Annotated in this window: 46 protein-coding genes, 1 tRNA gene and 1 pseudogene; 20 read left to right on the top strand and 28 right to left on the bottom strand. The window is 48.1% G+C overall.

The window, feature by feature from the left end; genetic code table 11:
• Positions 1-333: tautomerase family protein (locus tag ACWIP2_RS10975; RefSeq protein ID WP_448519975.1), on the top strand; the 333-nt coding region annotated here is incomplete at its 5' end.
• Positions 334-468: 135 nt separating this feature from the next.
• Positions 469-1,494: a Holliday junction branch migration DNA helicase RuvB gene (ruvB, locus tag ACWIP2_RS10970; RefSeq protein ID WP_448519974.1), complete on the top strand. Its 1,026-nt coding sequence runs from the start codon at positions 469-471 to the stop codon at positions 1,492-1,494.
• Here the strand turns inward: ruvB and ACWIP2_RS10965 are convergent.
• The 6 genes from ACWIP2_RS10965 to ACWIP2_RS10940 all read right to left on the bottom strand — a co-directional run bounded on the left by ACWIP2_RS10965 (position 1,478) and on the right by ACWIP2_RS10940 (position 8,505).
• On the bottom strand, positions 1,478-2,983 hold the full coding sequence (locus ACWIP2_RS10965) for an amino acid permease (protein ID WP_448519973.1): 1,506 nt from the start codon (positions 2,981-2,983) through the stop codon (positions 1,478-1,480). The genes ruvB and ACWIP2_RS10965 overlap by 17 nt on opposite strands.
• A gap of 123 nt (positions 2,984-3,106) precedes the next feature.
• Positions 3,107-4,321, bottom strand: a complete 1,215-nt coding sequence (locus tag ACWIP2_RS10960; RefSeq protein WP_448519972.1) for a pyridoxal phosphate-dependent aminotransferase — start codon at positions 4,319-4,321, stop codon at positions 3,107-3,109.
• Positions 4,322-4,359: 38 nt separating this feature from the next.
• Positions 4,360-4,851 carry a pantetheine-phosphate adenylyltransferase gene (gene coaD / locus ACWIP2_RS10955; protein ID WP_448519971.1) on the bottom strand — a complete coding sequence of 164 codons (492 nt, stop codon included), beginning with the start codon at positions 4,849-4,851 and terminating at the stop codon, positions 4,360-4,362.
• Positions 4,848-5,414, bottom strand: a complete 567-nt coding sequence (gene rsmD, locus ACWIP2_RS10950; protein ID WP_448519970.1) for a 16S rRNA (guanine(966)-N(2))-methyltransferase RsmD — start codon at positions 5,412-5,414, stop codon at positions 4,848-4,850. The genes coaD and rsmD overlap by 4 nt, the downstream gene beginning before the upstream one ends.
• 95 nt (positions 5,415-5,509) lie before the next feature.
• A complete protein-coding gene (locus ACWIP2_RS10945) occupies positions 5,510-6,766 on the bottom strand; it encodes a response regulator (RefSeq protein ID WP_448519969.1) in 1,257 nt (418 codons plus the stop codon).
• Between the two features lie 2 nt (positions 6,767-6,768).
• A complete protein-coding gene (locus ACWIP2_RS10940) occupies positions 6,769-8,505 on the bottom strand; it encodes a PAS domain-containing sensor histidine kinase (RefSeq protein WP_448519968.1) in 1,737 nt (578 codons plus the stop codon).
• A 313-nt stretch (positions 8,506-8,818) separates the two neighbouring features.
• Here ACWIP2_RS10940 and pdxH point away from each other — a divergent pair, with 313 nt between their 5' ends.
• Together pdxH and ACWIP2_RS10930 are read left to right on the top strand one after the other, a co-directional pair.
• Complete coding sequence (gene pdxH, locus ACWIP2_RS10935) at positions 8,819-9,457, top strand: pyridoxamine 5'-phosphate oxidase (RefSeq protein WP_448519967.1); 639 nt, start codon at positions 8,819-8,821, stop codon at positions 9,455-9,457.
• Complete coding sequence (locus ACWIP2_RS10930) at positions 9,430-10,710, top strand: FAD-dependent oxidoreductase (RefSeq protein ID WP_448519966.1); 1,281 nt, start codon at positions 9,430-9,432, stop codon at positions 10,708-10,710. Before pdxH ends, ACWIP2_RS10930 begins: the two co-directional genes overlap by 28 nt.
• 3 nt (positions 10,711-10,713) lie before the next feature.
• Here the strand turns inward: ACWIP2_RS10930 and ACWIP2_RS10925 are convergent, their stop codons facing one another.
• The 3 genes from ACWIP2_RS10925 to chlG form a co-directional block, all read right to left on the bottom strand.
• On the bottom strand, positions 10,714-11,313 hold the full coding sequence (locus tag ACWIP2_RS10925) for a hypothetical protein (RefSeq protein WP_448519965.1): 600 nt from the start codon (positions 11,311-11,313) through the stop codon (positions 10,714-10,716).
• Positions 11,314-11,496: 183 nt separating this feature from the next.
• Complete coding sequence (locus ACWIP2_RS10920) at positions 11,497-13,518, bottom strand: DUF5723 family protein (protein WP_448519964.1); 2,022 nt, start codon at positions 13,516-13,518, stop codon at positions 11,497-11,499.
• 52 nt (positions 13,519-13,570) lie between these two features.
• On the bottom strand, positions 13,571-14,746 hold the full coding sequence (gene chlG, locus ACWIP2_RS10915; RefSeq protein WP_448519963.1) for a chlorophyll synthase ChlG: 1,176 nt from the start codon (positions 14,744-14,746) through the stop codon (positions 13,571-13,573).
• Between chlG and ACWIP2_RS10910 the strand changes: the two genes are divergently transcribed.
• Together ACWIP2_RS10910 and ACWIP2_RS10905 are read left to right on the top strand one after the other, a co-directional pair.
• Positions 14,724-15,911: an anhydro-N-acetylmuramic acid kinase gene (locus ACWIP2_RS10910; protein WP_448519962.1), complete on the top strand. Its 1,188-nt coding sequence runs from the start codon at positions 14,724-14,726 to the stop codon at positions 15,909-15,911. The genes chlG and ACWIP2_RS10910 overlap by 23 nt on opposite strands.
• Before the next feature lie 26 nt (positions 15,912-15,937).
• Entirely contained in the window at positions 15,938-16,933 is a 996-nt protein-coding gene (locus ACWIP2_RS10905) for an NAD(P)/FAD-dependent oxidoreductase (protein WP_448519961.1), read from the top strand.
• 98 nt (positions 16,934-17,031) lie between these two features.
• Here the strand turns inward: ACWIP2_RS10905 and ACWIP2_RS10900 are convergent, their stop codons facing one another.
• Positions 17,032-17,175, bottom strand: a complete 144-nt coding sequence (locus tag ACWIP2_RS10900) for a hypothetical protein (protein WP_448519960.1) — start codon at positions 17,173-17,175, stop codon at positions 17,032-17,034.
• A 246-nt stretch (positions 17,176-17,421) separates the two neighbouring features.
• Between ACWIP2_RS10900 and ACWIP2_RS10895 the strand changes: the two genes are divergently transcribed.
• Positions 17,422-17,497, top strand: a tRNA-Pro gene (locus ACWIP2_RS10895).
• Positions 17,498-17,671: 174 nt separating this feature from the next.
• On the opposite strand, the gene ACWIP2_RS10890 is transcribed toward ACWIP2_RS10895, so the two are convergent.
• From ACWIP2_RS10890 to ACWIP2_RS10855, 8 genes are all read right to left on the bottom strand, one after another.
• On the bottom strand, positions 17,672-18,400 hold the full coding sequence (locus ACWIP2_RS10890; RefSeq protein WP_448519959.1) for a CPBP family glutamic-type intramembrane protease: 729 nt from the start codon (positions 18,398-18,400) through the stop codon (positions 17,672-17,674).
• Between the two features lie 176 nt (positions 18,401-18,576).
• Positions 18,577-18,786: a GDCCVxC domain-containing (seleno)protein gene (locus ACWIP2_RS10885; RefSeq protein WP_448519958.1), complete on the bottom strand. Its 210-nt coding sequence runs from the start codon at positions 18,784-18,786 to the stop codon at positions 18,577-18,579.
• Positions 18,783-19,385, bottom strand: coding sequence for a mercuric transport protein MerTP (merTP, locus tag ACWIP2_RS10880; RefSeq protein ID WP_448519957.1), 603 nt, complete (start codon positions 19,383-19,385; stop codon positions 18,783-18,785). Before merTP ends, ACWIP2_RS10885 begins: the two co-directional genes overlap by 4 nt.
• Positions 19,369-19,587, bottom strand: a complete 219-nt coding sequence (locus ACWIP2_RS10875) for a hypothetical protein (RefSeq protein WP_448519956.1) — start codon at positions 19,585-19,587, stop codon at positions 19,369-19,371. The genes merTP and ACWIP2_RS10875 overlap by 17 nt, the downstream gene beginning before the upstream one ends.
• Positions 19,584-20,306, bottom strand: a complete 723-nt coding sequence (locus tag ACWIP2_RS10870) for a sulfite exporter TauE/SafE family protein (protein WP_448519955.1) — start codon at positions 20,304-20,306, stop codon at positions 19,584-19,586. Before ACWIP2_RS10870 ends, ACWIP2_RS10875 begins: the two co-directional genes overlap by 4 nt.
• A gap of 195 nt (positions 20,307-20,501) precedes the next feature.
• Entirely contained in the window at positions 20,502-21,449 is a 948-nt protein-coding gene (locus tag ACWIP2_RS10865; protein WP_448519954.1) for a carboxypeptidase-like regulatory domain-containing protein, read from the bottom strand.
• Positions 21,431-21,643 (bottom strand): hypothetical protein, encoded by a 213-nt coding sequence (locus ACWIP2_RS10860; protein ID WP_448519953.1) that lies wholly within the window; start codon positions 21,641-21,643, stop codon positions 21,431-21,433. The genes ACWIP2_RS10865 and ACWIP2_RS10860 overlap by 19 nt, the downstream gene beginning before the upstream one ends.
• Positions 21,644-21,954: 311 nt before the next feature.
• Positions 21,955-23,757: an ABC transporter ATP-binding protein gene (locus ACWIP2_RS10855; RefSeq protein ID WP_448519952.1), complete on the bottom strand. Its 1,803-nt coding sequence runs from the start codon at positions 23,755-23,757 to the stop codon at positions 21,955-21,957.
• A 392-nt stretch (positions 23,758-24,149) separates the two neighbouring features.
• Between ACWIP2_RS10855 and ACWIP2_RS10850 the strand changes: the two genes are divergently transcribed.
• Positions 24,150-25,124, top strand: a complete 975-nt coding sequence (locus tag ACWIP2_RS10850) for an ROK family protein (RefSeq protein WP_448519951.1) — start codon at positions 24,150-24,152, stop codon at positions 25,122-25,124.
• A gap of 2 nt (positions 25,125-25,126) precedes the next feature.
• Here ACWIP2_RS10850 and ACWIP2_RS10845 read toward each other — a convergent pair whose 3' ends face one another.
• Positions 25,127-25,930: a polysaccharide deacetylase family protein gene (locus ACWIP2_RS10845; RefSeq protein WP_448519950.1), complete on the bottom strand. Its 804-nt coding sequence runs from the start codon at positions 25,928-25,930 to the stop codon at positions 25,127-25,129.
• Between the two features lie 250 nt (positions 25,931-26,180).
• On the opposite strand from ACWIP2_RS10845, the gene ACWIP2_RS10840 reads away from it, so the two are divergent.
• The gene (locus ACWIP2_RS10840) at positions 26,181-27,452 is read left to right on the top strand and encodes an aspartyl protease family protein (protein ID WP_448519949.1); all 1,272 of its coding nucleotides are present in this window, start codon (positions 26,181-26,183) and stop codon (positions 27,450-27,452) included.
• On the opposite strand, the gene ACWIP2_RS10835 is transcribed toward ACWIP2_RS10840, so the two are convergent.
• Positions 27,449-28,354, bottom strand: a complete 906-nt coding sequence (locus ACWIP2_RS10835) for a DUF1684 domain-containing protein (protein ID WP_448519948.1) — start codon at positions 28,352-28,354, stop codon at positions 27,449-27,451. The two genes, ACWIP2_RS10840 and ACWIP2_RS10835, sit on opposite strands and share 4 nt — an antisense overlap.
• Positions 28,355-28,425: 71 nt before the next feature.
• On the bottom strand, positions 28,426-29,277 hold the full coding sequence (locus tag ACWIP2_RS10830; RefSeq protein WP_448519947.1) for a flavin reductase family protein: 852 nt from the start codon (positions 29,275-29,277) through the stop codon (positions 28,426-28,428).
• A gap of 99 nt (positions 29,278-29,376) precedes the next feature.
• Between ACWIP2_RS10830 and ACWIP2_RS10825 the strand changes: the two genes are divergently transcribed.
• Together ACWIP2_RS10825 and ACWIP2_RS10820 are read left to right on the top strand one after the other, a co-directional pair.
• On the top strand, positions 29,377-30,003 hold the full coding sequence (locus ACWIP2_RS10825) for a DUF1684 domain-containing protein (protein WP_448519946.1): 627 nt from the start codon (positions 29,377-29,379) through the stop codon (positions 30,001-30,003).
• Between the two features lie 47 nt (positions 30,004-30,050).
• Positions 30,051-30,584, top strand: coding sequence for an ABC transporter permease (locus ACWIP2_RS10820; RefSeq protein ID WP_448519945.1), 534 nt, complete (start codon positions 30,051-30,053; stop codon positions 30,582-30,584).
• A gap of 71 nt (positions 30,585-30,655) precedes the next feature.
• Here the strand turns inward: ACWIP2_RS10820 and ACWIP2_RS10815 are convergent, their stop codons facing one another.
• Positions 30,656-32,032, bottom strand: coding sequence for a tetratricopeptide repeat protein (locus ACWIP2_RS10815; RefSeq protein ID WP_448519944.1), 1,377 nt, complete (start codon positions 32,030-32,032; stop codon positions 30,656-30,658).
• 102 nt (positions 32,033-32,134) lie between these two features.
• Here ACWIP2_RS10815 and ACWIP2_RS10810 point away from each other — a divergent pair, with 102 nt between their 5' ends.
• The 3 genes from ACWIP2_RS10810 to ACWIP2_RS10800 are packed head-to-tail and all read left to right on the top strand — an operon-like array spanning position 32,135 to position 37,402.
• Complete coding sequence (locus tag ACWIP2_RS10810) at positions 32,135-35,941, top strand: ATP-binding protein (RefSeq protein ID WP_448519943.1); 3,807 nt, start codon at positions 32,135-32,137, stop codon at positions 35,939-35,941.
• Positions 35,941-36,492: a hypothetical protein gene (locus ACWIP2_RS10805; RefSeq protein WP_448519942.1), complete on the top strand. Its 552-nt coding sequence runs from the start codon at positions 35,941-35,943 to the stop codon at positions 36,490-36,492. Before ACWIP2_RS10810 ends, ACWIP2_RS10805 begins: the two co-directional genes overlap by 1 nt.
• A 52-nt stretch (positions 36,493-36,544) precedes the next feature.
• The gene (locus ACWIP2_RS10800; protein ID WP_448519941.1) at positions 36,545-37,402 is read left to right on the top strand and encodes a bile acid:sodium symporter family protein; all 858 of its coding nucleotides are present in this window, start codon (positions 36,545-36,547) and stop codon (positions 37,400-37,402) included.
• A 33-nt stretch (positions 37,403-37,435) separates the two neighbouring features.
• Here ACWIP2_RS10800 and ribD read toward each other — a convergent pair whose 3' ends face one another.
• Complete coding sequence (gene ribD / locus ACWIP2_RS10795) at positions 37,436-38,485, bottom strand: bifunctional diaminohydroxyphosphoribosylaminopyrimidine deaminase/5-amino-6-(5-phosphoribosylamino)uracil reductase RibD (RefSeq protein ID WP_448519940.1); 1,050 nt, start codon at positions 38,483-38,485, stop codon at positions 37,436-37,438.
• A 63-nt stretch (positions 38,486-38,548) separates the two neighbouring features.
• Here ribD and ACWIP2_RS10790 point away from each other — a divergent pair, with 63 nt between their 5' ends.
• Positions 38,549-38,782, top strand: a complete 234-nt coding sequence (locus ACWIP2_RS10790; RefSeq protein WP_448519939.1) for a hypothetical protein — start codon at positions 38,549-38,551, stop codon at positions 38,780-38,782.
• Positions 38,783-38,915: 133 nt separating this feature from the next.
• Here the strand turns inward: ACWIP2_RS10790 and hisA are convergent, their stop codons facing one another.
• Positions 38,916-39,635, bottom strand: coding sequence for a 1-(5-phosphoribosyl)-5-[(5-phosphoribosylamino)methylideneamino]imidazole-4-carboxamide isomerase (gene hisA, locus ACWIP2_RS10785; protein ID WP_448519938.1), 720 nt, complete (start codon positions 39,633-39,635; stop codon positions 38,916-38,918).
• A gap of 2 nt (positions 39,636-39,637) precedes the next feature.
• Positions 39,638-40,501, bottom strand: coding sequence for a carbon-nitrogen hydrolase (locus tag ACWIP2_RS10780; RefSeq protein WP_448519937.1), 864 nt, complete (start codon positions 40,499-40,501; stop codon positions 39,638-39,640).
• A gap of 145 nt (positions 40,502-40,646) precedes the next feature.
• Between ACWIP2_RS10780 and recJ the strand changes: the two genes are divergently transcribed.
• On the top strand, positions 40,647-42,350 hold the full coding sequence (recJ, locus tag ACWIP2_RS10775) for a single-stranded-DNA-specific exonuclease RecJ (protein ID WP_448519936.1): 1,704 nt from the start codon (positions 40,647-40,649) through the stop codon (positions 42,348-42,350).
• An 8-nt stretch (positions 42,351-42,358) separates the two neighbouring features.
• Here recJ and ACWIP2_RS10770 read toward each other — a convergent pair whose 3' ends face one another.
• Positions 42,359-42,895, bottom strand: a complete 537-nt coding sequence (locus ACWIP2_RS10770; protein WP_448519935.1) for a hypothetical protein — start codon at positions 42,893-42,895, stop codon at positions 42,359-42,361.
• A gap of 8 nt (positions 42,896-42,903) precedes the next feature.
• Complete coding sequence (locus ACWIP2_RS10765; protein ID WP_448519934.1) at positions 42,904-43,131, bottom strand: hypothetical protein; 228 nt, start codon at positions 43,129-43,131, stop codon at positions 42,904-42,906.
• A 159-nt stretch (positions 43,132-43,290) separates the two neighbouring features.
• On the opposite strand from ACWIP2_RS10765, the gene ACWIP2_RS10760 reads away from it, so the two are divergent.
• The 3 genes from ACWIP2_RS10760 (at position 43,291) to ACWIP2_RS10750 (ending at position 46,391) form a co-directional block, all read left to right on the top strand.
• Complete coding sequence (locus tag ACWIP2_RS10760; protein ID WP_448519933.1) at positions 43,291-44,898, top strand: sodium-dependent transporter; 1,608 nt, start codon at positions 43,291-43,293, stop codon at positions 44,896-44,898.
• A gap of 138 nt (positions 44,899-45,036) precedes the next feature.
• Positions 45,037-45,603, top strand: a complete 567-nt coding sequence (gene hpt, locus ACWIP2_RS10755; protein ID WP_448519932.1) for a hypoxanthine phosphoribosyltransferase — start codon at positions 45,037-45,039, stop codon at positions 45,601-45,603.
• Positions 45,604-45,737: 134 nt separating this feature from the next.
• Complete coding sequence (locus tag ACWIP2_RS10750) at positions 45,738-46,391, top strand: AlbA family DNA-binding domain-containing protein (protein ID WP_448519931.1); 654 nt, start codon at positions 45,738-45,740, stop codon at positions 46,389-46,391.
• 153 nt (positions 46,392-46,544) lie between these two features.
• Here ACWIP2_RS10750 and trpA read toward each other — a convergent pair whose 3' ends face one another.
• Positions 46,545-47,327, bottom strand: a complete 783-nt coding sequence (gene trpA, locus ACWIP2_RS10745; protein ID WP_448519930.1) for a tryptophan synthase subunit alpha — start codon at positions 47,325-47,327, stop codon at positions 46,545-46,547.
• A gap of 315 nt (positions 47,328-47,642) precedes the next feature.
• Between trpA and ACWIP2_RS10740 the strand changes: the two are divergent.
• Positions 47,643-48,046 (top strand): annotated as a pseudogene (locus tag ACWIP2_RS10740) (hypothetical protein); the annotation flags it as partial.

The following is a 48,046-nucleotide window of genomic DNA, read 5'->3' as shown; positions in this document are numbered from 1 at the left end:
GACGGCATTCATCGCGCGATTGTTCATGCGGGCTTTCCTGAGAGCGATAAGTTTCAGCGTATTTTGGAACTGCCCGCCGCGCACTTCCTCTATAACCCAACGCACCCCAATCTGCAAACACCGCGCAGCGAAAAGTTCATCGCCATTGAAATTTTACTTTCCGTCGGTCGCTCAGTCGAATTTAAAAAGACAATTTTAACTGCGCTGATTGAGAACATGCAGCAGGGCGTCGGGGTGGCGCCCAACGACGTCTTGGTCGTGTTTATTGAAACAGCGCGCGAGAATTGGGCATTCGCATCGGGCGTTCAATACTATGTGGAACAAGAAAAATAGGTCGAGCAGGGCATATCTTGAAAGTTACTGATACGCTGCGCCGCTTGTGATTGATGCTAACGCGTTGTCCTATTTTGGCGTATCTCTGACGAATGTGACTGTAAAATGGTGCGTTTGATAAAAGCGCAACTGACTATGCGAAATAACCAATTAGACACTGTAAAAAATACGCTCGATGTACAATTTGAAGAGCGTCTGCGTCCCGTCCGATTTGAAGATTTTTCAGGACAGCAGAAAATCGTCGAGAACCTGCGCGTCTTTATCAGCGCGGCACGCGCGCGCGCGGAAGCACTCGACCATGTCTTGCTCTCTGGTCCGCCCGGACTTGGCAAAACGACACTTGCTTACATCATTGCCTACGAAATGGGCGGCAATATCAAATCCACATCTGGTCCTGTCCTTGATAAGCCCGGCGACCTTGCTGGGTTGCTCACCAACTTGGACAAGGGCGACATTTTATTCATTGATGAAATCCACCGATTGAATCCCGTCGTCGAGGAATATCTCTATTCAGCGATGGAAGATTTCAAACTTGACATTATGATTGATTCTGGTCCGTCGGCGCGAAGTGTGCAGATTTCCATTCCGCAGTTCACGTTGGTTGGTGCAACAACGCGGGCAGGGTTACTGACGGCGCCGCTTCGAGCGCGGTTTGGCATCTCCTCGCGGCTCGATTACTACACTGCCGATTTGCTTGAGAAAATCATCCTCAGAGCATCGAGAATTTTGGGCGTCGAAATTGACGCACAAGGCGCGTTTGAAATTGCCCGACGCTCACGCGGCACACCGAGAATTGCCAATCGATTGCTGCGCCGTGCCAGAGACTTCGCACAGGTCGGCGGCTCGAACATTATTACGCTCGATGTTGCCCGAAAAACTTTGTCGGCATTGGAGATTGACGAATACGGGCTGGACGATATGGACAAACGGATTCTGTTAGCGATTATTGAAAAATACAACGGCGGTCCGGTGGGGGTGTCCACGCTGGCGATTGCCGTCGGCGAGGAACAAGACACGATTGAAGAAGTCTACGAACCGTATTTGATTCAAGAAGGCTATGTGATGCGGACGCCGCGCGGCAGAGTCGCCACCGACCTTGCCTATAAACGCTTCAACGTTGAGCGCCCGAAACAGCCTGATTTGTTCAACGCGCAGCCGTAGTTGCCGCCACGCCATTAGCGCTTGCCTTGCCGACTTTGCTGTTCTTCTTGCCATACACAAAGTAAATCACGAAGCCAATCGCCATCCAAATCGCAAGCCGAAGCCATGTATCGGCGGGCAGTGCTGCCATCATGCCAAAGCAGGTAACGACGCCCAAAATCGGCACAATCGGGACGAGTGGTGTTTTGAACGGGCGTGGCAAGTCGGGCTGTGTGCGACGTAAAACGATAATACCGATGCAGACCAACACAAACGCAAGCAGCGTGCCGATGCTCGTCAGTTCACCGACAACGCGCGCAGGAACAAATGCCGCAAAGAGTCCGACGAACACACAGAAGAGCGCGTTTGATTTCCAAGGGGTTTGATATTCTGGATGCACTTCGGAAAAAACAGGCGGAAGCAAGCCATCTTTCGACATTGAAAAAAACACCCGCGACTGACCCAAGAGCATGACCAATACGACCGATGAGTAACCAGCAAGAATTGCTATGATGATGCCTTGTTGAAGCCACACATAAGGCGTGTGTGAAATTGCCACTGCAACAGGCGCGATGCCGTCCTGTCCGCGAAACTCGGTGTAGTTGGCAAGTCCAAGCATCACATGCGAGAAGAGAATATAAAGCACCGTGCATATTGCCAGCGAGGCAAGAATGCCAATTGGCATATCGCGCTGTGGATTTTTTGCCTCCTGTGCTGCCGTCGAGACTGCATCGAAGCCGATGTAGGCGAAAAAGATAATCCCAGCTGCACGAATAATACCGCTCCAGCCGAACTCGCCGAAGTTGCCAGTGTTATCGGGAATGTAAGGCGTGTAATTTGACGGGTTGATATACGCCCAGCCAAGAGCAATGAAAATCAATACGACCGAGACTTTGAGCGCGACGATGATGTTATTGACAAACGACGATTCCTGCGTGCCTCGGATAAGCAAGAGCGAAATAGCAATCACAACAATCACAGCAGGAAGGTTGAAGATGCCTGTGATGACAGCGCCTTCGGGCGTCGTTACGGAATCAAAGGGCGACATGACGAACTGCGGCGGCAAATGTACACCGAAATTTTCCATAAACTTGACGAAGTAACGCGACCAGCTAATCGAGACTGTGGCTGCGCCAACTGCGTATTCCAGCACCAAGTCCCAGCCGATAATCCACGCGATAAATTCGCCCATCGTGGCGTAGGAGTAGGTGTAGGCGCTGCCTGCAATCGGAATCATTGATGAAAATTCGGAGTAGCACAAGCCAGCAAAAGCGCAGCCGATAGCCGCCACAACAAAAGAAATCGTTACGGCAGGACCGGCATTGTAAGCTGCGGCGCCGCCCGTAATCGAAAACAGTCCTGCGCCGATAATTGCGCCAATACCGAGTGCTGTCAGTCCCGACGCGCTCAGCGTGCGTTTGAGCGTGATATGCTGCGCGTCGCCTTCTCCCTTTTCAGACGCGGCAATGATGTCAGGAATGGATTTCGTTGAAAAAAGTTGATTTGCCACAGGACTAACTCCCTTGTTTACGGAATTTTTGTTGATAAAAACGTCGCCCGTCTGATGCAGGCGTCATCGAGTTAACGATTTAGTATTATAGCGAAAAGCTGCGCATCGTGCAAGGCGCGAGGATCATGCAAACGCTTTTTGAATCCGCAACGCAGCTTTTTCCAATTCCGCCATTGATGCCGCGTAAGAAAGTCGCAAGTAGCCGGTTGTGCCAAAGGCATCGCCCGGCACAGTGGCGACAAGGTGTTGCTTCAAAAGAAAATCCGCTACATCGACCGAACTCTGAAGCGTTGTGCCGCCGAATGTTTTTCCAAGCAGTCCCTCGACCGACGGGAACAAATAAAATGCGCCTTCGGGCAAAGTGCAGGTGATGCCTTGAACTTTGGAAAGTTCGCGATGAAGAAAATCGCGTCGCCTTTTGAACTCGTCGCGCATATTGAAAACAATCTCTTGATTACCCATCAGCGCGGCGGCGGCGGCTTTTTGTGAAATGGAACTGGTGTGCGAACTCATTTGCGATTGCAATTTTGCGGCGGCATCGATAATCCACTTTGCGGCGGCAATGTAACCGACGCGCCAGCCTGTCATAGAATACGTTTTTGAGAGTGCATTGCTGACGATGACACGCTCGCGTAAGTCCGAAATTTGAGCGGGCGAAAAATGCGCGACTTCGCCATAGACGAGTTGGTCATACATCTCGTCGGAAATCACGAAAATATCTTTTCCAGAAAGCACATTCATCAACGCGCGAATGTCTTGCTCGGAATACATCGCGCCTGTGGGGTTCGAGGGCGAGTTGAAGATGAGCATCTTGGTGCGCGGCGTAATGGCGTCGGCGAGTTGTTCGGGCGTGAGTTTAAATTTTTGCTCAATCGTCGTTTGAACAATGACGGGAGTGGCGTCAGCAATTTTGACCATTTCAGGAAAGCTCACCCAGTATGGCGCAGGGATAATCACCTCGTCGCCCTCGTCGCAGAGCGCAAGTATCGCGTTTTGAATGGCTTGTTTGCCGCCGCCCGCCACGAGAATTTCATCGGGCGAATAGTGCAAGCCATTGTCGCGCTTGAATTTTTCACAAACGGCGTTTCTTAGGTCAGGAATGCCAGCGACGGCGGTGTATTTCGTGAAACCGCGTTTGATGGCGTCAATGGCGGCGTCGCAAACGAAATCGGGCGTCGGAAAATCGGGTTCGCCTGCTGAAAGGCTGACGACGTCGTGTCCGTCTGCGCTCATTTTTTTGGCGAGCGTCGTGATTTGCAGCGTCGGCGATTCTTGAACGCGCAGCACGCGGCGCGATAAAAATCGTTCTGTCTCAATGCTAAGTGTGCCGTTTGTCAAAGGTCTCGTCCTCCAAAAAGGGAATCGTTGAGCGTAAATTATTTTGTTTGGTGATTAAATCGGTGTTCTAAAAATTTCAGCACGGGCGGCGGCACAAAGTCCGACACATCGCCGCCCAAACTTGCCACTTCGCGAATAATCGACGATGTCAGATACGTATATTTTTCATTCGGCATCAAAAATACGGTTGTAATTTCAGGATACAAGTGCCGGTTCATCAGCGCGATTTGGAATTCATATTCAAAGTCTGCCACCTGTCGAAGCCCGCGAATAATGGCTTTCACGCCCATTGCCTTTGCGTGTTCAATCAGCAAGCCGCCCTCGAACCGCTCGACCTGAACATGGCTGTAGCTGGCCACCGATTGCTGAATCATCTCGACGCGCTCTTCAATCGTAAAAAGCGGTTTCTTTTGACTATTGACGGCGACGACCAGCGTGATTTCGTCGAAAATGTTCAAAGCGCGTTCCAGCACGTCGATGTGTCCGTAAGTAAACGGGTCGAAGGTGCCGGGATAAATGGCGCGTTTCATGTCTCGTTGTCGTTTTGTTGTTCAAGGTTCGTTTGGAAAAAACTCACGGCGCTCGAGCCGAACTCTTTGCGAAGGCTGAACGCCTGATGCGCTGAAAAATCGATCGACGCATGATGCTCTAAGACAAAATAGCCGTTTTCTGCGAGCAAGCCGCGAGAAAAAATTGCATCGAGCAGCACGTCGTAATCCGAAAACCGATACGGCGGGTCGGCGAAAATTAAGTCGAACACATCGGAACACGTTTGAAGAAACCGCAGCGCGTCTTGCCGAAGCACGCGAGCCTGAGCCGCGACATCCAAAGTGTTTATCGAGTTGTTGAGCATAGAAATGACTTGGCTGTTTTGCTCGACAAAGGTAATGCGGGCGGCGCCGCGGCTGAGCGATTCAAACCCCAACAAGCCGCTTCCGGCAAAAAGGTCGAGAACGACAATATCGTCAAACTCGAGTCGCGCAGCGAGTGTGTCAAAGACAGCTTGCCGCACGCGGTCGGTGGTCGGACGCACATCCCGTGTTTCAACGGTATGAATGCGTCGGCTGCGAAATTTTCCGGCGATGATTCTCACAAGCGGCGATTAAGAAATGGAGCAAGTTTTGGCGTGGCGTCGGAACGGCTGGAAAAGCATATTTGAAATCAATGTCAGAGCTCTATGCGTTGGTGCTATTTCTTATCGGATTTTTTGAGCAGGGCAGCGAGTTTTTTCAAACCATCGATTTCCAAATCGCTTTGCGGGTTGCTCGTGCCACGGATATGCTCGACCATAGCAGCGGTTTTTTTGTTATCCTCCGCCGCTTTGAGCGTCCACTGCCGAATTTTCAAGCCGTCCTCGATACGCTTTTCAAATTCGTCTGTCGCTTCGTAGAGCGTTTTTTTGAGCTTGTTGATATCCCACGGCTTTTGCACGAAGCGGAAAATTTGCCCTTCATTGACCAGCCGCACGACATCATTGACGTCGGCGTAACCCGTCATTAAAATTTTGGGAACAATCGGCGCGATTTTGTGCGCGGCAATCAAGAAATCCACGCCGCTGATGTTGGGCATACGTTGGTCGGAGAGGACGGCGGCGATGAGCGAGTTGTTCTCCAAAACATCGAGCGCGGCTTGTCCGCTAATGCAGGCAATGACGTCGAACTCATTTCGGAGCAAATCGGTCAGCGTTATCAAAACGCGCTTTTCGTCGTCGACGACGAGAACTTTCGGTTTGCCGTCTCTGCCATAGACGATTTTGCGAAGGTCATGATGTTTGTCATGCGAGTGGAGCGGTTCAATTGGTTCTTGTGCGGCTTGGTCGGTCGGTGCAGGAAGCTCGCTCTCCGTTAGCGCTTGTTCATTGAGGCGGGCGAAAAATTCTTCCTCGAAACTTTGATATTGTTTGATTTCGTCAATGGTCTGCTGCTGAAAGGTGGCGAAAAATTCTTCTTCAAACGAAGCGAACGTCTGTTTCTCTGGCTCGGTGCTGAGCGAAGTTGGCGACGGCGCACTGGTTGATGTGTCGCCGTCGGTGGCAGCGCGTTTTTGTCGTTTGAGCAAATAAGATGCCGCTGCCATCGCCACAATAGATTTCAGCACGCTCGACTGCCACGGCTTTCTGACATAGCGAAATACCTCGCCGACGTTCACCGACTCCAAGACTGAATCAAGGTCGGCATAGCCCGTAAGCAAAATGCGCATCGCGTCGGGACGAATTTCCCTGATGTGTTTCAAAACATCGACGCCCTTCATGCCGGGCATGCGCTGGTCGCAGATAACGATGGCAAGGTCAGGCTTTTGCTCGGCGATTTTAATAGCGGTTTCGCCATCGTTTGCCGTAAAAACATGAAAGTCGTTATCGAAGAGTTGATACAGCGCCTCGACGACTTTTTGTTCGTCATCGACAATAAGCATGGTGAGTTTTATGGCAGGTTTTGCGTCGGTCATGGTTAGAATGCGCCTTCTTTTGGTTTAGCAAACTCTACGGCAGGAATTTTAACGATAAAGGTTGTGCCTTCGTTTTCTTTAGTTTCAAAAAGAAGCTCGCCGCCGTGCTTTTGGACAATATCGTAACAAATCGAAAGTCCCAGCCCTGTGCCTTTGCCGACATCTTTGGTGGTGAAAAACGGCTCGAAAATTTTGGATTGGACGTGTTTGGGAATACCGCAGCCATTGTCGCTGATGCGAATCGTCGCCATATCGTTTTCCAATGCGGTCGAGATGTGAATTTTTTTGTCGGCTTTTTTTTCAACGGCGTGAATCGCGTTTTGAATCAAGTTCAAAAAGACCTGATTGAGCTGCGCAGGATAACAGTCGATTTGCGGCAAATGACCATAGTCGACGGTTACATTGATTTTTTCCTCTTTCAATACATGGGCAATCATGACCAAACTGTTTTTTAAGCCTTCGTGCAAATCGGCTTTTTTCATATCGGCTTCGTCTAAGCGCGAAAAATTTTTCATGCTGGCGACAAGTTTCGTCATTTGCTCTAAGCCTGCTGCAATACCCGAAAAGAGCCGCTCGGTGCGGCGCACGGTTTCCTCTAATTCCGACATCGAGCCGTTGGGCGAGTTGCGCACCGCTTGCAGACGTTCCAATGCTTCTTCAAACCGCTGTTCCGTCAAAAGATTGATGCCATCGAGCATCGCAGCATAAAGTTTGGCGACCGCATTGAAGCGTTCATGAATCAAATCGGCGTTGCTCGAGATATATCCAATCGGTGTATTGAGTTCGTGGGCAAGTCCCGCCGCCATTTGCCCAAGCGAGCGCATTTTTTCCGATTGTGTCAGATGCGCTTGGGTTTCCTGAATTTCAAGAAGGCGCGTGGCGAGTTCGTTGTTGAGCCGTTTCAGTTCTGCCTCGATACGTTTGCGCTCGGAAATATCGCGAATGAAAATGGACGCACCGAACAAATCGCCCTGAAAATCTTTAATGGGGTGAAAGGCGATTTCATAAAAACGAGCGCCCTTGCCGAGCATTTGGGCGTCCTCGAAGACAACCGTTTCGCCAGTGAGGGCGCGGTCGCAGTATCGCCCCCAGTTCTCGACGTCCTCCGGCTGAACAATAGAGAAAATCGACATGCCCACCGTCAGGTAAATTCCGAGGGATTGCTGCACAGCGCTGCGCGAGGCTTCATTCACAACAGTGATGTTATACTCTCGGTCGATGGCCAGAATCCAGTCGTCGGTGTTATTGATGAGTGCGGAAATCGCCGCTTCTTTTTGAACCAAATCCGCCTGAATGTGAAGCATCGTCTCTTCGCCTTCTTTTCGAGCGGTGACATCGCGGCTGATGATAACAACGCCCAGCACGTTTCCTGCCGCATCTCTAAACGGCGACTTTGTAACTTGATGCCATTTAAGCAATCCCGACGCGGGTTCAATAATGACCTCTTCGTGCGCTGGTATCGGCTTGCCCGACATCATCACATCGCGCTCCTCGCGCTCTTGCTTTTCGGCAAGGTCGACGGGAAAAAAATCATAATCCGTTTTTCCGATTGCCTCTTCTTTCGCCTTCAAACCCAGCATCGCCAGCATCGCTCGATTAAGCCACTGGTAACGGCCCGATGTGTCTTTAATGCACATCGGGTCGTGCATCTCGTCTGCCGCCGCGTAGAGCAGCAGTGCGGTGCTTGTAAGCGTCGTTGGGTGGGACGCGATTTCCATAAATTCTTGCATTGGCGTCATTTAAATCTGAAATTTACGACGCGACGTAAAGATTACCTAACCCCTTGACAAATTCGCCCGCGCGCCAGTGAGACCTCTGACAGAATCGCTTTTCTTTTTTTGACGAGAACGGCACGCTCGCTTGGCACTTCATCACCGACTTGCGCGAGTAGCAAACGCGCGTTGTTCGTCTAATTTTTTTTCGGAACTAAGAACTGTCGTCATAAAAAACTCTTTTCCAAGAAACTTCTGATATGTATTTGGTAGATTTGTAGGAAGTTACTTTTGTAAAGAGAAAAATCACAACCAACGATTTTTTTATTGCATTTTAACAATGTCCATCGCCGATTTACGCAAAGATTACCTCAAAGGCAGCCTTGACGAAAAAGACCTCAATGCCAACCCGTTCAAACAGTTTGAGACATGGTTTCAAGATGCCAGAGACGCGGGCATCGATGAACCCAATGCAATGACGCTTGCCACTGCGACGAAAGACGGCAAACCGTCGGCGCGCGTTGTCTTGCTCAAAGGATTTGACGAGCGCGGATTTGTTTTTTTTACCAACTACGAAAGCCGAAAAGGGCGGGAGTTGAGCGAAAATCCAAACGCTGCGCTGTGTTTTCATTGGCAGAAATTGGAGCGGCAAGTCAATATCGTGGGCAGCGTTGAAAAAATCAGCACGGAAGACTCGGAGGCGTATTTCAACAGTCGTCCGCTTGCAAGTCGGTATGGCGCATGGGCGTCGCGTCAGAGCGAGCCGCTTGAAAGCAAAACCGCACTGCTCGCGCGAGTAGCAGAGCTGGCATTGAAATACCCAATTGGCAATGTGCCGCTTCCGCCGTTCTGGGGAGGCTTTCGCGTTGTGCCTGACGAACTCCAATTTTGGCAAGGCCAGCCGTCGCGCCTGCACGACCGATTTAGATACCTGAAACAAACAAACGGCGTTTGGAAAATCGACCGCCTATCGCCGTGAAGAGCATAGGAAAAATGAAACCTCAGTTGGTTGTTCTCGGCACAGGCTTCGGCGCGGTCAGTCTCATCAAAAAAATCTCGCTGGCGCATTACGACGTTACAGTGGTCAGCCCACGCAATCATTTTCTGTTCTCGCCGCTGTTGCCCAGCACCACCGTCGGCACCATTGAGTTCCGCAGCATCATCGAGCCGATTCGCTTGGCTCGAAAAGGCATCACATATTTTCAAGCAACTGCCGTCGACCTCGATAAAATGTCTAAAACCGTGGTCTGCGAGCAAGTCGAGGACAAGCGCCGATTCAGCGTCAAATACGATAAGCTCATCATTTGCGTCGGTGCGGTCAATAACACGTTCGGCATTGAAGGTGTGTATGAACATGCGTTGTTTTTACGCGAACTCATTGACGCACGGCGGATACGAAATCGCATCATTGATAATTTTGAACGCGCTGCGCTACCAGCCCTCGATGAGCCAGAGCAGAAGCGATTGCTGCACACCGTCGTCGTTGGCGGCGGTCCGACGGGCGTCGAGTTCGCTGCCGAACTTGCAGACTTTATGAGCGATGAACTGACTGCGACCTTCCCCGCACAGATTCAGGCAGCCAACATTACTTTGGTTGAAGCAGGCAAACAAATTCTTAGCACGTTCGATGAAGGACTCGCCGATTACGCCATGAAGGTCTTTAAGCGACGGAACGTGACGGTGCTGACGAACACGACTGTCAAAAAAGTTACGGCGACTGCCGTCTTGCTCTCGAGCGGCCAAGAACTGCCGTGTGGCTTGGTGGTTTGGTCGACGGGCAACGGTGCGACGGCGTTTGTAAAGTCGCTCCCATTTGAGCGCGATAAAGCACAACGGTTGGTAACAGATGGATACTTGCGCGTTAAAAATGAATTGGACATCTTCGCGCTCGGTGATTGCGCGACCATTGAAAATTACACGCAGCCTGCAACTGCGCAGGTCGCGCAGCAAGCGGGCGCCTATTTGGCAACCCAGCTCAACGCCATGGCAAAGCGCGGGTCGCCCGAACCTGTCGGCGAAAAATTTAAACGCATCAACTTTGGAATGTTGGCTTATGTCGGCGATAACCGTGCGCTTGCTGAATTGCCTCAGGCAAAATCGAGCGGCATTGGCACTTGGCTCTTTTGGCGCTCGGCTTACCTAACAAAACTGATTAGCCTGAAAAACAAAGCGCTGGTGTTGTTCGATTGGACGAAGGCAATACTCTTTGGGCGCGACATCAGCCGATTTTAACCATCACTGCTGAAACATCGGCGAGCGCTGCGGCATAGGAATAAGAATTTCAAACGTGGTGCGCTCCAAACACGCAACCACCACTTCGTTGGCAAGCCACGCAAGGCGTGCGAAAGACACGTTCGGAAATGCCTGTCGATTCACTTGCTCCATCGGTCGGAACTTGACAATTTTCGAAGCCTGCCAAATCTCAGTTGCTGGTTCGTTCGCCGACTCAGATGATTTAGCGGTGAGGCGGCTCATCGTCATGGAAAGTTGAAAATTCTGCGTCGCTGGAATTCCAACTGCTTCAAATTCTTCCGACATAAAATTGACCGACACCGTCAAGTGTGGAATGCCCAAATCATCTGTGCCGCGAAAAGGGGTGTTGGCAGGCTTCGTGACCATATCGTATTTGGCGAGCAAGATGCCTTGACGACGAAAAAACTCGCCGACATATTGTTCCAGCCAAAGTCGCTCGTTTGCGGAAAGCGTGAAGGTGTTGAACGACAAAACCATCACGTTGCCGCGAATCAAGACGCGTTGTTGCGCGGTTTCCGCTCCGCCGCACCCGCTAAAAACAACCGTCGTTATCAAGGTCGACAAAAGGCAAAATCGTTGCATGGTCTTCTCATTTGGTGCTCACCGAGGCTCTTATACCAAAGTAATTAGAAGAGGAGTAGATTTTACAACGCTGTCACTCCGAGCGACGCGAGGCATCCATCTTTATGCTTGGATTCTTCATCCCGCTTTGCGGGATGGAGAATGACAACCCCTATCTTCTTCAAACTATATCCGTATTAGGCGCTACTTCACGCTCTCGATGCTGGCGCCTTTGGGCAAAATCGCGCGATACATTTTCAAGGCTTTCTGCGCCTCTTTGCGCGTTTTGAACTGTGCCGTGCGAACTGTGAAGCGTGGTTTTTTCTTAGTGCCGCGCCGTTTCAGAGACGCCGTAAATCCTTTCGTTTGGTAAAGTCCTAATGCCGCGTTGGCTTCTTTTTCAATTCGGGTGCGGCGCAGTGCAATCGTAAAGCCGCCTTTCTTTTCATCAATCGCTTTTTTGAACACATCGGGAAGCGGCGCCTCTGGCACAACTTTCGGCAACGGCACAAGGCGCGACGGCGGCACAACGCGCACTGTTACCTGCGCCGATAATGATCCAGTCGGGTTCGTCGCCGTCAAAATATAGCTCGTGGATTTCAGCGGCTTAATCGTGAATGAGCCTTGCGCAGCGACCTTGCCAATGTCGGGCTGAATGCTGATGTCATCAGCATCGACGACTGTCCAAACCAAGAGCGTTGTATCTCCCTCGACCAGTGCATTTTTGGCAGCGACAAAATTAATCGTTGGAAACGGTCGCTCCGTTGGGCGCATCGGTGCGCGTAGCTCATCGGGCGAAAGAACCTCGTCGGGCTTGATGACACGTATGCGCAAGCCTAACCCAAAGGCGAGATGCTGTGCCGAACTCGGCGAGAGAAATCCCAAGAGGTTTCGTGTGCTGACGTCAAACGCAGCATTAGGTGTATCGAATCCAAAGCCAAATGAAATTGAGGCGTTCTGATTTCCACCAAGCCGAACTCCTGCACGAACCGGAAGGTTTCTAAGACCGCGATATTCAACGCCGATACCAACAAGCGGCGACGTCGTATTGCCATAGCTACTGTTGAACCCTTGCACCCAATCGAGCGTGGCAACGAGCGGAATTTTATTGAACTTTTCCAAATCGACTGCCGCACCGAACCGCAGATGCGTTGGCAGCGCCAAATTGAAAGTGCCCGCCGTTTGTCCTGTTCCCTCAATGCCGCGCCGCAAGCTATCGACTTGATTTTGATTGACCGTGCCGTCAATCGGGTCTCGAAACCCCGTGAAACTGACGACTGTATCGGCGCGTCGGATAAAGGAATTCGCCGAGTAGCTGACCGAGCCGACATCGTTCAAGGCGAGTGCAAGCGTGATGCCTTCGCGCACATCTGCCGAGAGACCAAGGTCGAATCCAAATCCGCCGCCAGAGCTTTGCGGAAAGAAAATCGTTGTTACCTCTCGCGGTCCTGCGGTTTGCAATTGATACGACAATCGAGCAGCAAGGCTATCGCCCGATGCGGAATTAAAAATCGTCGAGGCGTTATCCAACTGCGCGACGGCGAAGCCTTGCACATATTTGAGCGTAATGCCAGCGAGGAAGTTTTTTATCGCAGGTGTCGGCAGTTTGATGTCGCGGGCGTAAGACGCGCCGTAGTATCGATGCCACCATGCGCGACCTTCCGAGCCATTGGAGGGAATAAGTTGTCCAAGCAAATTGGCGTTGCCATTGAGCGCAAGGTCAATGTAGGTTTTGTTGAGCTGCCCTTGCACGCCGGCGTAATCGCGTATAAAAAATCCAACCGAGCCGGCGGTTTCGGAAATGTGGTACGCTGCGCCGAGCCAAGTTGCACTGAAATTGACATTGGCTTGCAGCGCGTCGCCGAAGAGCGAGAGAATACCATTTTTGTCTTCTTGCGTCCATGTCGTTGTCGATTGTTGCGATGGCACGCTGCGGCTGTCTCTGCCGAAGTAACGGTTATAGGCGTTTATCGAGAATGCGTTGTTGTAGGCGGCAAGTCCTACTGGTGCAAGTCCAATAGTGAGTTTCAATGGGTGAAATTCTTTAGCGGCAAGTCGCGCGGGATTGACATCCAACGCTAAAAAGCCACCCATAAACGCGGCGCCGCTATTGCCCATCGCGTTGCTCACGCCGTTATCGACCGAGAGTTGCGCGCGTGCGTCGGTCTGAAAGCACGACATGAAAATGATCAGCAGGCAGGCAAGTTGGAGGCGTCGATGGTTCATCATTGTAAGTGTTAGACTTGCTTTTTGCGCCTAAATTGCGCCGTTAGGTTTTTTACGGGCGAACACCCAGTGCGGACGCCATCATACACAACACGTAGAGCAGCGTTCCAAAGGAGTTATACCAAATGGCGCGGTCTCGCGGGTTGTTGATAAGCAAACGTTGCATCGGAAATTGACACAGCAACAAACCCAGCGCGACGCTCGCCCAAAGCCACGAGGTTCTTGCCGCAAGAATAAGAATCGCCGTGAGTTGAGCTGCGTTCATCACGCTGACGGCAAGAATAGCCGCGTTCCGCTCGCCGAGTTGAACAGGAATAGATTTTACGCCGCGAATTTTATCGCCGACGACCGACTTAAAATCGTTCAGTGTCATAATCCCGTGCGCGCCAAGCGAAAAAATCACCGCCATAAAAATAGACTCCGTCGATGGCACGCCTTTCGTAAAGGCAAAGCTGCCTGTCAGCCACGCCACACCTTCGTAAGCTAACCCGACCACTAAGTTTCCAAACCAACCGTTGCCTTTAGCGCGAAACGGGGGGCCTGAATACAAGTGCGACATTAGCACGCTTGCAAACGAAATCGCCAGCACATACGGGTGAATCAGCCAAGAGACAACAAAAGCAATTAAAATAAGCCCAATGGTTACAATCCAACTTGCCGATTTTGAAATCAGACCAGCAGGAATCGGGCGGTCGGGTTCGTTGATGGCGTCGACATCGCGGTCGAAGTAATCGTTCATTGCTTGCGACATTGCACACATCAACGGGCCGGCGAGTATCAAGCCCGCCGTAAGCACGTCCCAATAGTCTATCAAACTTTTGCCGGTCGACACCGCGCCGCAAAGAAACGCCCACATCGGCGGAAACCACGTTACTGGTTTCATCAGGCGAGGAATTGCGCGAAGGCTAAGCCGGAATCCCGGTCGATTGACATTATCAATCGCGTTGAGAATTTGGCGTTTGCGGTCGTCGGAAAGCCCAGCACGTTGGAACTCAGCTTGAAGCGATTTCGTCGCCTCGTCGCCAAGCTCCGGGAGCGTCCCTAATGTTGATTCTATACTGCTCATCGATAGCTCGATAACGAAGTTCATTTGCTTGGTCGAAGTTAGCGCCTTTTCGCCCGTTTCGAAAATCTTGACATTAGGGTTGTTCAATGCCGAGCAGTTTAGTATTCTTACCAAATTTTTTTGCGCCGATTGTAACAAAATGAAATCAATTGTATCGCTCACAAAAAAAAAGTCGCGTGTCGGCATCGGTGTTCTTTCTGGCACGTCGCTCGATGGTATTGACGTCGGTATGGTTGAACTCTACGGGTCGGGTGAGCGCGGACGAGTAGCGCTGCGTGCGTTTGAGACCTATCCGATTCCGTCTGCAATTCGCGTCAAAATTCTCCGAAACTTCAATCCTGATGCGGCTCGACTGCCCGAGCTCTCGCAACTGCACTTTCTCATTGGCGCGCTCTTTGCAGACGCAGTTGAAAAATTTATGACGACGCATCGCGTCAAAAAACAAACGGTGGATTTTATTGCGTCGCACGGACAAACGTTTTGGCATAATCCAACACCCGAAAAAATCGGTGCATATAAAGTCTCTTCCACATTTCAACTCGGCGAAGGGTCAGTGCTGGCGAATCGCTTTTGCCTTCCGGTGATTTCAGATTTTCGCGCGTCGGAATTTTTCTTCGGTGGCGAGGGGGCGCCGCTTGCGCCATATCTGGATTTCCTCTTGTTTCGGCATGCCAAGCTAAACCGCGCGCTGCTCAACATCGGTGGCATCAGCAACATCACCGCGCTCCCAAAAGCCTGCAGAAAATCCGACGTCATTTTCTTCGACTGCGGTCCGGGCAATGTGCTGCTCGATAAAGCCGCGCAATTTTACTTCGGAAAACCGTTTGATAAAAACGGGCGCTTCGCCGCGCAGGGAAAAGCGTCCGAAAAAATTTTATCCCAGTTGCTCCGAGAAAAATATTACAGGGTTCCGCCGCCAAAATCGACTGGACGTGAGTTGTTCAGCGACGCATACTTTGAACGCATCGTGGAACTGTGTAAGCAAGAACAATTAAGCAGCGTCGATGTGATGGCAACATTGACGGAACTAACGGCTGAAACGATTGCGCGGCAGGCTGAAACATTCATTGCGCCGAAGTGTTTAATTGATGAACTGATTGTCGCGGGTGGCGGCGCGGAAAACCCGATGCTTATGGCGGGACTGACAAAAAAATTTCCATCTGCTCGCGTGATGAAGCAAGACGACCTGCCACTGGCCGCGATTCCCGCCAAAGCCAAAGAAGCGGTGCTCTTTGCCGTGTTGGGCAATGAATTTTTATCGGGACAGAGCGCGTCAATGACGACGCCCGCCGTGCTTGGAAAACTGTCGCTTCCGCCAACGATTTGAATGTATGTAACTCATCAACCAATATTATGAACGATTCGACCTCATCATGCCTCATCATCGGCGCAGGCGTAACGGGACTCATCGCCGCCAACATCTTGCAAGAACAGGGCGTAAAAGTAACGCTTCTCGATAAAGGGCGCGGCGTGGGCGGCAGGCTGGCGACGCGCCGCATTCAAAAAGGTGTCTTCGACCATGGCGCGCAATACTTTACGGTAACAAGCCCGCGCTTTTGGATATTCGTAGAAGAGTGGCTCAATGCCGGCGTGATTGCCGAATGGACGCGGGCATTTCCGACGTGTCAGGGTGTTTGGTCGGACGACCGAGAGCCGCGCTACTTAGGCGTCGGCGGAATGACCACGCTTGCCAAATACCTCGCCCGCGCGCTTGATGTTCGGCTTAATGAACGCGTTATCTCGCTTCGCGCCGAGAACTCTGGTTGGCAAATCAGAACTGAAGCTGGCCTGGTCTTCAATGCAGATGCGCTCATCCTAACGCCGCCCGTGCCGCAATCGCTGCAACTGATTCAAGCCTCCGAAATTTATTTGCCGCCCGACATCAAAGCCGCGCTCTCGTCTGTAACCTATCAACCGTGTCTGGGTGTTCTCGTGCTGGTGAGCGGCAAAAGCCGCGTGCCAAGCCCTGGCGGCGTGTGGTGCAACGACGAGTCCATTTTGTGGATTTCGGATAATCAACAAAAAGGCATTTCGCCCGACGCCGCTGCTTTGACGATTCATCTTTCGCCGTTGTTCAGCCAAGCCTTCTGGGAACGCAGCGACGACGAGGTGTTGGAAACGGTTTTGCCGATGGCAACGCCGTATCTCGGTGCGGAAATTATCCACGCTGAAGTCAAACGGTGGCGATACAGTTCGCCCGATTCGTTTATTTCTGAACCCAGTCTTGCCGTGTTAGAGCCAGCGCCAATAGCATTTGCAGGCGATGCTTTCGTCTCGCCGTGTATTGAAGGCGCAACACTCTCAGGGCTGGCGGTAGCAGAACAGATATGTGAAATGATGCGCATTTAGCCGACGGCATCTTGACTGGCACGGCGGAGACACCCCTGCCTACGGCATCTAAACAATGCAACTTGAACGACAAGAGACTTGCGGGTAGCTAAACGCGGTTAAACAATTTGCCGCTCGTGATGCGAGTGCATATTTCGCTTCTTCTCTTCATCTTTCATCAAAGACGATACGCACTCTTGACTGACAAACGAGAGCAGCCCAATCACAAAGGCAACAATCAACCCAATAATCACAAAAGTCATGTCTGTAACTGTTTTCTTTTCCGAGCTTGAGACTTGGTTAAATGGACAAGATGTTTCAGGGCAATCCTACGCGCCGACGTCGGTCAAGTTTCTCTTTATGCCCAAAAAGTTTCAGGAGTGAAGGATGGCAACGATTTTTTTTGCGTGATGATATGGTGAAAAAGTCGTTGTAAATTTTGGTTCTGCGCAAGTTTTGCCCTATCTTTGCGTCCCTTATTTCGAGGGCTAGTAGTTCGCCAGCATTTTCGGGGTGTAGCGCAGCTGGTAGCGCGCTTCGTTCGGGACGAAGAGGCCGTGAGTTCGAATCTCGCCACCCCGACCATCCATGAAAAGTCCCACTTCAACGGGGCTTTTTGCTTTTTATCATCTGTTCCACCGCTGCTGTTCTGTCAACCCAACACCAAACTTGATTTGAAAAACTGAACTTGAATTTAGGTGTGTCGCTTCGCATGACGCCAAACCCCTGTTAGACGTATTTTTATGTAGGATTTTTAAATCAGATTTTTTTTCGAGTCAAATATAGTATTAAACAAATCCAAGTTATTACAGATGTTATAACGATGCCTATTTTTTCAAGAATTGCACAATTAACATCCATTAAAATATTAAAGGTTAAGTGAACAGCTGAAACAAATAATAGTGAAGAGGTTGCTTCTGATATTTTTAATAAACCCCATGCCCCTGCCAGTAGTGAGAAATAATGGATTAAATGTATTTGTATAGTAATATTTGGATTTAGGAAGTTTAGATGCCAGATATACCATAAAGTTCCGATAGTAAAAATCCTAACGGGTAATTTTATTGGTTTAAGTGCTTGTTGCAAATAACCTCTCCATCCATACTCCTCAAATAATGCGTAAATTATCAAGGTAAATCCAGTTGTGAATCCGAAAAAATGAGTATTGATATTCTCTTTGTTTTCTACACCAACGACTGCTAAACCTATCAATATCGGAGATATTGATAAAAAACTAATTATGTCTTTTTCTCCTAAAAAGGTAATTTCCTTTTTTACTTTACTATTGATGATATAGAATACTACAAGATATCCAATGAATGGTCCAATCCCTCTGAATGCTCTGAAAAAAACGTTTAACCCATAAGGTAAGGAAATAAGGTCTTCAAATGAAATCAATCCTAATCTAAACGGCGCTGACGATAATACAGCAATTGTATAAAATACAGAAATTTCAGTCCAGTTGATTTGGTTGATGGAAAGGCTCATTTTTTATTTTTCAAAGATGATTGGTAATTATGTATTTGGTTGGTTTTGATTCTTAAAAATGCACCTAACGTTTTCAGGCTTTGCGTTCGGGCGGGGATTTTTAGCACCGAAACTTAATATAATGTTTGCCTTAGCACAAATGCCTAATAAAATTACAAATTTTATTTCTTTCAGTCTCATTTACAGCGATTTATCGCTGCTTGAATTGGCAGACACTGTACTGTCCCGTAACTACAGTAAACACAACAATCGCCTAATTTTGGCTTTAAAACTTTCTTGCACTTCTCGCACTCGTAAAAATACTGGCAAGCATTTGTCGGTATTGTTTCTGCTTTCTTATGTCCGCAGTTGGGGCAAGTTATTGTTGATTGTGGTATTATAGTCATTTTACTTCTTTCTTGTCGGTTACTGAATAGCCTGTTTTCGCAATGGCTTTTTCTATTCCTTGAATGTCGGTTTTAGTCTGGTCAAACACCACAATGGCGTTTCTGGTCTTGTATGAGACAGTCGTGCTAATTATTCCTGTCAACTTATTTACTTCGTGGCTTACGTGTTCTTCACAACCGGAACAACTCATCCCGCTAATTGTAAATTCCGCTGTCTGAATGTTTTCTTGTTTTGTTATGATTGTTCGGCTCTCTGTCTTCGAGATAAAGATATGTGCATAGGTCGGAAACGCAAGCATAAGTGCCGCAAAAACTGTTACGATACCTAAAAATGTTTTTGTCTGAACAAATGGTGTTTTTTCTTTCATGTCGCAGTTGCAGTCCATTGGTTGTTGCGGTTTGAGTTTTTCATACCATGCAACGCCAAGCACCAAAACAGTCAAGCCAATTAAATACGGTCTTAATGGGTCAAGCCACGAAAAAGTCGAAGCAAGTCCACTTGTCCCCGCCAACAAAGCCAAAATAGGTGTAATACAGCAAAGTGAAGCCGAAATTGCTGTCAAAAGTCCAAGTCCTGCAAGTTTATTTTTTGATTTCATTGTCTATCGTCTGGTCGTTTATTGGTGTCTTTTGAGTTACCGCATAACGTTTTGCGGCTTGGCGCAGGCGGGGCTTTTTAGCACTATACTTTGTCCGAAGAACTGCACTTGAACCTACCACAAAACTGTCATACGAAGCACTAAACCCGCCATTACGCCAAACCGTTGTTATGCCTTCGTTGTATTTTTTGTCCGTTTTCATAGTGCTGTCCATATAAGTTGAAGTCCTGAAATGATGAGCAAAATTTCAACGAGTAAAATAAATTTCTCTCGGCTCAATTTTTCAATTATTTTCTTTCCGGTCCAGCTACCCAAAATCATTGCTACGCCAATAAAAAGTCCATAGTATAGTTCGGTCTGTCCGATTAGTGAATATTTGTTGTAAACGATTGTCTTGGTCAGGTGCATTGTCAATGCAGTAAATGCTTCACTTGCTATGTATGCGGTCGCTGTCAAGTTAAGCCCGAGGAAAAAAGCAGCACCAAGTGGTCCAGCACTTCCAGCAAGTCCTGATAGAAAACCTGTCAGTCCGCCACCAAGCAACATTCCTTTGTCGCCAAGTTCTATTTTTTTAATTTTTGTCCTGCGATAAACAACCAACAGAATTAGAAAAATTCCAATGCCAATTTTGATTTTGTTGCTGTCAATGTCGGTGAATAAGTAACTTCCTAAAATTGTCAATGGAATTGCGGTCAGCAGAAAGAAAACAATTGGTTTCCATTTGAGTTCGTGTCTGCCGAACCAAACCCTTGAAGCGTTACCGAAAATTTGTCCGATTGTCAAAATGGGGACGGCTGCTTTTATTCCAACCATTCCTGTCAAAGCGGGAAGCAAAACTAATGCACCACCAAAACCTGCTGCTCCCGAAATTGTCGCTGCAAGAAATGAAATTGCAAATAATATGATTAGTTCTGTCGTCAAGTTTTCTTTGTCATTTTTTACAGTTGTTTGTCGGTCTGCACGGTCGTCCTACAATGAGGCATAACGGAAAAGCATTGGCGAAGGTGGGGAATAGAAAGCACCTAATTTCACCATAGTCAAATGTACCTAAAAAGTACTAAACCAACAATTTAGCACCTCAGCCCCGCTTTTGCTAATGCCCTGTTGGGTGATGTTCTACTTTTCTACTTCAATACTAAAGTTAAAATTACCAAACGGTTTTGCGCCATACTTAAAATGTTTCCATTTTTGTTCGTAACCTACTTTGTACCAGCTATTTGCCTTTTGATGTTGAGAAGAAAAAACGGGTGCAAATTGAAATAATACCGTTTTATTTTCTTCTGAATATGGAATAAATTTCTTTCCTTCATTATAGCCTATAAACTCAGCACTTATATATGCTCCTTGTTTGGGCAAATATATCTGTTCATCTTCAATGTTAAAAACCACAACTTTATCACTTTCTGATAATGTTTTAATAATATTTTTTTTTATTAAATTACTTAAGTTATAATTTGTTACTGCTAAATCATTATAAATATTTAGACGTACTAAAACATCCTTATTAGAAATACGTCTCCCTTTTTCGCTATCATCAAACCTAATTTTCGAGAAACTAAACTTAACTTTACGAATGATAACATCTTCATTATAAGGATTTTCAATGAAAAGAGCAACCTCTTTTACAGCTGTAAAAACACCATCTCTTTTATTACTTACATTACCAAGCCAGCTAACTGTAGTTCTATTTTTTTTTGAAGTAACGGTAATTTCTTTTAAAATTTCAACAGACACATTAAGCCCAATTGTATCTTTTAATTGATCCCCAAGCAGTTGCATTTGCTGATAGCCTACACAAGAAACAATTACTGTGTCAGAATCTTTACACATCAATTCAAAATATCCAAACTCATTTCCACAAGTTCCAAAAGAAGTTCCTTTTACAGTAAAATTTGCAAAAGAAATCACTTGTTTTGTATTTTCATCAACCACAACCCCTTTTTTCACTGTTGTTTGGGCTATAAGAGATGAATGAGCAAAAGCAAAATAAACCAAAAAATTTAAAACTTGGAGTTTAAAAAAAGCTCCAAGTTTTATAATTTGTTTTAGCAACAAGGGCGACATCTTACTTCTGAATCAACTTTTATCCACAAAACGTAATAGTTGAAACGTTCACATATAGTGCCGTCTTCATAAGCAGCAACAATGACTGGTTCTTTTTCCCAGCCCCAGAATTTTGCATATGCTTTTGTTGGGGTAGCTATTGTTACAAGGCAAATAATAATTGCCATTAACAATACTTTGTTCTTTTTTTTCATTTTTTTGATTTTGTTAAGGTTTCACCTACTCTATTTTGGTTTTTCGGTTTCCACCAATATTTATTGATTTATAGTTATAAATATCACCCAACTATCTAATATACGCAATCAGCGCATATCCTTACGGCAATAATAAGCATTGATATGCTTTTAAACAAATTAGGTTTAAAAACACTTTAACTATTTGATGAACAGATAGTTGAAGCGGCTGACAATACAAAATGCGCATTGCGGCAATACAGCCTGCGCAATAGCAATATGAATTGCGCCAATCCAACCGACAATACAAAATGCGAAACAAAAATTCCCCCTTACATCTCCAACATTTGCAGGCGAATCAGATTGCTGTAGGTGCCGGCGTCGTCGTTGAGCAGTTCTTCGTGGGTGCCTTGTTCTGTGATTTGACCTTTGTCAATCACATAAATTCTATCCACTTTTTTAATCGTTGCCAGTCGGTGGGCGATGATGAGGGTGGTGCGGTCTTTCATCAGGGTTTCCAGCGCTTCCTGTACTAAGTGTTCCGATTCGGCATCTAATGAGCTTGTCGCTTCGTCCAGAACTAAAATGGCAGGATCTTTCAAGATAGCGCGGGCGATGGCGATGCGTTGCCGCTGTCCGCCGGAAAGTTTCACGCCGCGCTCACCGACAACCGTATTGAGTCCTTCGGGGAAACCCTGAATGAAGTTCCAAGCATTGGCTTTGCGGGCAGCTTCTATAATTTCCGCATCCGATGCGTTGGGTTTGCCGTAGGCGATATTTTCGCGGATGGTGCCGCCAAAGAGAATTACCTCCTGCGGCACAATGCCGATATTTGCGCGATAGGCAAGCAAATCGTAATTGCTAATCGGCTGATTATCAACTGTAATTTGCCCACTTTGCGGTTCGTAAAAACGCAACAGCAACTGCACAATGGTAGATTTACCCGCGCCGCTGTGCCCTACCAGCGCTACTTTTTCACCTGCGCTGACGTGAAAAGACAAATCGTTCAGCACGGTTACATCTTCGCGGGTCGGGTAGCGGAAAACGACGTTTTGGTAGGCAATATCTCCTTTCAGGCGGAGCATAGCGGCAATCTCTTTTTTTGTTGTTAGCATAGATTGTTCGCCTTGCATATCGAGAATTTCGCGGACGCGCTCCGAAGCGCCCACAGCGCGTTGCAACTGCCCGTAGATGTCGCCCAGCCCGCCAATGCTGCCGCCAATGAACATGGTGTAAATGACAAAAGAGGTCAGGTCGCCGATGGTGATTTCGCCTGTGGCAACCAGTCCTGCGCCGTACCAAAGCACCGCCACAATGCCGCCAAAGAGCGCCAGAATGATAAACGACACAAAAGCGCCACGGTAACGCGCCGCATGGAGCGCCGTTGCAATCACTTTTTGCAGCGAGCTATGGTAGCGGTTCACTTCGTATGCCTCGTTGGTGTACGCCTTTACCATGCTGATGGATTGCAGCGTTTCTTCTACTATTACGTTTGCTTTTGCCAGTTCGTCTTGCGTTTGCTTAGACATTTTGCGGATGCGCTTGCCAAAGAGCAAACCCGAAATCACCAGCACGGGAATCACTCCCAACATAAAGAGCGTCAGTTTGGGCGTATGCCAGAAGAGCACCCCCAAGCCGATAATCAGCACGCAGAACTGACGGAAAAACTCAGCCAACGTGATGGAAAATGTATCTTGCAAAAGAGCAATATCTGCCGTGATGCGGCTCATCAGTTCGCCTGTCCTTTGGCTGTCAAAAAAGCGCATGGGCAGGGTCATCAGTTTTTCATACAGGCTTCGGCGAATATCTGCCATGCTGCGCTCGCTTACGCGGCTAAAAAAATAGACGCGCAAAAATGAAAAAACAGCCTGTACGATGAGTACACCCATCAACGCTAAGGCAATTACATCAATACTTTGCAACATTATAGGCGCATTACCTGTAGCAGCATCTACTAATTTGCCCGTCAGGAAAGGGAAAGCCAGCACCACTGTACTGGAAAAAAACAGGAAAAACATCCCTGCAAAAAAATTCCCGCGATAGGGATACATGAAGCGGTAAATGCCCACCAGATGTTTGAGCGTATTTTTATTAATTTTACCTTTTTCGCGTTCAGGGAGTTCTTTGCGTGCCATTATGAATAAAGTACCGTTTTAGAGCTACAAAGTAAAACTAAAATGAAGCGAATCCTTCCCGATTATTTGTATAAATCCGCGCAAAATGACAATATTGCCTTGCCGAGTAAATGTAACATACGCTTTAGCGTGTGCGGTTCATTGCTGCACGCTGCCCTTGCTTGTGTCTTCACAAGCAACAGGAGGTTGTTCGTGTGGACACGAACAACGGCGATTGTAAACGTAACATACGCTTTAGCGTGTGCGGTTCATTGCTGCACGTCGCCGTTGCTTGTATCCTCACAAGCAACAGGAAGTTGTTCGTGCGGACACGAACAACGGCGATTGGGTACGATACGATAAATGTTGATTTGCTTAAATACTTACGATAAACCTCAGAATTTTCCAGAGTTATGCAAACAGGCGCACCTGAATTTGTTTTAGGGATAGATATTGGCGGTACGTTTACCAAATACGGATTTGTGAACCATCAGGGCGACTGCGTGGGTGAAAACAGCATTCCAACACATGCCGATGAGCCTTTCAGCCACTTTTTGGCGCGATTGGTGCAAGCCGTAGAAGAAAGCCGTCGAGAGTTGGGCTATGAGATTACGCTTCGCGGCATCGGCATGGGCGCTCCCAATGCCAACTATTATACCGGGCGCATTGAAAAACCTGCCAATCTAAGCTGGGGCGATGTGGACGTGGTCGGACAGCTCGGCAAATACTACAAAGGCATTCCGATTGTGATTACCAACGATGCCAACGCGGCAGCCATCGGCGAGATGAAGTTTGGTGCAGCGAAAAACATGCGCGATTTCGTCATGATTACGCTCGGTACAGGGCTGGGCAGCGGTCTGGTTGCCAACGGACAACTCATTTACGGACACGACGGCTTTGCAGGCGAACTGGGGCACATCATTGTAGAGCCCAACGGCAGAATGCACATCAATGGCAGGCGCGGCGCACTGGAAACATACGTTTCGGCAACGGGCATCAAGCGCACCGTGTTCCACCTACTGGCAGAATATCCCGACGAAAGCGAACTGCGCCATTTGAGTTTTCACGAAATGACGGGCGAACATATCACGGCAGCCGCACGGCGCGGCGACAAAATCGCGCTGGAAGCCTATGAATACACAGGGCGCGTGCTGGGCATCAAACTTGCCGATACAGTAGCCTATACCAGCCCCGAAGCGATTATTTTCTTCGGCGGCCCTACCAAAGCGGGCGACCTGCTGCTCAATCCCATTAGAAAGCACATGGAAGCTAACCTCTTTCCAATTTATCGCAACAAGGTCAAACTGATCATTTCCGAACTGGAAGGACGCAATGCGGCAGTGCTCGGGGCAAGTGCACTGGCGTGGAAAGAAATTGACCGAATGTGATATTATTTTCTACTTTCTGCTGATGAGCCTGTCAATATGATGTGCTCGGGCAGATCGAGCAACTGCGGGACAGTAACAAATTCATAGCCCTTTTCGCGCAGCCCCTTAATGATGGCGGGCAGCGCAAATACCGTACGCTTTTTGCGTCCACCGGCGCTGTGCAGCAGGATGATTGCGCCCGGATGTGCGTATTTCAGTACTCGTTCAGCAATAGCTTTGGAAGTATTTTCTTTGGTATTTTCCCAGTCCTGACTATCCACCGACCAGTTGGCGATGCGAATATTGCGGGCGGCGCACCATTCAATCTGCTCGTCGCTGACAGCGCCGAAAGGGGCACGTAACCACAGCGGCTGCCTGCCCGTGGCGCGGCTGATGGTTGCCTGACAATTCAGAATCTCCGCCTGCCATTCGTGCGTGGGCAGTTCGCGCAGGTTGCGGTGGCTTTGCCCGTGCATCCCAATACTGTGTCCGGCGGCGGCAATGCGCTGCAATACCTTTTCCCATTTGCCGATGCTGTCGCCTGTAACGTAAAAAGTTGCCTTGATTTTTTCTTTGGCGAGAATTTGCAGGATTTGTTGTGTGTATAGACTGTCGGGGCCATCGTCAAAAGTGATAGCCAGTGTTTTCTTTTCAGTGATTTTTTCAAGAAAATAACTATCAGGATAGTGTATTGCCTGCCGCTGTACCTCGCGGGCAAAGGCTTTCATTTTGTCCGAGGCAAACTGATTGCGCAGCGATGGGCGCGGTGTAGCGGCATTAAAAGCACACAAGAGTAGGGTTAAGGGCACAACAGACAGGGTTTTCATCAAGTTTTTACCCTTGATACCGCTGAGAAGGGAAAGGTTTCTTGTACAATAGGAATTTACATATCTATTAAATTAGTCGATTGTGTAGGTACGCTCTTTTTCGATTAGCCGCCAAATGATATTTCTGTGTACATACATTATTATTTGCTATGGCATTGGATATCAGAAGCACCTGAGGTATATGAATCGCTGAGCGCAAACTGCGAGCAATAAAATTTTGTTATGGATGTACAGATGAAGTGAAATTGTTATGCTGCAATTATTACTGCGTTTATGGATCGGGGGATTGCTGTTGATTGCTGCAACGGGCTGTCGTACAACGGCAGTGCCTTTGGATGAGCAGTCACTGTTTTTGCGCAACGTTTACCTGATGAATCCTAAGGCGAAGTCTGTTACGATTCCCTTTCGCTTGGCAAATAACCTGATGATTATTCCTGTTTCGATCAATAGATCCGATAGCCTTCGTTTCATTGTTGATACAGGTGTCAAAACGCCAATCATCACAGCGCTTAATGTAGGCGACTCAATGCAGTTTGTCAATGCCCGAAAAATCAAAATACGCGGTCTGGGGGCAGGCGAAGATCTGGAGGCTTTGCTTTCCTATGGCAATCTTTTCAGTTTTACACCGCAATTGACAGGTTACAACCACGACGTGCTGATTCTTTTACAAGATGTTTTCATGTTGTCTAAAAAATTAGGCATGTATGTCAACGGGATCATTGGCTATGATTTTTTCAAAGATTTCATCGTAGAAATTGACTACGAAACGCGTAAATTAACACTGTACGATCCAAATCGTTATCGCAAAAAACTGCGCGGTTATTCGATGCCGATTGACATTGAAGAAGGCAAGCCCTATATCGAGTGCTATGTGCATCAAACCGACGGTAAGCGCGTAAAGGTGCGCTTGCTGATTGACACAGGGGCAAGCAGCGCTGTTTCGCTGGATGTTTTTTCCAATCCCGAACTCAGCTATCCGCGCCATTATATAGAAGCCTACCTTGGGCAGGGGCTTAGTGGCGATATCCACGGCAAACTGGGGCGCATCGAGGCGCTGGAGATAGGCAAATACAGACTTTCCGACGTAACAGCAGCCTATCCCGATTCGACATCGCTGGGGATGTTTGCAGGCAGCAAACAGCGCAACGGACAGTTGGGGGCAGAGGTGCTCAAGCGCTTCCGCGTTTTTATGGATTACAGCGGCGGCAGAATTTATCTGAAGCCCAATTCTTTCTTCAAGGAGCCTTTCAACTACAATCTGAGTGGGATGGAAGTGATTACACCGATTCCCGGCTTGCCTTTGTTTACGATTGCGGAAGTCAGCCCCGACTCACCTGCGGCTGAGGCTGGTTTGCAGCCCGGCGATGAGATCTTGAACATTAACAAGCGCAGTGCATTCTCGTTGCGACTTACCGAAATTATGGCCTTGTTTCAAAGTAAACCGGGGCGTAAGATCAGTATTAGCGTGCGACGCGGCGACCAGACAATTACTACACAACTTGTATTGCGCAAACCGATTTAATACTTGCTATAGCGCTTTTCACCTGCTTTAACGGCGAGTGGCAAACGATTTTGCGGCGGAGGTAGTGGACATGTGGCAAACTCGGTAAAGGCGCAGGGTGGGTTGATGGCTTTGTTGAAATCCAAAATGGTGTAGCCCGTGCTGTCGGGTTTATCCGCATACAAGAAACGACCGGCTGCATAAGTATGCTGCTTGTTGGTTTCGTCGGCAAATGGGATGAAGAGTTTTTCGCCGCTTTCTACGGCATCCAGACGATAGCTTGTGCCTTGCCAATCGAATACGAGTGTACCCGGGGATGGTTGCTGACTAACCTGACCCAGTATGTCGGTAATGGAGATCAGTTTATCTGCCGTAGCAGGCTCCAAACGCGCGCGTATGCGCCATCTGCGATCAATATCATACATTGGGATGCCCGTGAATCGTTTCAATGCAAGGTGTTCAAGGTCGCGCAGGCGAACGCCGTATCTATTGCCTCGTCGGATAATGAACCAGCGCAGCGATTTATGTGCCAGTACAACGGGCTGTTGTTGATCAACAAAAATCAATGTATCCTTTACAGGGATGCTGTCTGCCGTAACTTCGGCTCTGGGTGCTGCTACAAAGCGCACACTACCATTGGAAAGGATCAGCGTACCAAGTTTTGCAGTTGCTTTGTCCGCAGGAAATACAATATCGTTGCGGCTGTCGCTGCCAAAACTATTTTCACCTTCGCGCAGCCAGAAAAGCCCTACCAGATTGAGCCAGCCGTCGTCTTTCATCAGGGCTGCTTTGCGTTCTTCGTGCCACTGTCGTATTTCTTCTGCGTAGTCCTGTGTCGTGCTTTCATTGGCTTGTTTGTCGGCAGTGCAGCCAACCGCACAGCAAAGCGCTGCACACCAGACAATAACGACTGAAGTTTTCATGGGAAAAATAAAAATATCTCTGTGTTCCACAAACGCAGCAAATCGCATCTAAATTGTACAGGAAGGCACTTTTACTTTGCCAGCAGCACCTTCCATGCAGCATCAATCAGGTTTGCGTCCAGTAGAGTAGCTGCCAGATGGTGTCCGCTCAGGTGTGCCAAATTCTCAGGAATTTGCACAGCGGCAAGGCTTTCGGCATCGGGCAGTTGTTCGGTATTGCCCAATTTGCCTAAGTGATTGCCTGTCAGCACAGGGCTGAGACGGATGGCTTCGGGCAGGCTATCTACGCCGATACCTTTGCGGGCTACCGGCTTGGCTACTTCAAAAAGCGCATCGCCATTGGCACGGCAGTACCAGTCGCCACCCATGCGCGATACCAGATCCAGTTTGAAAGGGTTTAGCTGCCCTTTTTCATCGAAGATATCCTCGCGGAAATGTGCCAGTACAATCTCACAAACGATCAGGTTTCCCGCACCTCCTTCGGTACCCAGCGGAATGATGCGGCGTACTTTGCACTCGTACTGCACAGGCGACTCCAGCACGCGCGGCGGGCGTACCACCTCCGATGGCTGCTCGGTCAGCCCTGCTTTGATAAACTCATTTACGCCGCGTTCGTATTCGGTACTGGCGAGGGACATCTGTTCTACAATATCATGGCTGACGATATTGATAACTACTTCGGGAATTTCATAGACATTTTCTAAGGTATGTTTGGTCGTATTGTCGCGCACGCGGCGTGCAGGGGAAAAAATAAGGATTGGAGGGTTGGAACTGAAGCAATTAAAAAAACTATAGGGGCTGAGGTTGACCTGTCCGCTGCGGCTGATAGTGCTTGCAAAGGCAATGGGGCGAGGGCCAATGCTGCCCAGCATCAAGGCATGGAGCTGTGTGGTAGGAATGTCAGCAGGGCGAATAGTTTTCATGTATCAAAAGGCTGTTTGAAGGGTGAAAGACAGGCAAATTTAACCGAAGGTATCCGATATTCTGCTTACTTTTGTTCAGCCAATAACTCGAAAAGACACGTGAAAACCAATTATCTGCTTTTTACGGCAATCGCCTTAATACTGCTGTTTGTCATTTTCTATTCTTTCAGCGACTTACAGATGAACGACCGCTACGTAGCAGGTATTCAGGAAGAGCGCGAAGAGAAGGACAAATTCTTCAGAGAGGACGATGAGTCGCCGATCGAGCCTGCCCTACGCAAGAAGTTCAAGGGGCTGAGTTATTTTCCGGTTGATGCTTCCTACCGCCTGACTGCCGACCTGACGCTGATACCTGCAACCGATACCGCATCTTTGCTGCTCAAAACTACTACGGGCGAAGATCGCCTGATGCGTCGCTATGGAATTGCGCGCTTTCGTCTCAATGGCAGCGAGCACCGATTAACACTTTTTATCAGCAGCGAGTCCCCGCAGATTCTGTTTGTTCCTTTCAATGACCCGACCAACGGCGAGGAGACCTATGAAACGGGACGTTACATGGATATACCCCTGCCTAAGGGCAGACGCGACCAGATTGTAATAGATTTTAATACGGCATATAACCCGTATTGTGCCTACACAGACAACTACAGTTGTCCAATTCCACCACCCGAAAATCGGCTACAAATTCCGATCAGGGCAGGCGAAACCAATTACAAGGGGAAATAGGCGTTATTTTTGTTCGCTACGGTCTGAACATCCCAATATTACCTAACATGAGACATCTATACTTTTGGCTTACATTTTTACTGCCCGCGATGGCATTTGCACAGGAATCCAGAATGCTGGAAGATGGTGAAACGATGGATTACAATGGCTTGCGCGTGGGCTATCGGATCACTAATATTTCTACCCGCGAAGTAGGCGGCGAGGTACACAACCGCTACACCATTACTGCTTTTGTAACCAATTTCAGCCCTTGCGAAATAGGTATACGCCTGACGGGCAACGAACGCCCCGGCTTTATCAACGATCAGATGTTGCGGCTGGCAAGTTTCGACTGCATCAATGCGACCGGCGCCCGTTTGACTACGCGCAGCATAGATATTACGCTTCGCAATGATCCGGTTTTCTTTGTGCATCGCTACCAAGTGCGCCTGCCTGATGGAAAGGTAGATAATAAGACAGACAACGTGATTGTAGGCTACATGCTAGAGCGCAACCGCACCCGTGAAAATAACTTTATCGTGATTGTGCCGCGCGGCGAGAAGCCCCAAATTCGCGTAACGATATTTCCATTTTTCAACTGATATTTCACTTACTTAACCCTGCATGAAAAGGGGGCTGCCTGCGTTTGCGGACAGCCCCTTGTTTTGATTCGTTATCGAAGGACGAACATCTTCGGATATTCAAGGATCAGGTAGTTGAGCGTTGCCTTGATCGCATCGTTGAGGTCTGTGCCTTTGGGTTTGATGAAACTTTCAAACTGCTGCTGTGGGATAAGCGTCTTAGCGCTGCTGCTAAATCGGGACAGGTTGCCCGCTGTCTCAAATTGCAAGCTGTTACTTTCTGCACTGCCTATGCTGCGCAATTTGTCGGTTTTTGAGGTTTGCCACATATAGCCTTTATTTTCTGCGGCGGGTATTTCTATGGTGCGCGTGCCTGTGCTGTCTTCTTGTACGACCACCTCGCTGTTGAGTACTAGGTTGGACGCGTTGTTCACAACGGCAAACATTTGCATTTTGTACTTGCTCGAGTTGCGGCTGCGCATGACTTTGTAGAAATAATACGTATCGCCGCGCTGCACGCCGCCTGTGAACCAGTAGCGGCTGTCGTTAATCAGTTGAAAATAGCGCTTTTTGCCTTCGGGATTGATCCAGTTTTCAGTTTCTACTAAGCGTTTCATCGCCTCTATATCTTCCATATACGGGTGTTCGCCGAAAATATCTATCAGAATTTTCTCGCGTAACTGGCTGAGCAGTACGGTCTTCTTACCGGTGGCAAAATCTTTGCGAGCCAAAAGCTGGTAGTAATAGTTGCGCCCTTCGTTGAGCGAAGCAAACTTGTGTTCGCTGATATATTTGCGCACTTCGATAGTATTTTGATCGTCTGCCACAGGCCCCGGCAAACCACCCATGCCCGAAGCAGCAAGGTTGATTTGTCCAAGCTCTATCATGCCGACGAGTTCTTCCTGTCCGACCTTGTCGAAGGCTTCGCGACGGGCTTTCATATATTGGCCATTTGCAGGATCAATTTCTGAAAGCGTTACATAGTCTGCCAATGCGCTGGCATAGTTGCCTGCCTGCATGTGCATAACTGCCCGCTGATTGAGCAGTTTCTCCTTGTCGTTTTTTATTTCTTTGATCGAATTATTTTCCAGCAGGATAGCTGCATCCAGATCTTCGAGGGCTGCTTTCATATTGCCCAGCGCCCGGTAAGCCTCCGATCTGCCGATGTACAGGTTCGGATCGTTAGGCGTAATTTCGATGGCTTTGGTGTAGTCTGCAATAGCGCTGTTGTAGTCGTTGATGGCTGCGAATGCCTGAGCACGCAACTTGTAAGCAGCCAAGTGGTCAGCATGGCGACTGATGACTTTACCTAACAAGGTAATGCTCTGCGTATAGTTTGCATTGTTGAAGGCATTTTCTGCGTTGATAAAGTCTTTTTCGATGCGTTTTTGTGCTTGTGTAAAGTTAGCAATACTGCCAAACAATAGTACTATCAGGGATAAAAAAAGGCGTTGGCTATTTTTTTTCATGGGTTAGGTAGGTTTTGTGTACATGAGTAGTAAAGCAATTCAGATGCCTTTAAGCATGGTTTTTGCGAAAATTACAGTAAATTCAGGAATGATAAAAACAAAATGAGGCGTGGCATCAAATACCTGTACCGAAAAATTCTGTCTCGTTATTGGGGATGGTGGATCGCATCAGGTATGCTTTTGATGGCATTCCTGCTTGCCGGGCGTTATTTACCGCTGCCGGGAACAACCTTTTTAACCCAAACTGTCAATAGCCGGCTTGCAAACGAACTTGCACAAGCCCGTTTGCAAGTAGATGAATTGCGGCAGTTGTTTGAACAGGCACAGCAAAGCGGGCGCACACTGGGTTTTCAGGAACTGAATTTTAACGGTAAATATCCTGTACAGGTATTTCGCAACAATCAGTTGCTGCTTTGGACAAGCAATAAGTTCTGGCTCAACAGGGAAGACCTGAATGGCAAGTTCGATGTACAGACTACGGCACATGCGGGCGGTACTTTTATTATCTACAAACAATCGGTGCGGCAGAGCAACGGCGAGCGCGTGCATTTCGCGGCGCTTATCCCGCTGGAACTCCGCTACAAGACTAATGCGCCCGTACTTAAGCCGGGCCTCAATCCGGATATTTTTCCCGACGATAAAATAAGTATTTCGCGCAATCCGGAAGAAGGTATTCCGATTAAAAGCGAAGACGGACGCTACTTGTTCTCCCTTGTGCTGCCCAACGACTACCACTTCAGCGGTGGACTTTCTGAGGAAAACCTGATTTTATCGCTGATTATTGGCGGGCTGCTGGTGGCCGGCTGGCAAGTGCGTATCCGAATCAAAACCTATATTGCTGCCGGCAGCTATTCAGAGGGGCTCATCCTGCTGACTACCTTTCTGATTGGTACACGGCTGGTGCTGCTCATTGCCAACGAGCCTGCGGCGTTTAACCGATTGATCTTGTTTAGCTCTTCGAGTTTTGCTTCTTCGGTTATTTCCCGTTCCCTTGGAGATCTGTTTATCAATATCCTGTTTGTATTTTTGATCAGTAGCTACTGCTACCTCTACTATGCGCGGCTACTCGACCGGAGGGTACTCCAATGGCTGCGGATGCACTCCCCTTGGGTGGGGGGGATTCTGTTGGCAATCTTTGCGCATGCGTTTTTCTTTTTTCACTTTTCGCTGCTGCGCAATCTGTATTTTAATTCACAGATTCGCTTAGGCATCACCTCTGAACTTGGTTTTGATGTATTGAAGGTGACCAGCCTGATGACTTTTTTGCTGAGTACTTTTATTTTCTTCTTCATCAGCCACATAGTCTTGCGGTTGATGCGCTCGCTGCTGGACAAGGACTTACGTAGTTTGGTTATTGCAACTGCTGTTAGTGGTGTCTTTTCGGTTCTGCTCTTGCGGTTGGTGCAGGCAGAGATAGAGTGGTACATCATGCCGCTCTGTACTGCCTATATGCTGATCGTTAATATCGCTAATCTGACCCAACAAGTGCGGACTTTCAATTACCTTTCTTATTTGTATCTGTGTTTGAGTGCTACTGTTACCGCCACTATGGGTGCGCTTGCCATCTATCAGTTTGAGCAGCAAATGACCAATGAGAATAAGTATAAAGTAGCACTTCGCTTAACGGAAGGCAACGACAAACTCGGCGAGTTCCTGCTCCAACAGACCCTGACTAAAGTAGGGTCAGACCAGACGATTATTAACCGAATGCTGACTTCTTATTCAAGTAAGGACATCATTATCCAGAAGATCAAAAAACAGCACATAGACAAGCACTTTGATAACTACGAAACCAATGTACTGCTGTTTGACAGCAACGGCGAGCCATATAATTTCAACACTACCTACGACTCGCTAATGTGCAGCTTAGACAAGGAAAGATATAAAACCGAATATCCCAACATACTGTACATCAATAAGTTAAACGGTGAAGTTCCGGTTTATGTATGCTTTACAGACCTGATGCGCAACGGTATGCGGATTGGGCGGATAGTAATTGAACTGCGGCAAAAGCGTGCAACACCTTTTGGGGCTTACCCCAGCTTCCAGCGGACAGCCGAACTGCTGCCCGAAGCGATTGAGCAGGGAATGAGCTATGCCATCATTAGGCAAGGGGAACTTTCGCACAGCAGCAATAATTTCAATTACACCCCTGCTCTGCTGCGCCACTTAGATGTGACATCCGTACCGACAGGAACTTCGCTGACAAAAGTAGCCGGCAACTATCGCCATCTCATATTTTCTCCCCGAGAGGACGTACAAGTCGTTGTTTCCTCGCCGATCTATCCGGCGCAAAATATCATTGCTAATTTTTCATTCTTGTTTCTGGTACTCTTGGGCGGCAAATTACTAATTTTGATCATTTACGGATTGCGACGTGGTATGTGGCAGTTGCTGCGTTCGCAAATGAGCCTGACTACCCGTATTCAGATCTACCTGAACCTTGCCTTTTTTGCTCCGCTAATTGTAGTCAGTGTAATTATCACCAGTTTGCTCAACAATCAGAACCGTCGGGAGATTCAGGACGCATACTTGGAAAAAGCCGCTACAATCAGCAACAATGTCAGCATTGCAACTGACATGGAGTTATTCAACAAAGGTGCGATCGGCAAAGACCGATTAGAAGAGACAGTAGGTAAAATTGCACAGATAGCCAATATCTACATGAATCTCTACAGCCGTAACGGACGATTGTTGGCTTCCAACGAGTCCTCCAGCTACCAAAGCGGACTAATGACAGACTTAATCAATCCGCAGGCTTTGGCAGAGCTAAACATGAATCCGCAAGGGCGAACTATTCTGAGCGAAAAGATTGGCAGTTTGCAGTACAGTTCGGTGTATGTTGCAGTGCGATCAGCTGCTTCGGGCGACATCGCAGGCATCATCGGGATACCGTTTTTCGAGTCGCAACGCAACGCCGAAAAGCGAATCATCAGTGTTTTGAGCAGCATTATGAATGTATTCACCTTCATATTTCTGGGAATGGCGGTAGTTTCTTACTTGGCTTCGCGGGTGCTGACCGAGCCGCTGCGAATGATTACACGCACGATTGGCCGTACCAGCCTAAGCAAACCCAACGAGCCGCTGAATTACCCTTCAGCAGATGAAATAGGTTTGCTTGTAGATGCTTACAACCGCATGCTGAAACAATTAGAGGAAAGCAAAGAGGCCCTTTCGCGAAGTGAGAAAGAGTCCGCATGGCGCGAAATGGCGCGGCAAGTAGCACACGAGATCAAAAACCCGCTGACCCCGATGAAACTAACAATGCAACATTTGCAGCGTACACTTGCTCCCGAAAATCCACGAGTAGGTCGCTCGCTGGAAACACTCTTGAATCAGGTGGATACCCTGAGCGACATTGCCACTTCGTTTGCTTCTTTTGCCAATATGCCTATTCCCAAAAATGAGGAGTTCGAGATTGGGGAGCTGCTCCGGCAGACTTGTCTGCTACATCACAACGAAGGCAACGCGACCGTAGAATTAAAATTACTCCCAGGCAAGTTCTTTGTCAATGGTGATCGCCAGTTGATGGGGCAGATTATTACTAACTTGATCATCAATGGCATACAGGCTGTTCCGCATGGGCAGCAGCCCCTGATCCGCGTAGCGCTGGAGTGCAAGGGAAACGACCGGCTGCTGATTTCGGTAGCCGATAACGGCGTAGGAATTCCCGAGAATATTGCAGGCAAAGTTTTTTTACCTAATTTTAGCACCAAGTTTTCAGGTTCAGGCATTGGATTGGCTTTGGCAAAGCGTGGGGTCGAACATGCAGGGGGGCGCATCTGGTTCGATACCTACCCGCTGGCAGGAACTACGTTTTTTATAGAATTGCCGTTGCTGCGCATGATAGCAGACAATGAGTTGCCGACGGTCGGAGTACCCGAAGCGCTTACTAAACAGACGATTTGATGAATCATCCCTTTTTCGCGTTTTCACGCAAGCAGCACTTGACGTGGCTGGGTATATTTACAGCAATTGCACTTGCCTTAACAGTTGCGTTTTTTTGGATCAATATGCGATTGATCAATGAGGCAGCTCCCGCAGGCATCCTTTCTTTTGAGTTTGCAGGTACACTTACAGGGGCGCGTATGATGATGCACTCTTGGGACTACAGCGCCAAAATATGGGCGGCTTTTGGGCTGGGGCTGGATTTTATTTACCTGATTGCTTATTCTACATGCCTTTCACTCATATGTGTTTACATAGCCCGATCGTGGGTGCTGTTTAATAGTTTCAGCAAGGCAGGCCTACTGGTTGCGTGGTTGCAGTGGGGGGCTGCCCTGTTTGACGGGGTAGAGAATGTTGCACTGATTGCGCTACTGTCCGACAGCAACCGCGAGTGGCTCGTTTCACTTGCCTACTGGATGGCTACAGGAAAGTTTACCTTGATCGGTATTGCATTTTTATATGTGCTGGCAGGCTTTTTTGGGCTATGGTGGCAGATTCGCACCAACAAATAGCTACAACTGACAGGCAGAAATCCTAAATTTCCACACCAAAGCGCTTCTAACTATGCAGCAATCCAATCTGTTAACCCTATTTCTACCGATTGCCTTGGGTATCATTATGCTCGGGCTGGGGCTTTCGCTCACAATAGAGGATTTCAAACGTGTTGTTAAATATCCGAAAGCAGCTTTTATCGGACTTTTTTGCCAGATGATCTTATTGCCTTTGGTTTGTTGGGTAATTGCAGTGGCTTTTGGGCTTACACCTGCGCTGGCAGTGGGGCTGATGCTGCTGGCAGCTTCGCCGGGCGGGGCTACTGCCAACCTGTACAGCCACCTTTCCAATGGCGATGTGGCACTTAACATTACGCTGACTGCTATCAACAGCCTGTTGAGCCTTTTTACACTGCCGATCGTAGTCAATCTTTCGCTGCTTTATTTTGTCGGTTCCGAGCAGGCTATCCCGATGCAGTTTGCAAAAATTATAGAAGTTTTTGCTATTGTACTCTTGCCTGTGTCTGTCGGGATGATCGTTCGCCGATACGCGCCCGCATTTGCCGATAAAATGGACAGACCTGTTAAAATTGCCTCTGCGATCTTGCTTGTTCTTGTGATTGCAGGTGCTACACTGCGCGAAAGAGAAAACATCAATACATTCATTGGGCAGGTTGGGCTTCCGGTGCTGGTTTTCAATGTACTGAGCATGGCGGTTGGCTATATGGTTCCTCTGATGCTGCGTGTAGAACGCCGCCAAGCAATCGCGATCGGTATGGAAATCGGTATTCACAACGGAACACTTGCTATCTACATTGCACTCAATGTACTACAGGACTCGTCTATGGCTATTCCCCCTGCGCTGTACGGGCTGCTGATGTTTTTCACTGCTGCTGCTTTTGGTTATTGGGTCAAGCAAAAACCTGCTTAGTGTAGTTTGCTACAACCATCAGTAGCCGTACTGTCAGCCTTTGTTTCTGAAAATCAGTAATTCATCGCCCAGCAGGTGCTCTTTTTGTACGAGTCTGCCTTGCGGTCTTGGGGCATTAATGCCGTCGCCGATGGTATAAGGCGAGCGGAAGAGGCGTATTTCATCCCATAGATCCAAAGAAAGCAGCGTTTGCAGCAATTGCGGCCCGCCCTCTACTAATACCGATTGGATTTTTCGTTCGTACAAATCGGTGAACATAGCAGGTAGAAAACCACTCGCGGGCAGTTCTTGCCAAATGATATTGTCTGTTATTTCGCTGCGGTACAGATTATAGCAAATCGTTGGCTGCGAGCCGTCGAAGAGGTGTAGTTCGGGGGACAGTTGCAGGCGGCGATCAATAACGATCCGCTGCGGCTGGCGGCGAATCAGCGGGAAGTCGCGCACATTCAGTCTTGGATTATCGTGCAGGGCTGTGCCTGAGCCTGTTAGCACCGCATCCTCTTCGCTGCGCCACTTGTGTACCAACTGCCGCGAAAACCGATTGCTGATCCAAACAGGTCGGCGGTCGGCAGATGCCATCCGTCCATCGGCGCTTTCTGCCCATTTGAGAATGATATAAGGCCGCTTTTTCTCCATAAAAGTGAAAAAACGGCGATTCATTTCGGCTGATTCGCGTTCCAGTACGCCCGTTTGTACGGCAATACCTGCCTCCTGTAATTTGCGGATGCCTCTGCCGCTTACCAAAGGATTACTGTCCAAATTAGCAACAACAACTTTGGGGATATAGCGGCTGATAATCAAATCGGCACAGGGTGGGGTTTTACCAAAGTGCGAGCAGGGTTCGAGTGTAACGTACAGGGTCGCTTGGCGCAGCAGTTCGGGATTGGCAACCGAGCGTATGGCATGAACTTCGGCATGTGCTTGTCCGAACTGTTGGTGGTAGCCTTCGCCGATGATTCGCCCTTGATGCACCACCACACAGCCAACCAGCGGGTTAGGGCTGACGCTGCCCAGACCTAAGCGTGCTAAATCCAGCGCACGGCGCATAAAAAATTCGCTATCTGCGCCACTTTTACCTTCCATAATGCTGTTTTTCGACTTCAAATAATTATATTGCCGTGTTATTTTTTCTAACACAACTGGTTCATGATTTCTCAAAATGAATTTTTTCGGTTCTCTCTTTCCAAGCAATGTACACTTTTAGGAAAAGAGGGGCAACTCCTCGGCATCCGCCGCGACAATAAACACAGCGTTAAGTTATACGTTTTGTACGATTTTATGGTGGAAGTTCATTTTGAATCCACGGGCTGGATCAGTACAACGGCTTTACCGGACACATCGTTGCTTAGTCTGTACCCGCGCTGCTTTGGCGAGGCTTAGGGGTTGATATTTTACTGCAAATAGCGCCGAGTTTTTACGCAAAAACACGGTTGCTTAACTCTTTATTGAAGCAGCGTCTGAAATCCGTGAAAATATGCATCGTCAGCATTCTAAAAATTTAGGACGACTTCCCTTAACCGGCGTAATATTTCAATTCGTTCCACGTAATGCGCCCCTCGTAGAAAGCCTTACCAATGATTACACCGTATAAGTTCAGCGTTTGGAGCGCTTCCACATCGCTGATACTGCCGATCCCCCCACTTGCAATCAGCTGTAAATCAGGTAATTGGCTTAGCAACTCTGCATAAAGCCCATGTGCAGCGCCTTGCAACATACCATCGCGACCGACATCGGTACAGATGACGTATTTTACACCCTTTGCCATGTAGTCGCTAATGAAATCAGCCAGCGGCAGCTGGGTTGTTTCCTGCCAGCCGCTGATTGCAATTTTGCCATCGCGTGCGTCTGCACCTAGCACGATACGGTCGCTGCCATAGGTTTGCAGCCAGCGCGTAAACATTTCAGGATTTTTCACAGCAATGCTGCCACCCGTTACCTGTGCTGCTCCGGCATCGAATACGCGGCGGATGTCCTCATCGCTCTGTACGCCCCCGCCAAAGTCAATATGCAGCGAGGTGTGGCGAGCAATGCCTTCCAGTACCTGCAAGTTGACCACTGTTTTGGCTTTTGCACCGTCCAGATCTACCAGATGCAGGCGCGAAATGCCTGCATCTTCAAAACGCTGCGCCATTTCTACGGGATTGTCGTGATAGACAGTCATTCGCTGATAATCACCTTGAGTAAGCCGTACGCACTTGCCTCCAATAATATCTATAGCCGGAATCAGGTACATGGCTAATCAATGAGTCTTTTAGTGATCAAGTCGTAGCTGTCTATGCGGCGGTCGCGTAGGAATGGCCAGTGGGTGCGGTAGTAGTCGCTTTGTTCCATATCAATGGGTTGTACGTGTACTTCCTCGCAATTGTGGCTGGCTTGGTAAAGGACTTTTCCATAGGCATTAGCAACGAAAGAGCCACCCCAAAATACCATATCCCCTTCCCGACCGACGCGATTAACCGCTACAACAGGTATGCCATTGGCAACTGCGTGGCTGCGCTGGATGGTCTGCCATGCGCTATACTGGTCGTTGTTGACTTCTTCGCTTTGCGATGCTGCCCAGCCGATAGCAGTAGGGTAGAACAGAATTTCAGCGCCCATTAGTGCGGTAATGCGCGCCGCTTCGGGATACCACTGATCCCAGCAAATCAAAATGCCGAGTTTACCGAATTTGGTATTGAACACCTTGTAGCCTAAATCGCCGGGGGTGAAATAAAACTTTTCATAATAACCCGGATCGTCGGGGATGTGCATTTTGCGGTATTTGCCCAAGTAGCTGCCGTCAGCATCTATTACGGCAGTCGTATTGTGGTACAATCCCTGTGTGCGCTTTTCAAACAGTGAGGCAATAATTACCACGCCGAGTTCTTTGGCAAGCGCTTGCAACTGTTCGGTAGTTGGGCCGGGAATAGTTTCAGCGAGTTTGAAATTCTCGTAATCTTCTACATCGCAAAAATAGAGCGAGGTAAAAAGCTCTTGTAAACAAACAATTTGAGCGCCTTTTTGGGCAGCTTCGCGCGTTTTTTCCAACGCTTTGGCAATATTAGCGGCTTTATCTGCTGTGCAGCTCATCTGCACCAAGCCTACACGAACTTGTTTCACAGTTGCTCAGAATAAGATTTTGCCGCAAATATAGCATTTGCAGGCATTAAATTCGATAAAATGTAATACGCTGTAAATCAAGCACTTGTCATATTAACGCATTGTTAAAGTTGCAAAAGAGCCGTGTTAGCGGCAAATTTGCGTTATGGAGAAACGTTGGGTAATGAAGCCCGTCCCTGAGCAAGAGCAGATTGCATCGCTTGCATCAGCTGTTAATATCAGTGCACCGCTTGCCACTTTATTGCTGCAACGCGGGATTAATAGTTTTGAGCAGGCGCGTGCGTTTTTCCGCCCTTCCTTAGACCAACTGCACGATCCTTTCTTAATGAAAGACATGGACAAGGCAGTCTGGCGGTTGGAAGAAGCCATTCGCAACGAAGAGCGCATCCTGATTTACGGCGATTACGATGTGGACGGAACGACTTCAGTAGCAATGGTTTACACTTTTTTACGGCGCTACTATGGCAATGTGCTGTTCTACACTCCCGACCGCTACACCGAGGGCTACGGTATTTCCATTACAGGCATTGATTGGGCTAAAGAAAAGGGTATCTCATTGATTATCAGCTTAGACTGCGGCATTAAGTCCCACCGTGCGATCAGTTATGCCGCCGAGTTGGGCATAGACTTCATCGTTTGCGATCACCATCTGCCCGGGGATACACTACCACCTGCTTATGCAGTTTTAGACCCTAAACGCACCGACTGTGCATATCCCTACAAGGAGCTTTCGGGCTGTGGGGTTGGTTTTAAGTTCCTCCATGCGTTTTCTGTTACCAATAATCTGCCTTCAGACTGGTTGTTTAGCTTTTTAGACCTGCTGGCAGTAAGTATCGCAGCGGATATTGTCCCGATTACGGGCGAAAATCGCATTTTGGCATACTTTGGACTCAAGCAACTCAACAGCAATCCGCGTCCGGGTTTGAAGGCGCTGATAGATATTTCCGATCTGCGCGGCCAACTTGAGGTAGCCAATATTGTATTTGGCATTGGCCCGCGCATCAATGCAGTAGGGCGTGTAGCACATGCAAGCCATGCGATTCGATTGCTCTCTTCGGATAACTTGCAGGAAGCAGTCGCATTAGCAGCCGTTGCCAATGCTAATAACGAAGAGCGGCGCGAGTTCGATTCCAACATTACCCGCGAGGCAATTGAGATGATCGAACAATATTTTCCAGACAGGAAAAGCACGGTGCTGTTTAAAGAAGACTGGCACAAGGGCGTAATAGGCATTGTAGCAGCACGCTGCATTGAAAAATTCTACAGACCAACAATTATCCTGACAAAAAGCGATGAAAAAGCAACGGGTTCGGCCCGTTCCATCGTTGGTTTTGATATTTATGAGGCAATTGCAGAGTGCGCGGACTTGCTGGAGCAGTACGGCGGACACAAGTATGCGGCAGGTTTGACCATGCCGATTGGCAATTTACAGGCTTTTCGAGAGCGTTTTGAGCGCATTGTGGCTGCCAATTTGCGCGAGGAAAATATGTATCCGCAGATAGAAGTTGACTTGGAGATTTCCCTGTCGCAGATTTCTTTCAAATTCCTGAATATTATCCGCCAAATGGCACCTTTCGGACCACAGAATATGCAACCCGTGCTGGTAGCGCGTCGCGTGCAGGTATTGCCTGAAAGTGTGCGCGTGCTGAAAGACATTCACCTCAAATTTGCTGTCCGTCAGAAAGATTCAGTCGTGTATGATGTCATTGGTTTTAGCATGGCATCTGACTATGAGGCAGTTGTACGCAGCGGACAGCCAATAGATATTGTCTTTAACCTGCAAGAAAATGATTACAAAGGGCGAAAGTCGTTGCAACTGCTGCTGCGCGACGCGCATTTGTCGCAATAAATCTCGCGTTATTCCAAAATCACAGGAGGCAGCGTAAAGGACAGCCGTCGGGGCGGCAAGATTGCCACATCAATGCGAAAAGTGATGGTATCGCGCCTGCCGAGTGTGCGGTTCAGCCGTATATTGAGCTGGTCGGTGACGCGTACCGGGGGGCGGCGAACAAAGCTATCTAAGGTTAGCTGAAAGCCATCGCCTGCAATATCAGCTAAGAATATTCCATGCAGATTTTCTCCCGGTTGCAAAGTGTCTATGGGCTTGTTGGCGGAAATAAATACTTGTTGGATAACGTTGTTGAGTAATTGTTGGCGGCTGGCAGGTATTGCACCCGAACTGATAGACAGCATAGGTGCAGTGGTGAAAAGGAGCTGTATCCCATAGTCAGTTGCGCGAACAACGGTTGCCGGCGAACTGATTGTGTCGCCGGTGCGTACATTGAAGTGGCGGGCGCGTAAACTGCTCCATGCTTCCACATCATAGGTTGCGCCGCAAGCTATGCAGATCGCGGCGCAAAGAATAGTCATTACAAAAGTTCTGAGATGGGACACAGCAACCATTAAGACTGTTTTTTGGTGGTACAAGAACTGCTACTCTGGCAGCAAGACGATTTTTTCTTCTCGTTCTTATCGGTTTTAGCCTTCTTTTTGTCGGTTTTGGCTTCCTTTTTTGCACCATCGTCCGCGCTTACTGCAGTAGCGGGTTTATTGTCGTTGTAAACAGCTACATGAGAACTGCCTACTATCATGGTTAGCCCCATGAAAAGCATCAAAAAAGTCTTTTTCATATGCGAAAACGTTAGGATTGTTGTAAAAGTAGTGTATTTCGTCGTATTATTACAACGCAATAAGCGATTTTAACAAATCATTAAATCGGTTCAGATAGTGCTAAGTGCCTGTCTATCAAATGAAAAAACATAACTAAACACATAAGTATACCCATTCTGATGAGTAGGAACAATGAATCATGGGGTTCTCGCGTAGGACTCGTATTGGCAATGGCAGGTAACGCAGTCGGATTAGGTAATTTTCTTCGTTTTCCTGTACAGGCTATCCAAAATGGCGGTGGCGCATTTATCATCCCTTACTTAGTTTGTTTCTTGTTGATGGGGCTTCCTTTGCTGATGGTAGAATGGAGCATGGGGCGCTACGGCGGTAAATTCGGACACCACAGCACGCCTTTCATTGTTGATGCTATGGATTCTAGACCCTTTTGGAAATACATTGGCGTATTCGGGATCTTTACAAACTTAGCTGTAGCCGCTTACTATTGTTACCTTGAGTCGTGGACATTGGCGTATATCTATCACTCGATTATAGGTACTTTCCGCGAGATGGAAAGTACTGAGGTCGCAGACTTTTTTAGCGCTTATGTAGATGTGAGCGCTACGACAACCGGTATTCCCTACGAACCTGTTGTTTTCTGGCTAATCTGTCTGGCGCTAAACACCTATTTTCTTTCACGCGGACTGAAGGGCGGGGTAGAAAAGGTGGCAAAAGTAGCGATGCCCCTGCTGATCATGTTTGGCATTTTTCTAGCAATTCAGGCAATAACGATCAAGGTTGGCCAAAACGGAGCTATCAACGACGGCACCGCAGGTCTAAATTTCCTCTGGACACCCGATTTTTCGAGTATTTGGAATCCTAAAGTATGGCTGGCAGCCGCTGGGCAGATTTTCTTTACACTCTCTGTAGGCATGGGTTCTATCCAGTGTTATGCCTCTTATTTGAAAGAAAAAGACGATGTCGCTCTTAACTCGATGAGCGCCGGCTGGATGAACGAATTTGTAGAAGTAGTATTAGGCAGTTCAATCCTCATTCCGATTGCGGTAGGCTATTTGGGTATAGACAATGTGATTGAAATGACTAAAAACGGTGGGCTGGGGCTTGGCTTCCGAACGCTGCCTTATCTCTTTGAGCAGTGGGGGGCTGTGCTGGCTGCATTGAGCGGCGTATTCTGGTTTGGTTTGCTGTTTTTTGCAGGTATTACTTCCTCGCTGGCGATGGGTACGCCTTTCGTTGGCTTTTTGCAGGATGAATTCAACTGGAATCGCGAACGCGCTGCATGGATGTTTGGCTTTATGGTATTCCTGCTCGGTGCGCCTACGGTGTTTTTCTTTGAATATGGCGTATTTGATGAATACGATTTCTGGGCGGGTACTTTCTCGCTGGTAGTGTTTGCTTTTGCCGAAATCATTCTCTTTGCATGGGTATTTGGCATGGACAAGGGCTGGAGAGAAATCAATTTGGGGGCAGACATCAAGATTCCTTACGTTTACAAGTACATCATCAAATACGTTACCCCACTGCTGCTGGGTGCGGTCTTCTTCAGCAGCCTGCCCAATGTGTGGAATCAGATTACCAACGTAGCAATTCATAAGCAGATAGTTACTGCACAGGCTGCACAGGATACAGCCAAAGTGGAATTTCTACAAGACACTATCATGTTTGTAAACGGCTCGCGTTTATTGCTCTTAGCAACTTATCTGGGAATTGCTGCAATGGTGGCAGTTGCCTATCGCAAGCGAATGCAGAAAAAATCTATGCTCAACTGATAAACTGTTTGCTCAATGTCAACTACTGCGCTGATTATTATGATAACCGTACAATTATTGGTTACTTGTACAACAGGGTACTTCTTTTTGCGGGTGTTGAAAACACCTCCCAAGAACAATTAAAAACGCTGAAGACCTGTGCTAGTAAAAGATAAAAAATTCAGAAGATATATCTCTGAAGCCGATCTCAAAAAGCGGGTAGAGCAGCTCGGACAACAGCTAAGCGAAGACTATGCAGACAAAAATCCCCTCTTCGTAGCTGTTTTGAACGGCGCATTTATGTTTGCCGCCGATCTGATGCGCGAAATTGATATTCCTGCGGAAATATCTTTCGTTAAGTTTACTTCGTATCAGAACATGCACAGTTCGGGTGTAGTAGATCAGATCATTGGTTTTGAGGAAGACATCCGCGACAGGCACATCGTCCTTATCGAGGATATCGTAGATACAGGTATCACCATGACGGAAGTGCTTGCCGAAATCCGGCGCTATCATCCCGCTTCGGTAGAGGTAGTAGCGCTGCTTATCAAACCTAAAGCCTTGCAGCGCCCTGTTACCATTAAGTATGTCGGTTTTGAAATTGAGCCAAAATTTGTTGTCGGTTATGGCTTGGACTACGACGGCTACGGGCGCAACCTCTGTGAAATCCTGATTCTGGATGAACCTGAGGATGTTGCGCAAAACGGCGAATGGGCGGCAGAGTAGGGGGGAATGTAACATGCCCTTTAGGGTGTGTAATTAATAGTCAGCAAGTAAAAGAAGCGCACCCTGAAGGGTACGATACATTTTAACTTGCTTCATTACCGAAAATCCGCGTTCCCAAAAAAACAGCAAGCATCATGGAACTGTGCGAGTTGAAAAAATTAGTGGCTCGGGGAGAAGGGCTAACTACAGAGTTCAAAAGAAAAGCAACGCATCCTGATAAGATCATGCGCGAAGTAGTTGCTTTTGCCAATACAGCAGGCGGTTTTTTGCTGATCGGGGTAGATGATAACGGCACTATTCCCGGCCTGAAATATCCCGATGAAGATGCTTTTATACTGAAAAATGCCATTGTCAAATACTGTCATCCTGCGGTTGAGTATGATTTGAAGCATGTAGTTGTGGCACCCAATCGCACAGTGCTGGTTTTTTATATCAAACCCTGTTTGCAGAAACCCGTTTTTGTGATTTACAACTTCCGCAACCGTCGAGGGCGTGCCTACGTGCGCGTAGCAGATCGGAGTGTGCAGGCAAGCCGCGAAATGCGCCAAATTCTCAAATTAGCCGATTCACCGCAGCAGGTAGGCTTTACCTATGGCGAGCGCGAGCGATTCCTGATGCAGTATCTCGGACAGCATGAGAAAGTTGATGTAGCTACGCTGGCACGTGTGGGCAGCATACCAATCGAAGAGGCTTCCGCATTGCTGGTGCGGCTGACGCTGGCGCAGGTACTGCAAATCGTTCCCAATGAATCGGGCGATTATTTCATCGCAAAACCCGAAACATGGTAAGCAAGGAATTTATACTAAAATGCATTTAATCTCAGTGTTTTCCGCGTAAAACTTGGCGTTCTTTTAGATTTGCCTTTGCGTTAAAAAAGGCTCTACCGCAAAGTCCGCAGCGAAGTATTACCTGTTGTAAGATTCATAATGGTATTAGTTCGCTTACCGCAAATCAGCTACAAATTTTGTTATATCTGCCTCTAAATCAGTACTTTGACTTAGTAGGTTGATGAATGCGCTGCCAATAATTGCGCCTTCGGCATACTGACAAGCGCCCTCAAAAGTTGCTTTATCCGAAATACCAAAGCCAATAAGTTTAGGGCTTTTGAGTTGCATGGCGGCAATGCGCTCGAAGTAGCTGTGCTGTTCGTCTGAAAATCCTTGCTTTGCCCCTGTCGTGCTGGCAGAAGATACCATGTAAATAAATCCTTCCTGCGAAAGTTCATCTATCTGGCGGATGCGTGCTTCGGCTGTTTGTGGGGTAATTAGGAAAATATTGGACAGCCCGTAGCGCTCAAAAATAGGTTTGTACTCGCTCAGGTATTCGTGCATCGGCAGGTCGGGCAAAATGAGTCCGTCTATGCCAACTTCTTGTGCAGCGCGGCAGAAATTTTCTGCGCCAAACTGCATGACGGGGTTCAGGTAGCCCATCAATAGCAGCGGCACATCCGTGTGTTGGCGAATGTCTTTGAGTTGTTCAAAAAGCAGACGAAGGCTCATGCCGTTGTCTAATGCCTGCTGGCTACTCTGCTGAATGGTCGGACCATCTGCCAGCGGGTCGGAAAAAGGCATGCCGATTTCTATCATATCCACACCTGCTTCCGATAGGGTTTTGATGATGCGCACCGTGTCGTTCAGTTGCGGGAAACCTGCTGTAAAGTAAACGCTCAAAATATTGCGCTTAGCGGCAAACAGCGAAGGCAGCCGGGAGGAATTGGTTTGCATTAATTAGTTATCGCTAAATCATTGGCACAAAGTTAAATCAAGCCGAGATAGATTAAGCGATTATGCCGAATAAACTCCCGCATCGCGTACAGCGCGACAACGATGCACCGATTATTTGATTAGATAAAATTTGCAGAAACACGCGCTTATTTAGTACTTTTACGCGTTATTAAACTTATTATCCAATGATAAACCTGAACTATCGCAGAATTTTATGGGGCTTAGCCTTTCTCTTGTTGTGGGGAGGCGGGCTATACGCGCAAGACTTATCTTCTTCTTAGAGCGGCTACGGGTATCGGCGGCAAAGCCGGCAACGTGTTAAACGCATTGAACGCCAGAGCGGCGGTATTAGGGCGCAATCGTCCCGATTTCTTAACCATTCGGGACAATCGCATATTGATCAACGCTGTAGCGACTACCAACACCGACTCGCTAAGGGCGCAACTTGCACGCGCAGGCTTTATAGAAACAGGCGTGGAAGGGCGCATGGTCTCAGGCTTCTTGCCTATTCCTAACGTTAATCAACTCAACGACATGAGTTTTCTGTTGGAAGCGCGCGCCGTATTCGTCAGAAAAAATAACAATCCCATCAGCCAAGCGGTGAAAGCGCAAGCAGTGGAAATTGCCCGCCAGCGCTATGGCTTGACAGGCAAAGGGGTTAAAATAGGCATTCTTTCCGATAGCTACAACAACTTAGGCGGCGAGGCGGCAGGCATTGC

It is taken from the genome of Rhodoflexus sp. (assembly GCF_053489755.1).
This window is presented reverse-complemented; position numbering and strand designations above follow the sequence as displayed.

Bases quoted from the DNA above. Each gene is read 5' to 3' on its own strand.
- ruvB (WP_448519974.1), top strand. From the start codon at position 469: ATGCGAAATAACCAATTAGACACTGTAAAAAATACGCTCGATGTACAA.
- coaD (WP_448519971.1), bottom strand. From the start codon at position 4,851: ATGAAACGCGCCATTTATCCCGGCACCTTCGACCCGTTTACTTACGGA.
- ACWIP2_RS10945 (WP_448519969.1), bottom strand. From the start codon at position 6,766: ATGACCGACGCAAAACCTGCCATAAAACTCACCATGCTTATTGTCGAT.
- ACWIP2_RS10940 (WP_448519968.1), bottom strand. From the start codon at position 8,505: ATGACGCCAATGCAAGAATTTATGGAAATCGCGTCCCACCCAACGACG.
- pdxH (WP_448519967.1), top strand. From the start codon at position 8,819: ATGTCCATCGCCGATTTACGCAAAGATTACCTCAAAGGCAGCCTTGAC.
- ACWIP2_RS10925 (WP_448519965.1), bottom strand. From the start codon at position 11,313: ATGCAACGATTTTGCCTTTTGTCGACCTTGATAACGACGGTTGTTTTT.
- ACWIP2_RS10920 (WP_448519964.1), bottom strand. From the start codon at position 13,518: ATGAACCATCGACGCCTCCAACTTGCCTGCCTGCTGATCATTTTCATG.
- ACWIP2_RS10910 (WP_448519962.1), top strand. From the start codon at position 14,724: ATGAAATCAATTGTATCGCTCACAAAAAAAAAGTCGCGTGTCGGCATC.
- ACWIP2_RS10905 (WP_448519961.1), top strand. From the start codon at position 15,938: ATGAACGATTCGACCTCATCATGCCTCATCATCGGCGCAGGCGTAACG.
- ACWIP2_RS10900 (WP_448519960.1), bottom strand. From the start codon at position 17,175: ATGACTTTTGTGATTATTGGGTTGATTGTTGCCTTTGTGATTGGGCTG.
- ACWIP2_RS10890 (WP_448519959.1), bottom strand. From the start codon at position 18,400: ATGAGCCTTTCCATCAACCAAATCAACTGGACTGAAATTTCTGTATTT.
- ACWIP2_RS10885 (WP_448519958.1), bottom strand. From the start codon at position 18,786: ATGACTATAATACCACAATCAACAATAACTTGCCCCAACTGCGGACAT.
- merTP (WP_448519957.1), bottom strand. From the start codon at position 19,385: ATGAAATCAAAAAATAAACTTGCAGGACTTGGACTTTTGACAGCAATT.
- ACWIP2_RS10875 (WP_448519956.1), bottom strand. From the start codon at position 19,587: ATGAAAACGGACAAAAAATACAACGAAGGCATAACAACGGTTTGGCGT.
- ACWIP2_RS10865 (WP_448519954.1), bottom strand. From the start codon at position 21,449: ATGTCGCCCTTGTTGCTAAAACAAATTATAAAACTTGGAGCTTTTTTT.
- ACWIP2_RS10860 (WP_448519953.1), bottom strand. From the start codon at position 21,643: ATGAAAAAAAAGAACAAAGTATTGTTAATGGCAATTATTATTTGCCTT.
- ACWIP2_RS10855 (WP_448519952.1), bottom strand. From the start codon at position 23,757: ATGGCACGCAAAGAACTCCCTGAACGCGAAAAAGGTAAAATTAATAAA.
- ACWIP2_RS10850 (WP_448519951.1), top strand. From the start codon at position 24,150: ATGCAAACAGGCGCACCTGAATTTGTTTTAGGGATAGATATTGGCGGT.
- ACWIP2_RS10845 (WP_448519950.1), bottom strand. From the start codon at position 25,930: ATGAAAACCCTGTCTGTTGTGCCCTTAACCCTACTCTTGTGTGCTTTT.
- ACWIP2_RS10840 (WP_448519949.1), top strand. From the start codon at position 26,181: ATGCTGCAATTATTACTGCGTTTATGGATCGGGGGATTGCTGTTGATT.
- ACWIP2_RS10835 (WP_448519948.1), bottom strand. From the start codon at position 28,354: ATGAAAACTTCAGTCGTTATTGTCTGGTGTGCAGCGCTTTGCTGTGCG.
- ACWIP2_RS10830 (WP_448519947.1), bottom strand. From the start codon at position 29,277: ATGAAAACTATTCGCCCTGCTGACATTCCTACCACACAGCTCCATGCC.
- ACWIP2_RS10820 (WP_448519945.1), top strand. From the start codon at position 30,051: ATGAGACATCTATACTTTTGGCTTACATTTTTACTGCCCGCGATGGCA.
- ACWIP2_RS10815 (WP_448519944.1), bottom strand. From the start codon at position 32,032: ATGAAAAAAAATAGCCAACGCCTTTTTTTATCCCTGATAGTACTATTG.
- ACWIP2_RS10810 (WP_448519943.1), top strand. From the start codon at position 32,135: ATGAGGCGTGGCATCAAATACCTGTACCGAAAAATTCTGTCTCGTTAT.
- ACWIP2_RS10805 (WP_448519942.1), top strand. From the start codon at position 35,941: ATGAATCATCCCTTTTTCGCGTTTTCACGCAAGCAGCACTTGACGTGG.
- ACWIP2_RS10800 (WP_448519941.1), top strand. From the start codon at position 36,545: ATGCAGCAATCCAATCTGTTAACCCTATTTCTACCGATTGCCTTGGGT.
- ribD (WP_448519940.1), bottom strand. From the start codon at position 38,485: ATGGAAGGTAAAAGTGGCGCAGATAGCGAATTTTTTATGCGCCGTGCG.
- ACWIP2_RS10790 (WP_448519939.1), top strand. From the start codon at position 38,549: ATGATTTCTCAAAATGAATTTTTTCGGTTCTCTCTTTCCAAGCAATGT.
- hisA (WP_448519938.1), bottom strand. From the start codon at position 39,635: ATGTACCTGATTCCGGCTATAGATATTATTGGAGGCAAGTGCGTACGG.
- recJ (WP_448519936.1), top strand. From the start codon at position 40,647: ATGGAGAAACGTTGGGTAATGAAGCCCGTCCCTGAGCAAGAGCAGATT.
- ACWIP2_RS10765 (WP_448519934.1), bottom strand. From the start codon at position 43,131: ATGAAAAAGACTTTTTTGATGCTTTTCATGGGGCTAACCATGATAGTA.
- ACWIP2_RS10760 (WP_448519933.1), top strand. From the start codon at position 43,291: ATGAGTAGGAACAATGAATCATGGGGTTCTCGCGTAGGACTCGTATTG.
- ACWIP2_RS10750 (WP_448519931.1), top strand. From the start codon at position 45,738: ATGGAACTGTGCGAGTTGAAAAAATTAGTGGCTCGGGGAGAAGGGCTA.
- trpA (WP_448519930.1), bottom strand. From the start codon at position 47,327: ATGCAAACCAATTCCTCCCGGCTGCCTTCGCTGTTTGCCGCTAAGCGC.